The following is a 57,671-nucleotide window of genomic DNA, read 5'->3' as shown; positions in this document are numbered from 1 at the left end:
ATAGAGGAAGTCTCTATTAATGATTTGCAAGAGATTTTAAGAGCTATTCATTCAATTCACTCTCTTCGCATCCAAGGAAACCTTAAAAATACTGAAATAATCACAGGGTTAATTAATGCTGTTTCCAGTGATGACACATTTTCACAATTATCTGCCGAAGAATTAGCACATTTTAAACAAAGATTAACTAAAATATTGGCAATTGATGGATCTATTAGTATTTCTTCTCAAGCACTAATTTTGTTACAAGAGTATGATAGTATTTTCTTAAATTCCCGGATAATTACAGATGTCAGACCCGTTTTCAAAGCAGAAAAAAAAGAAGGAATTGCTGGCGCTTTAGTAGTTCATACTTTAAAAATTGCGTATCAAGATGCAAGCGGTTCAAAAGAGTTTTATGTGGCCTTAGATTCAAGCGATGTAAAAAAGTTACAAGAACAATTATCTCAATCTCTAATAGAAGCAAAAGTCATTCAGGCTATGCTAAATAAAGCTGATGTCGTTTATTTAGATCCTAACTCTAGTTCAAAGTAAGGAGACACAATGTTGCTCATAAATCCAGAAAATCAAAATCTACTCAAAACTAATTTTTTAGCTCATACACTTGTTCAAACTGAAAAAAAATATACCGATGATTGGTCTATTCAATTTCCTAAAACATATCAAGAAAAAAACTGGCTGACAGAAGATGCTAAACCATCTGATAATTTCAGCAAAATTTCTAAATTCTACACAATAGAAAACATTCTTGATGTCAACAGATTTTTGCAAAATCATGCAAATTTGATAGATGTTATTCTAGAAGCACATCCACAAATAAGAAAGTATTTCCCAACTGAGAAATTAAGATTAAAATTGTTTTCTGATCCTGAATCTCCTCAATGGGAAAAACTCGTACTTTCTATTTTTGCTAATCCAGAATCTGTTGATGAAGCCTTAAATCAACTAGAGGAATTTGATGAAAATTGGTGGATAGATGCTTCATCAGGCGTTGCTGTAAATCTTTGTATTAATTTGGACTTTGAATGAAATTCGACTGGTTAAGTTATCTAGAGGTTGCAGAAACTTTATATAATGAAGTAATTAGTACCTCAAATCAGGCAAATAGTGCATCAATTAATGAAGCTAAAATACGTTCTTGTATTAGTAGAGCGTATTACTCCGCTTTTTGTTTAACTAGAAACTACTTAAGAGATTTTGAAGGATATAGTAATTTAAAAACTCTTAAGTTTAGTGTGCATGAATATGTAATTGAAGAATTAGGGAATAGTAAAAAACGTGACTTTAATAAGTTAGGAGACATTTTAGATCGTTTACGGCTATCAAGAGTTGAAGTTGACTATCAAGATATGGTTTATTTTAATCTCATTTCTAAAGCGAAAATAGCTATTGTGGATGCAAAAAAAGTAGTTCAGTTATTACAGAAGTTTAGCAGTAATCAAAAACCATAGAGTTTTTTAATAAAAAATTCTATAGTTTTTCTTCTTCATTATTTTAGGTATTCATCATGTTACTATTACTTCTATCTGCTATAATCATGACTCACGCAAGTGTGACAAAAATTATACTTTTTATAATTTTTCGTTTGTGGTAACAGGGCTTTAGCCCTAATTTTGTTGTAGCCTCTCGTAGTCACAGTATTATGAAAGTTGTGTAGGTGGTCTATAAGAGTTGACATACCTCCTCTTCCTTTCATGAGAGAGGATTCCTTAACGCTTCATTGGGCTATGTATGCTATCGAAATAGTCAAACCATCCCTCGACGTTTGTTTAAAGTCTCCCAATGCCATAAGGCGACTAAACAAAATTCTACCACAATAGTGGAAAAGCAGTCCTTCTATGACAGGGTCTGTGTCCCATGTTTTTGGTCAAGGTGTTTCGGGGAATGTTTGCACCTTACTATCAGGACTAAGGACAACTCTTATTCTCAGGCTTTGTCCAGATTTATTATTAGAAACAAAAGGTTTACCAATTTCAGGAATACCACTGCTATCAATGTATTCTCTGGCGGATGGATTTAAAGGTTCAATTTTTTCAATAGTTCCATCAACACCCAATGTTACACTATATTCCAAAGTTTGATCTAGTCCAGTGGGAGGTTGCCAACGCTTATTTAGATATTCCCTCGCTTCTGCGATTTGAGCGGTATCAAATAAAGTCTTATTATTACTAGCTTGTGTTTCTGAAGTAGTTTTAGTTGCTGCTCTTAATCTGCTGACTAAATTATCATTATTTTTGGGTGGAGAGTCCTGATTTAGAGTAGTAATTCCTACAGTATCCTGCTTTGATTCCGTGGGATAAGGACTGGGAAGTGTGTTAGGAATATTGCTAAAACTCCCGTTAGGAATACTCGCAATAGACGGGGGTAGTGTGTAAATACTAGAGGGAATATTATTTTTAGTAGAGGATAAATTCTTGGGTTTGGTGCTATTAATTCCACTTTTAGCAGTAATACCCGAAGAATTGCCTGGGGGATTAGGTACTATATTGATGGGAACTTGTGGAGTAACCGGATAAGACAAAGTATTAGGTGGTATAGTTAATGCAGGTTGAGGTGATGTTTTTGGTGCGGCTGGGATAGTTCCATTGGGCAAAGAAAGGGATGGTGAGGGTGTGGTAGAATTGATAGGCGGTGGGGTTAGCGGTGTTCCAGGTGTATTTAAGTTTATTGGTGGTATTGGCAGGGCGTTGCTAAAAGAAAGGGCAGGATCTTCAACTTGAGCTTTTTCCGGGACAGGATAGTTGTTTTTGGCTATTTTTTGCTGATTTTGTGAAATTTTCTGGGCATATTGCCAGGTAAATGGGGTTAAACTGGCAGCTACTACCAAAACTGCGGCTATGGGAACCCATTGAGGTAAACTGGGGCGAGTAGTTTCAGTGCTGATAGTTGGTAAGACCATCATATTAGATGAGTATTCATCTATTACCGTTGCCAAATCAAATAGTTGTAGTAAACTTAATTCAATCACCGATCCAGATGTCTGGTTAGCAAGATCACCAAGAAACAGTTTATGAGTTAAATTATGACTAGGTTCTAAATAAACTTTTGCTTCGGGAATTTGGTTTTCAGGGGGTGGTAGAGTTTGGGTAGAAAGGACAGATGTGAGAATATTTTGTGATTCCGGCTCTAATATTGTATGATTATGATCTGTATTTGATAAACTATCACTTAAATCTGCGGTAGATTCTTGGAGAATTTTTTGGACGTAACTGGTAACAGTATCACATAAAACTTCTAACTGTCGGTTATCACCCTGAATCAGGATTTGAGAGTCTGCTGATAGTCCTGAGTGATCAAATTGTAACCGGAAACTCAAATCTCTAATCACATTTCTTTCCGCCCAACGGGACAAAGATGAATTTTGCGCCCAAATTTCCAGGGTACAAGTGGGGGCGGTATAGCGACGAATGACGGAATTTGATGAAGACATAACAAATTGCAAAGGAAAAAATAGGGAATTTCGGATTTTAGGCTGAAAATCGAAAATTAAAGCTTATTTTGGGGAAATGTCTATTAGTGCTAACCATAAACGCCGGTGTCCACCAGCAGCACTATAAAAAAGTAAATTTATTAACAGTTTGAGAGCTAATTTCGTAAGTAAGTCTATTGAGGTTGTTACCTCTTCTTCCATACGCTCTTGGTAAGTATTACAAAAACCATCTATATAATCTCCTAATAAAGCCGTTTGGTGGGGTTTCTGGTTATTTGCTGTCATTTGTTCTAATAAACCTACAGCGCGGCGAATTAATTCTTGATGTTGTTTAGCAAGATAGCAAATAATTAGTACAAGCGATCGCGCTTCCTCAACATCTAACTTTTTTCGTCCCCCTTGGCCTTTGCGAAGAGGATTTGATTGACGTAATCGCCATAATGCCACTCGATCTGGTATTTTGGATTCTAAATTAAGACTAACTGCCGCAGATAGCATTGCCTCTGAACCAATACCAGTTAGGGTTTCTAGCGCCAGTAATGCCAAGTCTAACTGAGTTTTGATATTCTCCCATTGTATTGTACTTGGGGCTGGGATTTGGCTTAAATCCTCCCAAGGTGATTTTGATATAGCGGAATTAGCGGTTGAGTGCATAACTTTTAGCATATTTTGTCAGTGGTCAGTGGTCAGTTGTCAGTTGTCATTCAACATCTAAATAAATTATTATTTACTCCTGCTTCCCCTACTTCCCCTGCTCCCTGTTTTATATATGGGCAATAGTAACACCACTACCGCCGTCAGCTTGTTCGGCTGGTTCGTAGTGAGTAACTCTGGGGTGTTGTTGCAAAAAAGCGTGAACCCCTTGCTTGAGTTTACCAGTACCGTGTCCATGAATAATCCATAAGGGTCCTGGGGCTTCGGAAATGGCTTTGTCTAAGATATATTCAGCATCAGCTACTCTTTTTCCGCGCAAATCTACAGTATTTTTAGAGGTACGAATGGCTGGAACTGGTGGTGCTGGTACAATTACAGATGGGGGTGTTTTAGGTTTAACTACTGGTTCTGGTTTTTGTCCATCTAGTGACTCTATATCTTGCAGTTGTACGGTCATTTTCATCAAACCAAAGCGTACGCTAAAATTGCCTTCAACGTCGGGAATTGTCAAAACTTCAGCAGTTTGACCTAATTTGGGAATCCGCACGCGATCGCCCACTTTAGGCATAAAACCAGGTTGAATTTTGGGTGGCGGTGCAGGTTCGTATTTTTGGGCAATTTGATTAATGCTGGCGGTGGCCTGTTGGGCATCTTGGGCGTTGGGTGTCCCTTGTTGTAAGCGACGGATAACTTGAGCAATTTCCCCTTTGGCTTGGCTAATTGCTTGTTGAACGGCGATTTCCTGGGAGGCACGTAGATCTTTTTCTCTGGCCTCTAAAGCAGCGGCTTTGTCAGAAACTTCTTTATACAAGCGTTCCGCTTGACGTAATAATTTTTGGGCTTCTGCGGCTTTGGTTTCCTGGCTACGGCGTTGGGCTTCTAAACCCGCAATAACTTGATTTACTTCATCCGTAGCTTCTCCGACTTGGGTTTTCGCTTCTGCTACCACTTCCGGCTTTAACCCTAACCGTAAAGCAATACTCAGGGCGTTGGAACGTCCGGGAATACCCCACAACAAACGATAAGTTGGTGACAGGGTAGTTTCGTCAAATTCTACGGACGCATTTTCAAACCGAGGATCTTCGTATTTGAGGGCTTTAAGTTCGCCAAAGTGCGTACTAGCCATAGTTAGTTGGGTATGATTAGCGAGATATTTGAGTAAAGCGATCGCTAATGCACTTCCCTCTGCTGGATCTGTACCTGCACCCACTTCATCAAGTAATACCAGAGATTGATAATTAATTGCTAAAGAGGAAAAATCATTTTTTTCAGGTTCTAATGCCTCTAAAATTCGACTAATGCGGCGAATATGTCCAGAAAAAGTAGATAAACTCTGTTGTAATGACTGTTCATCACCAATATCGGCTAAAATTTGCCTAAACCAAGGCATTTCCACCGGTTCACGGGCAGGAATAAATAAACCTACCTTGGCCATGACCGCTGCTAATCCCAAAGTTTTTAAAGTTACCGTTTTTCCCCCAGTATTTGGTCCCGTAATAGTGACTACCCGGATTTGAGGACTAATCAATAAATCTACTGGTACTACGGCATTTCCCTGTTCGTGCTGCTGTTGCCAAACTAACAACGGGTGGCGCAGATTTCGCAAGGTAATAATTTCATTTTCTTCAGGATTGACAAAGCGTGGCGGGTTAGCACCTATCCAGAAACTATAACGTGATTTTGCTACCGCTAGGTCTAAAGTGGTGACAATGGCTAATAATCTTTCTAAATCTGGTGTAACTTCTGCTACCTTTTCCGTCAAGGTTCGGCGAATTGCTTCCGCTTCAGTTTGTTCCTTTCTAATAATTTGACGTAGTTGATTACCCAATGGTACAACACTATTAGGTTCTATATATAGAGTTGCACCACTGGTAGAGGTATCGTGAACAATACCGGGAATTGCGTCCTTTTGCGGAGCTTTTACAGGTATAACAAAGCGATCGCCTCTTTGTGTAATTAACTGCTCTTGAACCGCTCCCGATTTTGCTTGGATAATATTTTGCAGTTTTTGGGTAATTTGGCTGCGAACTTTCCGCAATTCCCCCCGAATTTCTCCCATTTTCTGACTAGCACGGTCAGTAACTTGCCCACGTTCGTCAATACAACGGTGAATTTCCTGCTCCAATTCCGGGTAAGTCCGTAATTCTGAGACTAAATCGTTTAAAACCGGGATATTTTCCTGATTATCAATAACACGGCGTAAATTTCTTGCACCTGCTAGGGTAGTAGCGATCGCTAAAAGTTCCTCCCCTGGTAAAATACTTTGTAGTACAGCCCGTTCTAGGGAATCACCAATATCTTGTATACCCTCAAAAGATAATCCCGGATGTAAACGACTTTCCAATTCATAAACTTCTTTAGTTTGCGCTAATAACTGCTCACTTTCTGCCTGAGTTTCAGGAATGGGCAAGTTACGCGCAACTATAGACCCTAACTTAGTTGCCGCAAAGGTAGAAAGGTGCTGGCACAGTCGAGGCCACTCTAGTAATTCTAAGGTTTCAGATTGAATCAAGGTTTCAACAACTAATCTGAAATTATAGTAACAATTTTAGTTGCTCAAAGACTAGATTTTCCAGGAGAAAATTTTTCTGATTTTTTTGTTACAAAAATCGTAACATTGACTAGGTTTTTCCATTTATCCTGGATAATATGGAGAATACAGTCTCATATACCTTAGCGTCTACCGAGTTCACCAATGAACAGAAAACCATATCTGATAGCAGTTACAGGGCTTGCTGTCTTATCTGTACAGGCTCTAGGATCACTGAATGGGTTGGCTTTGACCCCAGCAAATCACTATTCTCAATCTATCATATCTCAAAATTCAGAAGAACAAACACGAATTAAAGTTTATCAAAAAGCCAGTCCCGCTGTAGTTTACATCAACACTGGTAAAACTTCTGGAAGTGGTTTTATCGTGAGTCGAGACGGATTAATTATTACCAATGCTCACGTTTTGGAAGATGCACCTGCAACCGTGACTGTAATTTTAGAAGACGGTAAACGACTTCCTGCTGACGTAATTGGCTTTGCTAAAAATGGTCTAGATTTAGCAGCCATTAAAATTCGTAATCAGAAGAATTTACCCACATTATCTTTAGCAAAATCAGCCCAAGTGGGACAGTCTGTATACGCTATTGGTAGTCCCTTTGGTTATGACAATCAAAATAATTTTACTGCTGGTGTTTTGAGCAATCTTGACCAACAAGATGGTATCATTAAACATGATGCTAGAATTAATCCTGGTAATTCTGGTGGTCCACTTCTCAATTCCCAAGCCCAAGTTATTGGCGTAAATACTGCTATTCGACTTGATAGAAATGGCAGTAACAGTGGTATTAGTATTGCTATCCTAGTAAATAAAATACAACCTTTCTTAACAGCAATTCGTCAGGGAAATATTTCCCGTTTACGTCGCTAATAGTCTGTTGAGAATTGAGATTAGTATAGGCTTCTAGTCTATTTATTTGCAAGGGCAGGCAAGATGCCCAGCCCACAGAAATTAAATGTCCCTTTCGCAAATTAGGAGATTTAAGAAATGATGAAATTAACATTATTAACCACACTGTTTTTAACCACCACATTAGCATCTACTCCTGTTTTTGCTCAAGAAGATGCTAATAATCAAATTCGCTTTATCTGTTCTACAAGTCGTTACTCCGAAAATGGAAAGTCTGTTCCTACTACTTTTCTTTGGACACCAAATTTCCAAAAAGCAATGGTGACTTGGACATCTGTTTTAGGAGGAGTTAAACCACAACAACGTTGTAAAATAGTTTCTCAGAACTTCCAAACAGCTTTTAATAATGGCAGTCTTAATTACGTTACCAATGCTTTTCAAAACGGTAATAAAGTAATTTGTTCTGTGAGTTCAATTGATGGTGGTTGTGATACTGTATTATTTACATTACGACCTCAAGACAAGTCTAGGGATATTCTCAAACGGTTAAATAAACTCTGGTTTGGTAGTGTTACGGCAGACTCAGGCTCTATTATCGAGCAAAGTCAAGAAAAGAAATTTTACATTGATATTCGCCAATTTCTGAATACACCACCAGCGAATAAAATGCAATAAAGAAGATCCTCAAAAATTGTAGGTTGGGTAGAACGAAGTGAAACCCAACTAATTTAAAGAAGTTGTCAAGAAGTGTTGGGTTTCGTTCCTCAACCCAACCTACTTATTTAACTAATGATCATGTAATCAATCCAGGTGAATCTTATCGCATTCAAGCACCAGATTCTCAAAAATTGTAGGTTGGGTAGAACGAAGTGAAACCCAACTAATTTAAAGAAGTTATCAAGAAGTGTTGGGTTTCTTTCCTCAAGCCAACCTACTTAAAGAAGTTATCAAGAAGTGTTGGGTTTCGTTCCTCAACCCAACCTACTTATATTCATCTCCTAATTTACTCAAACAAAAAAAGATCATGAAACGCCTATTTTTGACCCTCATCTGCACAACCGCTTTATTAACTATTCCTCAGCAATTATTACTAATTCCTGCTACCCAAGTTACCGCACAAGAAACTACAAAAAAAGTATTAAGTTCAGCACAATTACAAGATTTAGCCAAATCAATCACAGTAAAAGTATTAACTAAAAATGGCAGTGCTTCAGGAACTTTAATTGCTAAAAATGGTAATAATTACACTATTTTAACTAATGATCATGTGATTAATCCAGGTGAATCTTATCGCATTCAAGCACCAGATGGAAAAATCTATCCTGCTACTGTCATTAAACAAAAACCCCCATCTATAAAAAATCAAGATGCAGCTTTATTCCAGTTTCAATCAACAGTAGAATATACCATAGCTACCTTAGGAACTTCCGCACCTATAGCAGTAAATCAAAAAATTGTCGCGGCTGGATTTGTGAGTGATAGTGCTAAATTAGTTTTCACAGAAGGACAAATTTCTCTATTACCAGATAAAAGTTTTCAAAGAGGTTATCGCATTGGTTATAATAACAAAATTCAACCGGGAATGAGTGGCGGACCCATATTAAATTATCAAGGTGAAGTTATTGGCATTAATGCCGTTCACGCCTATCCTATTTCTGATAAAATATATACTTATATTGATAATAGTAAACCCAGCGCAGCCGAACGTCAGCAAATGCGTCAATATAGTTGGGGTTTACCGATTTATAGTGTCGCTAAGATAGTCCCGGAATTTGTGGCTAAATCACCAAGAAAGATTGATAATTCCGGTTTGAGAGCAAAAAAAGGTTTAATCCAAAATATTGACCAAATTGCCCAAGAAATTACGGTGTTAATTCCTAATGCTAACCCCGAAGATATGGGTTCTGGGGTAATTATTGCCCAGAAAGGTAATATTTATTATGTGTTGACCGCAGATCATGTGATCTGGAATCGTGATGAAAAAAAATTAAAAGATAAGTTAGAAATAGTCGCACCAGATAATCAAAGATATGCTATAAATGTCAGCAATGCGAAAAGAATGCCTGGAGTTGATTTAGCCGTTGTTCAATTTACCAGTAATCAAAAATATCGAGTTGCAACTTTAGCAAATTATAGTTTAAATACTAAAGGTCAAAAAGTGTTTGTTTCTGGTTTTCCTGGTAATAAACAACAAAATAAAAACAAACCTCATCGGATTTTGACGGCGGGAATTTTGAGCCAACCAGAATTAATCAGGTTGAATACTTATGTAAGTTTCAATAATCAAAGTTCTATAATACCTGTGCAAATACAAACTGTTTTAAGTGATGGTTATGATCTACTTTATAGTAATATTACTAAAGGCGGAATGAGTGGCGGTGCGGTTTTAGATACCCAAGGAAGATTAATTGGTATTCATGGCAGAGTGGAAGGTGAAATATCACTCGATTTTGATGGTGAAATCAATTTAGGTAGTAGTTCTGGTATTCCCATTAGGACATTTTTAAATTTAGTTGAACAAGCAGGAATAGATTCAGATTTAAAAGTCGAAACTACTGCACCAGCTACACTCAAAAAATCGGAAGAGGATGTAATTAGTGAATATTTATTACCATTGGATCAAGTTCCTAAAAATAGTGATGATGAAATATCATGGCTAAATTATGCTAATCAACTATGGCGTTCTCAAAAATATGCAGAAGCAATAAAAGCTGTTGATAAAGCGATTAGCAAAAAACCGGATTTTTATCAAGCTTGGTATTTCAAGGGGGTGATATTTTTTAGTGAAAAAAAAGATAAAGAAGCTATTACTGCTTTTGATAAAGCTCTTAAAATTAATCCCGACTTTGCTCAAGCTTGGAAATTGCGGGGTAGAGCGCTGTTTATATTAGATAAATATTCTGAAGCCTTAGCATCTTTTGACAAAGCCATTGCTCTGAGTCCTAATCAATTTGATCTTTACTATTGGCGAGGTTTATACCTTGCTCAATTAAAGCGTTTTCCTGAATCAATTGAGGCATACAATCAAGCCATTAAATTTTATCCCGACTATAAACTCATTTATAATTCACGTGGTTTATCCTATGTGAATTTACAAAAATATCAACAAGCCATAGATGATTTTAATCAGGCCATTCAACTTGACCCTAAAAATGCCGACTATTACCACTCAAGGGGTCTTGCTTACAGTTTATTAAATAAGCATCAACAGGCAATTGATGATTTTACACAGGCCATTCAACTTGACCCTAAAAATGCTGAATATTACAGCATCAGGGGTACTGCTTACACTTTGTTAAATAAGCATCAACAGGCAATTGATGATTTTACACAGGCCATTCAACTTGACCCTAAAAATGCTCAATATTACAACGCCAGAGGTTTGGTGTACGGAGGTTTAGAAGACTACAAAAAAGCCATAGAAGATTATACGGAAGCTATTCGTCTTGATCCTAAAGATGCCTTATACTATGCATCTAGGGGTATTGCTTACTCAGGGTTAAAAGACTACAAACAAGCTATATCTGATTTAACAGAAGCTATTCGTCGTGACCCTAAAAATGCACCATACACTGTAGGAGGTCTCAGATACTCTGAATTTAAAGATAATAAAATCCTTATTAGCTCTTACAATAAACGTATTAGTATTGTATATAAAGCTAGAGGTGATTCTCACTGGAATTTAAAAAACTACAAACAGGCAATTGATGATTATACTCAAGCTATTAAACTTGACACTAAAAATGCCAATTACTATGCCCGTCGGGGTCTTACTTACCTTCAATTAAAGGACTATAAACAGGCAATTGATGATTACACTCAAGCCATTAAACTTGACACTAAAAATGCCAATTACTATGCCCGTAGGGGTTTTGCCTATTTTCAATTAAAAGACTACAAACAAGCAATTAATGATTGGACTCAAGCCATTAAACTTGATCCTAAAAATGCAGGATACTATGGTGCTAGGGGTGATGCTTATTTACAATTAAAAGACTACAAACAGGCAATTAATGATTATACTCAGGCCATTCAACTTGATCCTAAAAATGCAATATACTATGGTGCTAGGGGTCTTGCTTACTTACAATTAAAAGACTACAAACAGGCAATTAATGATTATACTCAAGCCATTCAACTTGATCCTAAAAATGCAGGATACTATGGTGCTAGGGGTGATGCTTATTTACAATTGAAAGACTACAAACAAGCGATTAATGATTACAGTCAAGCCATTAAATTAAAACCCGACTTTACCGAAGCCTACTATGTTCGGGGTATTGCTCACTATTTCTTAAAAGACTACAAACAAGCGATTGATGATTGGAATCAAGCCATTAAATTAAAACCCGACTATCCCGAAGCTTACACGAACTTAGGTATAGTTTCCTATGAAATGGGAGAAGTAGAAACAGCAATTAATTATTGGCGAAATGCGATCAAAATCAATAGCAATTTTGCAGAAGCACATCTAGCTTTAGGTGTAGCTTTGTATGCCAAAGGCGATCAAGAAGCCGGTTTGAAATCGGCAGAAACGGCATTAAAATTAGATAAACGTTATGGAAAGATTGAGTTTCTCAAAGAAAATGGTTGGGGTGAAAAGTTGATAATTAATACGCAATTATTTCTCCAAAATCCCAGAATTAAAGCTTTGATTTAGACAATAGACATTGAGGTAAAAATAATGTAGAGATGTTCCATATAACGTCTCTACAAAAAACCTCTCTACAGAGTTTTTAATTTCTCGCAAATAATCAGTTCAATCAACTGTCATGAAATATTAATATATTATTAATATAATATTAATAATTTACGAGATGGGAGTAATTATTTCTTTTACTAACACATAAGGTTCAACGATAAGAGCATTAAATCGCTTGTTACGGTGGAAATTCCATTCTCCCACTTGATCTACTGTAGGTTTAGCTAATAATTGTTCATCTATCCAATGTTGTACTGAAAGAATATTATCACTAGCGATCGCTTCTCCCACATCTAATAAGTCTAAATTTTCCGCTACTACAATCACTGCATCTTTTTGAACATGGGGAATTAACCATTCCCATTCTGCTTCATCAAGATTTTGCTGTAATTTTTCTCGTAATTCCGACATAATTTCCCACTTTTTTAGTTACTAGTTTGATTTTACAATATAACTAGGACTTACGCAAGATTCATGGAATAACGAACCACTCCAGGCACAGAGGTCACGGAGAAATGAGGATTTGAGAGATATTTTGCGTAAGTCCTGCTTTGGTAATTCTGGGTTTAACTAAATTATCACAAATCATATAAGGACGAGTGTTAGAACCACTTAAAGCAAAGGCTTTATCATTCTTGGTGTTATAGGTTAATGTATCAATAACTAATTTATGATTTATCTTACCAACAAGAGCAAATTCATATAACATTTTTACCAACCAGACAACAGAACGCATAGGTCTTTGGATAGTTTCTTCTGATTTAGCTAATCTTTTAGTGATATCAAAGAAAAGCCGGGTAAAACCAAAGTTACTCCAGATGAAAATATCTAAACAGTTTTGATAAAGTTTGGAAATCTTACCAACCGTTTTCCATATTGGTTGCATAACTAATGGAGATTGAATTGCTATATTTTCAATTATTAAAGTATCTAAACTATCTACAATTTTCGGAATAAAAGGCAATACCTGACGGATACTTGACCAATCTTCAATTTGACTACATACGGGTTGAAGATAATTGAGTAATTTATCTCTTGAATTTTCAAATTTATGAGCAATACTCAAAGCAAGATAGACAATAGTATCTGGTCTGGTAACAATTTCACAGCCGTATTGATGATCTGGTAAACGATAAGTCGAATTATCAGGTAATGCAGTTAATTTAATTTCTATACTTCGTAAACAAGCATTATCTCTACTAAGATCATGGTTTACTAAATCAACTCACGGTAATTTACCAACAACTATTTTTCTATAAGGTACATAGTCACTTTGAAAGTAGAAAAATAAATGATCATAAAGAGGAGTGATACCAAATATTTGAGAAATATCTATTTCTTGATGCTGGATTTTTAACTGCTTGTCCAAGGTTAAATAATTGAGTTTTAAACCTTTCTGATACATATAACAAGCTAAGGATGCAGGAAAAGAATTATTAAATTGATTCTTTCCCCAACTTTCTCTTTGAGAAAAATCTCTATTAGAATGATTTAATCCAAATAAGCCTACTTGTACATTTTCTGGTGGCATTAGTCTGACTTTGATATTATTTAGATAATAATTTCACTATAAATTATAAATTAATTTTTTGATATTTATGTTCTAAAACAGGAACTTTAAATAATTCTTCTTTGGCCATGTAAGCGACTGGACGACGGACACAACTGGAAACTATAGGTGGGTCAAAATAACTAAGTAGGTGAACGGAAAAAACCAGACATAAGTAACGAAAAGTAAAGTTGTCCAAAACCTCTTCCCTGTTAAGAGTTAAGAGTTACCTGTTCCCTTGTCATAAGGACAATTTTTAACGCCAACCTACTTAGATGCTATAATCGTTGGTGTTGCTACTTCTCAAAATTATATTTTATTGCCCGATAGATAATCAAGCGCAAATCCCCGCTTCTTTGAATCTTTGTAAAGCTTCACCCAAACGATCGCAATCAGCAATTAAACTAATTCTGACATAGCCTTCACCACCCACACCAAAAGCATTTCCAGGAGTGACTACTACCCCTGTTTGCTGTAAAACATTCAAAGCAAAATCTGTAGAATTCATTCCCCCCGGACATTTTATCCACAAATACATAGTTGCTTCGGTTTTAGGAATATTCCACCCCAATTTACCCAAACCATCAATTAAAAAATCTCGACGAGTCCGGTAACGTTGCTGCACTTCATGTAAATAAGAATCAGGAAGTTGTAAAGCGGTTTCTGCTGCTGTTTGTAAAGCGGAAAAAATGCCATAATCTAAGTTGGTTTTGAGTGTCCGCAAACCTTGGATTACGTGACGATTTCCGACGACAAAACCAACGCGCCAACCTGCCATATTATAGGTTTTAGATAAGGTGTGAAATTCTACCCCTATATCCTTAGCGCCCGGAATTTCTAATAAGCTAGTGGGTTGATAACCATCAAAAGCTAATTCTGCATAACATAAATCATGAACTAACAGGATTTCATACTTCCGCGCAAAAGCGACAATTTCTGCAAAAAATTCCCGGGGGGCGGTGGCTGCGGTAGGATTACTAGGATAATTAAAATAGAGAATTTTGGCTTTTCTGGCTACTTCGTCAGGAATGGCCGCTAAATCAATTAACCAGTTATTTTCTTCTTTAAGAATTAAATTGTGGATAATTCCCCCAGCAATAATCGGACCACGGAAATGTACAGGGTAAGATGGTGAAGGTACTAATACAGTATCACCAGGATTAATGTAGGCGATCGCTAAATGTCCCAAACCTTCCTTAGAACCGAGTAAGGGTAAAGCCTCACTATCAGGATTAAGTACCACACCATAACGACGATAATACCATTGAGTAATAGCTTTACGGAAACTTGCAGTCCCTTCAAATGGAGGATAACCATGATTTTGCTAGTTTACAGGTTGATTGTCGAAGATTACAAATGATGTCACTTAAAATGAAATTAGGTCATTTAGAGGGTTTACAGCCATGACACAGACACCAATTGCAGTATCTTTGTATGAGCAAGACTATTTACTCTGGATTGAAGATATTGTCCACAAATTACGGAATAGAGATATAGAAGGACTAGATATTGATAATTTGATAGAAGAGATAGAGGACTTGGGGCGCTCAGATAAACGTGAACTTGAAAATCGGTTAGCAGAACTTTTTGAACACATTCTCAAGCGGAATTATGTGCATATCCCTGATTGTTATCGTGGGGGGGTAGAATTAATCATTAAACAAAGAATTGGAATCAGAAAGTTACTCAAAAATTCACCTAGTCTCAAGCCTTATTTTAGCCAAGTATTTGATGAAGTTTATGCAGATGCTCTGAAAATTGTCCGCAATGGTTATCCACAGTGCGAATTTCCTGATAGGTGGCCGTTTAGTTGTGATATTGAAGCAATGTTAAATGTGGACTTTTGGGAATAATTGTCTGAATCAGGATGTCCAGGATTTGAGGATTTACAGGATAATTAATTGTCTGAATCAGAATTTTCGGGATTTGTAGGGTAATATTGTCCGCAATGTGTCAAGATACTATTGAAGCATGATCTAGGTTCTACTCTACCCAACCCTAACTTATGGATGAACAGCGTCTACAGGCATATTATCAGCTAATTCAACAACTGCTTAGTTGTTCCAATGGTGAAAAAGCGGCTATATTACAAGCTAACAGGGAATTACTCGATGTTGGTTTTTTACAAGTGGTGGTAGGGGTAGCAGAGACCTTTACCCAACAAGAAGAGGAAAATACTGCTAACTGGTTGCTGGCTTTAGCTTCTCAACTGAGTGAAGAGTTAGATATAGCCCTAACCCCAGAACCAGAAACGCCGATTAATGAAGCAGATTTTGATACCTATTTACAATTTTTATCAGAAGTATTACAAGCCACCGCAGAAAGTGAATATAATCCCCAGGTAGTTTACCCATTACTGGCTGCAAATACGGATAAACTTAATCTCACCTTTGTTAGATTATTACAGGTTGGCGTAACAAAAAAACTACAAGAAGCAGAACCAAACACAGCAAGAGATATCGCTGTAGTGATAGGTAATTTTAGCAATTTGATACAGCAATTTCCTTTAGGTAACAAAGCCGATAATATGGAAATTGCTATTACTGGTTATGAAATCGCTTTTACAGTTTTCACCCGCACCGATTTTCCTGAAGATTGGGCAATGACGCAAAATAATCTGGGGAATGCCTACAGTGATAGAATCAGCGGAGATAAAGCGGAGAATCTGGAAAATGCCATCGCTGCTTTTAATGCGGCTTTAGAAGTTTATAACCGCACCGATTTTCCTGTAGATTGGGCAACGACGCAAAATAATCTGGGGAATGCCTACAGTGATAGAATCAGGGGAGATAAAGCGGAGAATCTGGAAAATGCCATCGCTGCTTATAATAAGGCTTTAAAAGTGAGAACCCGCACCGATTTTCCTGAAAAATGGGCAATGACGCAAAATAATCTGGGGAATGCCTACCTTTACCTTAATAGAATCAGGGGAGATAAAGCGGATAATCTGGAAATTGCCATCGCTGCTTATAATAATGCTTTAAAAGTTTATACCCGCACCGCTTTTCCTAAAGAATGGGCAACGACGCAAAATAATCTGGGGACTGCCTACAGTGATAGAATCAGGGGAGATAAAGCGGATAATCTGGAAATTGCCATCGCTGCTTATAATAATGCTTTAAAAGTGAGAACCCCCACCGATTTTCCTGTAGAAAATGCTCAAACTTTATTCAATTTGGGTATTGCTTACCAAGATTCACAACAGTTTGATTTAGCTTACGATACCTTTAAATCTGCCATTGCCACAGTTGAAGGTTTGCGGGCGGAAATTATTTCTGGGGAAGAAAGTAAACGCAAACAAGCAGAAGAATGGAATAAACTTTTTGTACTCATGGTGGAAGTTTGTTTAGTGCTGGGTAAAGAAAGGGAAGCTATCAGTTATATTGAACGCAGTAAAACCCGCAATTTAGTAGAATTGATTGCTGAAAAGGTTGATTTTACACCAATTGAATATTCAGAAATTCAAAATCTGTTAGATGAGAAAACTGCAATTATTCAATTTTACATTTTTAATGCTTGTTTCCGGGCTTTCATTATTACCAAAAACAACGATAAACCAATAATTTGGAAATCTACAGAGGAAGATTTAGATCAATTCAGAGATTGGATTAATAAATATCTCACCCTTTACTATTCCGACCGTAACAAATGGCGAAATGATTTAAATTATCAACTTACCAAACTTGCAGAAATTTTCCATATTAATCAAATAATTGCCCAAGTTCCAAAGCATATTCAAAAAATAATTATCATTCCCCACCGTTATTTACACTTATTACCTTTTCATGCTATTCCTTTATCTACAAATTCAGAATATTTATTTGATAAATATCCTGGTGGTGTCAGTTATGCACCCAGTTGTCAACTTTTGAATATTGCTAAAGAACGTCTTTCTAACCCTATTCTACAAAGAGAGAGAACAAGATTAAGTAACCTATTTGCAATTCAAGATCCTAATAACAATTTGCGTTTTACTAACATTGAAGTGGAAACCATTGCAGCTAGTTTCGACCCTCAGCAAATCCTCAAAAATAATGAGGCCAGCAAAGCCAATTTACAGGAGACTACCACATTTAATAAATTTACTAATTCCCAATGGTTACATTTTTCTTGTCACGGTAGTTTTGATTTAGAATCACCTTTAAAATCAGCTTTACAACTTGTTGACTCGGAAGTTAATCCTTCACTTTTGACAACATCTTCATCTGGTTATGCGAGAATTAATGAAGAAACTGCTATTGATTTATCAAAATGTTTAACATTAGCAGAAATCTTAGAATTAAATCTCCCTCAATGTTATCTTGTTTGTCTTTCTGCTTGCGAAACCGGCGTAATTGATTTTAAAAATAACAGTGATGAATTTATTGGTTTATCCAGTGGTTTTATCAAAGCCGGTGCAGTTAATATTGTTAGCAGTTTGTGGACTGTGAATGATTTTCAGACCGCTATTTTAATGATTAAATTATATGAAAATATCGCCAATAATCCCCAGGATATCACATTGGCACTAAACACAGCCCAGGAATGGTTACGCAAAGCCACACAGGTACAAATCATTGATTGGTTGAAGCAGAAAACTAAAATGAAAGAGGAACAAAAACAGGAAATTATTAATTTATTATCTACGGAATATAAACCTGAACATCAACCATTTAACAAACCATATTTTTGGGCTGGTTTTTGTGCCGTTTCTCCTGTAATATCTCCTGTGTAGGTTGGGTTGAACAAAGTGAAACCCAACATTATCAAAAATTTCGTATTATTTCATGTAGAGATTTAGCAGTGATTGTAAGTGTCAAATTAATGAAAATTGATGTATTCTTAAGCCAGAGAATAAATTCTCTGTCTAAAAGCTAAAGTCGGTTAAAACCGACTATATTAATCCTAGAATCAATTTTTATAAATTTTGACTTTCTAGTTTATGCGAGTGCGTTTTCCCTCGTTCCCTGTCTCTGACCGGGAATGAATTGCAGAGGCTCTACCTCCACTATATTATTTTACTTCAGGCCGAGCCTGAAAAACTGCATTCCCAGCCAGAGTCAGGGAACGAGTTAAAATCAGCTAAAATATTAATCAATTCACAAACTAAATCTATGGAAGCTAATCAAATTATCCAAGCATTTACCGAAGTCGTGAGAAACCAAGATTATGTTTTTTCCGACGCTGCTATAGCTGCTATCACAGAATTACAAAAAACTATCGCTGGTATAGAAACTAAACCCCCGGAAGTAGTTGCAGAAGCTATCCGTCAATGGTATCTTGAGCATGAAGATGTTAGAGATGCAGTTTTATTAGAAGAAAGGGAAATTGTTAGAGTCCCTAGAACTAAACCAGAAAAGGAAGAAAACACCGTAGAAAATCGCTACCGACTTTTACAAGAGGACCTAGAAAAACTGAAAGAAAAAAAGACACCGCCCCAAAACCCATAATTAAAAATTACTAAATCGGTTGATTATACAAGTTAAACTGGTGGTTAGAAATCGCGTCTACACAGACAAAATCAAATCCTTGATTTTTAGTCTGCGCGGGCGGAATTTGTTTGTGTAGCGGCGATTTTCAGTTACCAGGGCTTAAATTAACTGTTTTTTTAATCTTGTCAAAATTCACATTTCAGTCGTATTTGGTATAGCTAAATTATGAAAATATATGCACCTAATATTCACGTTTTCACTTTTCAACTTTATAAAGGCTCAAATTTTGATGATAATATAGATAGTAAAGATTTAAACTTTATCTGGGAACGTGGTAATGATATTATTAAAGAAGTTCTCAAACAAGATCTACAACTCAGTCAAAAAATTGATGTTAATAAAGATGAAAGATTTAATAAAGTAGATATTCTGAATGATCAAAATGAAGTAGATGTATATTTTGAGGGGAATGTTAACCCAAGTCCTCAACAAGATATTTTAATTACAGGTTTAGCTTATCCTTGTCGAATTTCTGATAGTTACGGTTTGTGGTTAAATTTACGTCGTCCAGAACAGGAAAATAACCAACCTACGGAAGATGTAGAAACTGATTTTCTCAAACTTTTAAATCCCAATAATTGCTTAATTTTACCAGTACATCCTTTATTTCTGGGACAAACTATCTTAATTACAGCTTGGATAAATAATGCTAAAATTCAAAATGATCATCAAAAAATAGCTGACGAATGTTTAAAGCAAATTTTCCCTAATCAAAATACAATTCCACCTTTTTATCGTCAAGGTGAATTATTTGGTAGTCCGATATTTGAATATGGTTTACCAAATCAATCTAGTCAATATCAACAAGTTTTAATTTGTTTATTTACAAAAGAAGAAACTGGAAATAAATTTGATCAATCTTGTTCAGAATTACTAGATTTGTTTTTTCGTCATAGTAAGATAATCAAAGCTTATAAAGACAGTCGGGCTATATATAAAGACTTAGATAAAAAGTATAGAGATATAGAATCTGAAGTTAATAAAATTCTCGAACTGAAAAACAATCAAGATATAACCAGACAGGATTTAAAGAAATTACAAAACCAGTTAAAAGCGTTTCCTACATTAGCACTTGAATACACCAGATTACTTTTAAGTTTAGAAGATTCCCAAAATACAATTGTGATTAATGCAGATAATTATAGCGATAAATTAGCACAAATAAAACATAATTTAAACGGTGAAAATTTAGATTTTCTAGAAATTTTCCTAAATAAGAATTGTGCCACCTTTAAACGGCAAATTCAAGCCGATTTAGGCTATTTTCAACATGGTTCACAATTATTAGATCAAGCCGTAAACTCAATTCGTGGTATAGTAGAAATAGAACAAGCTAAAAGCGATCGCTCTTTAGAAACAACAGTACAAGTATTAGGTATAGGTTTTGGTGGTGGTGCTATATTTTCCGGTATCATAGTTCAACACATAGGTACAATCAATCAACCTTTATTACCAAAAAATCCCTTTTTAGCATCTTTAATTTTAAGCATTATTGCTACTATAGTATGTACTCTTCTAGCTATGTTGGTTGTATGGATCAAAAAGCGGAAATTGTAGGTGACAATGAATCATAACTGAGATATTTAATGAAGGAATAAATCATGAAAATACAAGGAATTATCAAAGGTAACACCATAGAATTATTAGATCAAATATTAGACAAAATTCTTCTACCTGATGGAGTAAAAATTTTTCTCCTGTAATGTAGGTTGGGTTGAACAAAGTGAAACCCAATAATTTTCTACACTATTCATCAACTTTTTTAATAGCTTCTTGGTAAATTAAATTACTTAAACGAAACTTACCAACAGATTGCAAAGCATCCAGTTGTTCTCTTAAATTAGGAATTAATCCATTTTGTTTAGCCCAAATCAAAATTCCTACTGTACCTAATACTGGTAAATTCATTTGTTTTGCAACTCGTCTAGCACTTTTTTCATCAAGTAAAATAGCTTGATTAGGTTTTTCAATAAACAGGGTTATTGCTTCTGATTCACCTTCATCTAACTCTAATTTTAATAACGATACTAAAGCAATATTACTAACTGGTAAAATAGTTAACCATGAAGCTTTTGCTACTTTTTCTGCGCCAAATCTTCCTATACCTGTCTCCACAACTTCTTTCCACACAGCTTGTGGAATTATAACACCATCGGGAAACCGTTGATTAATTAACTCTAATTGTCCAATACTACTTAAAGCAATTAAAACCGATGAATTACTAACTGCTTTCATGATAATATTTCTAATGTCTCTAAATCTGTTTCTAACTCTTCTAAATCATAACTACGATCAATATTTTCTTGTCCCAATAACTCATGAAATTCCCATTTACTTAATTGCGACAATTCACGGGCTTTACCAAAAGAAAGAATCCTTTTTTGATAAAGTCTAATTGCCAATTCAGTGCGGATGCGATGCAGACGTTCATCAGGAGGTAGACGTAATCCCTCAGTTACTTGATCAGGAATTTCTAAGATTAATTTATTCATATTTAAGATACAACTTCTCTAACAATTATAATTCAAATTAATATTGAGAGTCAATGAATTTTGAAAATGTTACTCTCGTTCCCTCGTTCTCTGTCTCTGACGGGGAATGAATTACAGAGGCTCTGCCTCCACTGTATCATTTTACTTCAGGCAGAGCCTGAAAAACTGCATTCCCAGCCAGAGTCTGGGAACGAGTTAAATCTTAATATACATCATAGCCCCCTCCTCCCTTGCGGGGAGGGGGATGGTTCACAGTTGTTAGATCAAGCCGTAAACTCAATTCGTGGTATAGTAGAAATAGAACAAGCTAAAAGCGATCGCTCTTTAGAAAGAACAGTACAAGTATTAGGTATAGGTTTTGGTGGTGGTTCGATAGTTTCTGTGGTAATAAATATCGGTTGATTACTTCTATTCACTTTAATCGCCAAAAAGTTTACATTTGTTATATCTTAACTCATTCAGAATACGACAAAAATATATGGAAAAACTAACCACTCTTCCCCCAGATATTAATACCCACTGGAGTGCTATTTCTCCTTTACTAACAATTCGTAATGAAGAAGAATATGAACAAGCAATTATAAGATTAAATGATTTACTTGATGAAATCGGTACTAATGAACAACATCCTCTTTATGATTTATTAGATACATTAGGAACGATAATTGAGGCTTATGAAACAGAACATTATCCTCTTCCTAATTGTCATGGAAATGATGTATTAGCTTATTTAATGGAAGAACACAAACTGAGTTTATCAGATTTACCTCAAATTGGTTCATCCGAAACCATACAGGGTATTTTAACCAAAGAAAAAGCATTAACTTTTAATCAAATTCAACAATTAGCAGAACGGTTTCAGGTAAACATTAAAGTTTTTCTGAATTAGTAAAATATTGTTTCACATCAGGATCAAGAGTAATTATATCATTTTGTTTAGGGAAATGTTCTACTGTTGTTGTCCCATCTTCATGATGAATAGTAACACTATATCTTTCTTGATACCGTTGAGAATATTTACCCCAAATAGGGTTTTTTAGATGACTTAAATCATATTCTTCTTTTAAGTCATCTTCTAATTCATATTGTATTTTATCGTTTATAATATCTCTGTTGAGTTACAGCCCATTGATGAAAGCGATCAGATTTCCTCAAATAAGCAACCAAAACACCAGTATCAAGAATTATCTGCTGATTCATTTCTGCCCATATTCTTTTATGTATTTCTTATTAAAAGAAAGATCGTCTACCCCACCTTCAATAACTCCTTCCCATTTTCTCAATAGATCATGAGGAGAAGTTTCAGGTTTTTTGAAATTTGAGTTTTCAGAATCTTGATTAAGTTGGTGATTACCCAATTCAAATACTAGAAACTCAACAAAACGGAGAACTTGCTGCTGTTGATCTATAGGTAACTGCTGCATCGTAGTTACTACTTTTTCCAGAATTGTCATAATCTTAATGCTTTTGAGATTGTGTATTCACCTTAATTATTACGCAGAAACAGAAACTTGCGATTGATAGCAAATACCCGCTTCCTTGAATCTTTGTAAAGCTTCACCCAAGCGATCGCAATCTGCAATTAAACTAATTCTGACATAGCCTTCACCACCCACACCAAAAGCATTTCCAGGAGTGACTACTACCCCTGTTTGCTGTAAAACATTCAAAGCAAAATCTGTAGAATTCATTCCCCCCGGACATTTTATCCACAAATACATAGTTGCTTCAGTTTTAGGAATATTCCACCCCAACTTACCCAAACCATCAATTAAAAAATCTCGACGAGTGCGGTAACGTTGCTGCACTTCATGTAAATAAGAATCAGGAAGTTGTAAAGCGGTTTCTGCTGCTGTTTGTAAAGCGGAAAAAATGCCATAATCTAAATTGGTTTTGAGTGTCCGCAAACCTTGGATTACGTGACGATTTCCGACGACAAACCCAACGCGCCAACCTGCCATATTATAGGTTTTAGATAAGGTGTGAAATTCTACCCCTATATCCTTAGCACCGGGAATTTCTAATAAACTAGTGGGTTGATAACCATCAAAAGCTAATTCTGCATAACATAAATCATGAACTAACAGGATTTCATACTTCCGCGCAAACGCGACAATTTCCTCAAAAAATTCCCGGGGGGCGGTGGCTGCGGTAGGATTACTAGGATAATTAAAATAGAGAATTTTGGCTTTTCTGGCTACTTCGTCAGGAATGGCCGCTAAATCAATTAACCAGTTATTTTCTTCTTTAAGAATTAAATTGTGGATAATTCCCCCAGCAATAATCGGACCACGGAAATGTACAGGGTAAGATGGTGAAGGTACTAATACAGTATCACCAGGATTAATGTAGGCGATCGCTAAATGTCCCAAACCTTCCTTAGAACCGAGTAAGGGTAAAGCCTCACTATCAGGATTAAGTACCACACCATAGCGACGATGATACCATTGAGTAATAGCTTTACGGAAACTTGCAGTCCCTTCAAATGGAGGATAACCATGATTAGCGGGATTTTGCAAGGCCGTCATGGCAGCTTCTATTACAGGTTGAGGTGTAGGACCATCGGGATTTCCCATACCCAAATCAATTAAATCCAGTCCTTGCTCCCTAGCTTTCGCTTTTAATTCATCTAAACGAGCAAAAACATAAGGAGGTAACTTTTGTATCCGTTCTGCGGGAGTAATCCAACTTAAATTCATTCTTTCAACCTCGAAATAGGGAACAGGGAACAGGGAACAGGGAACAGGGAACAGGTGACAGGGAACAGGTGATAGGTGACAGGGAACAGGTGACAGGGAATAGGTGACAGTTGATAGGTGACAGGTGACAGGGAATAGGTGACAGGGAATAGGTGACAGTTGATAGGTGACAGGTGACAGGGAATAGGTGACAGTTGATATTTCCAATTACCCATTACCCATTACCTATTACCTATTACCAATTACCTATTACCCATTACCTATTACCTATTACCAATTACCTATTACCCATTTTTAATTTTTAATTGATTTGGTGCAGTGGTAGAAACCATTGCGGCCATTAATTGTTCCAACGCTACTTTAAACGGTAGACGGTGGATATCAGAATTAGGTTCTAAACTAATTTCTGCTGCTGTTTGTAACTCACCCAAAGTGATATTACCTAATCCCAAATCTGCTAATTTTTGGGGTAGTCCAATCTCTGCGTAGAACTTCAACAATTGTTGTCTTGCTGACGCTGCTAGTTGATTTCCCTGGATCATTTCTTCTAACCGCAGTTGTACCAGGATACCATAAGCTACCTTCTCCCCATGAATGCTATTATGTCCCGAAATATGGGTTAAGCCATTATGAACCGCATGGGCAGCGACTGTGCGACATTGCGCCCCCCCTAGACCCCCAATTACCCCAGCTAGGAGTACGGTTGCGTCTACAACTTCTTGCCAAATTTCTGTACCTGGGAACTGTAACGCAGTAGCGGACTTTTGTAGTAATATGTCTCGTAAAACTCGCGCTTGTTGAACCGCAGCAATAATTAAAGTTTGTTGTGAATTTCCACTACTTACTGATGCTTCGTACCATTTAGCGATCGCATCTCCAATACCTGCCACTAAGGTCCGTTGCGGTGCAGTCTGAATTAAATTATAATCCAAAATTAGCAACTCTGGACAGCGAGATAAAGCCACGTCATACAAAAACGCCCCCGTTGTTGAATATACATTAGAAAGGGCAGTCCACGCCGCGCAAGTAGCCGCAGAGGTGGGAATTGTGATCACTGGTAATGTTAACTGGTGAGCGACTAATTTAGCGGTATCTAAGGCTTTACCACCACCAATACCGATAATAATATCAGCCTTATGTTCCTTAGCGGCTTTGCGTAAGGCTTTCAGACTAGTTTCACAACAATCAGCGCCATAGGAAACCAAGATAGAATGTAATTCTTGAGATTGGAAAAGAGGTTTTAAATGCTCTTTGCTCAGATTAAGAGTATGATTTCCGGCTACAATTAACGGACGAGTTCCCAAATTAGCGACTTGAGCGCCAACTGTTGACAACACACCAGCGCCGAGAATTACTTTCCCTGGGGAAATAGAAAGGCTGAAAAATGAACTAGCAGCTTGAGTAGACAAAGTTTCGGTAAGATTTTGATTAGGCATGATCTCTATTTTGCCAAAAATATTGATATTTCTTAATCAGATTTTAAAAAAATAATCTTTATTGTATTGTATATAGCAAAAAAATGTGCAAATAGGGAATATAGGAAAATATTTATTTCCCAATATAACCGACTGCTGAAAGCTAAAAAATGCTATAGCTTCTAGAGACGTTTACTGAAACGTCTCTATATTCTGTTTTTAGGAAATGTCTAATCTTGACGCAGCGGGTTTTGGTAGTGAAGCAAATTTGTCCAAATAAATTTTGATTGTCATTTCCGGGTCTTCACGATTGACTAGAGTGCGTTTGACTTCACCCAGGTACAGGGGTACAGACAGCCCGATTTCTGGGTGGATAATGGTGCGGGCGCGGACTGTTAATTGCTTGTTTCCGCCGCTACCTAAGCGACCATAGGAATACAGGTTACTAGCTGCTTGACGTAAAGTGGCTTCTAATTCTGTGGGAGTGATTTCCGGGAGGGTGGAAATTACCGTTTGGTTAGAACCGTTATCATAAACTAGAGTGTATTTAACAGCGCCCGGAATAACTGTACGACTCAAGGGAACAAGGGACAATGAAAATAACCCCCCTGTCAGTACCAGCATAAAGCCAGTTGCACCCACTAATCGAAAGCGAAAGCCCCATTTGAGTATAAAGGCTAAGATTGTCAAAACTGCAAATACTATTGTAGCAATACCTGACCATTGGGTGTATTGTAAAAAATTATCTGTACTAGGCATAGGGTTTTAATTACGAACTTTTTTATTTTACTAATTCCAGTGATTTTCAGGTGAATGAACCACGGTTTATAGGGTTAATTAACAGAACGAATTGTTTCGCGCAAAGGCGCAAAGTAGAAAAGGCGCGAAGGAAGAAGGTAGTCAGGGTGTGGTGTAATTAAATACATTAATGCTGTTGTCAGTTTTAATTATCTCTGAATTTAAGTAGGTTAACGGAAAAAAACCAACATACAGCAGTTTTCATGTATTTGTACCACACGCTAATTTTTCTATTCCTTTCTTCCTTTGCGTCTTTGCGCCTTTGCGTGAGATATAAAATGTGGTTCATTTACCCGAAAATCGCTGTAAGTAACGAAAAGTAAAGTGGCCTAAAACCTCTTCCCTGTTCCCAGTTAAGAGTTCCCAGTTAAGAGTTCCCTCTTCCCTTGTCATAACGACAATTTTTAACGCCAACCTACTTATGATGTGATTGATATTGGTACATAACTCCACACAATGCAGCTAGAAATATCCAAGCCAGGGTATTTAACCGAATATCAAAGATAGTGATATCAACGGTATTAAATAATATCCAGCTGATAAATGTAATTAAATAACTAAAAAAGATGAGGCGATTTTTTGGTTCTATGGTTTGGGAGTTCCATAAAAGTTGACTAGCTGTAATTAATATCCAAATTAGTAACCCACAAAATAATAAGGTGGTAATTAGACCTGTTTCTGCTGATAACATTAAAAAGAGGTTATGGGGATGATTTATATCAATTTGCATCTGGGTTTTATACAGTTCATTAAAACTGCGTAAACCTGAACCAGTTAAGGGGTGTTTTTGGGTTAAATTTAAAGCAAATTCCCATTGGGTTTTTCTCATTAATGCTATCGGTCTATCAGGAAACATATCATCATTTAACCGCGCCCAAATTCCATAGGGAACGAATTTACGGAAAAATTCTGCTATGGGTGAAGGTGCAAAAGCTGCTAATAAAAAACAACTGGTAATACTGACAACAGCACCAACAATTAATCGCCAACCTTGATATAAAGCATAAGCTAAACAAGCAAAAATAGCTATGAACCAGCCATTGCGAGAATTAGTTAAAATCAAGGCGATAAGGTTAGCAAATACTGTGATTGTTAAAAAGATGATTAGGGGATTTTTTTGTTTGAGTTTCTGATAGTTTTCTAGCCATAAACCTAAACCTAAAATCAAAATAGTTACTAAATATGCGGCTAAAGTATTAGCGTGCATAAAGTTAGAAGCCATGCGTCCTTGTGGTAATCCTCCTGGTGCAACTATCCAATCAAAAACAATCCATAAAACCTGAAATTTAAAGTTCCAATTCAGAAATAATTGCCCAAATCCTATGATTAAAATAGGTATAGAACCAAATACCATTATCCAGGATATTTGTCTTAATTGGGTAGGTGTTTGTATGAGGGAAGTTAGTCCTGCAAAAAAGAAAAAGAAGGGTATTAAGTTGAATAAACCTAAAAAAGCATCTAGTTTGTGAGCAGCAAATCCGGTGCTAATGAGTAGTAAAATACTCAAAATAGCAAATCCCTGGTGAATTGGATACTGGCGAATGATATGGTATTGTTTGCGCCAAGTTAGTAATGAAGCTACAGCTATGGAAATACCCCCTAAAAATGGACTCAGGGGGAAAGATATTAGTCCAAATTGCAGCCAATTCCCAGGAGTTTGTAAGCGGAAATTCGGATGATAAAAGGTTTTTTTTAAGCTATTTCCCAGCATTCTGTACGGGTAAGACGAATTTGGGCGAGGGTAAACACTGTAGGAATTATTCTGCCATAGTTTGTAGCGATCGCTTTCCAACCTAAATCAGCAAAAAACCAAGCCCACATCATTGGACCGATAAAAGCAAATACACTACGAACTGCACTATAACGGGCTGCGCTCATGGTCATACCCCGTCGAGACATTTGCAAAGCTACATGATTTTGAAACTGTTTAGTCGCTAGTCCTGTACCTGTAATTGCTGCTTGTTTAGCTACTTGATAGGTAGCAAAATGAACAGCAAATTCACGGGCGATAGTTTGCAGTACAAAGGGTTGAATTACAGAAGTTACAGCCAAGGCGCTACCACCTTTAAATATTAATCCTAAAGGATCATGGTGCAATGATAATGGTAATGGTTGTTTTAAGTTCGATTCTACTAACTGACGTTGCAAATTAATAGTTAGTTGCTGCTTTTCTGTTTTTGGTAGTTGTTTCCAAACCTTTCCTAACAAATGTAAAAATACTTCTGCTTCTAAATCAACTGTTGTTAAATTTTGATCATAGTGAATTTTCAGATATTTACAGACTTGAATCAGGGCTTGTCTGTAAGTTACTTTACCAGTCTTCCCCCGTAATACCGTGATCCCGTCGGCGGCTAAAAAACGAAAACGGTTCTCGATAGCGTCTAACCACGCTTGACGGTCTTGGCTTTGTACTGTAATGGGTTCGGGGGTGTGAACATAATCTAAGGGGTTAAATTTGCGACTAAACAGAATTGCTGTCAAGTCCTGTAATTCTTCTTCGGTGGCTAATTCTAATACTGTCCTGAGTTCTTCCAATTTCCCGTCCTCTCTTCCGTACAACTTATCTGTCACCTATTCTACTACGTTATCAATGAAAATTCACCCCATCACAACTGGCTGTAGCCTCCACCACCAGGAGTTTCAATCACAAATATATCTCCAGGATTCATTTCTACCACGGCTTTGCTTGCTAATTTCTCCACAGTTCCGTTATTTCTTTCTACATAATTTTTACCTACTATACCTGCTTCTCCACCACATAAACCAAATGGGGGAATAATGCGATGATTTGCTAAAATTCCTGCTGTCATATTTTCTAAAAATCGTAACCGCCGAATTACACCATTTCCACCGTGATATTGACCTTGACCACCACTATGTTGACGAATTGCAAAACTTTCTAAAATCACAGGAAAACGCCATTCTAAAACTTCGGGATCTGTTAATCTAGAATTAGTCATGTGAGTATGAACTGCGTCTGTTCCATCAAAATTTGCACCCGCACCAGAACCACCGCAAATAGTTTCATAATATTGATATTTTTCATTTCCAAAAGTGAAATTATTCATCGTTCCTTGGGAAGCTGCTAACACACCTAAAGCCCCATATAAAGTATCGGTAATTGCTTGGGAAGTTTCCACGTTTCCCCCAACTACCGCAGCGGGATAGGAGGGGTTTAACATACAACCTTCAGGAATAATAACTTCTAAAGGTTTCATACATCCTGCATTTAAAGGAATATCGTCATTTACTAAGGTGCGAAAAACATATAAAACTGCTGCTTTACATACTGCTGAAGGTGCATTAAAGTTATTATTTAATTGTGGTGAAGTACCAGTAAAGTCTATTTTGGCATTTCTGGAGTTTTTATCAATGGTAATTTCTACTTTAATCATACTTCCATCATCTAAAGCATAACTAAAACTACCGTTTTTTAAAACTTCAATGACTCGACGAACAGATTCTTCCCCATTGTCTTGGACAAAACCCATATAAGCTTGGACAGTTTCTAAACTATAGTGTTCTACCATTTTTAGAAGTTCTTGAACACCGATTTGATTCGCTGCAATTTGCGCTTTTAAATCGGCGATATTTTGAGAAATATTCCTAGCTGGGTAAGGTTCACTGCTGAGTAAATTAATTAATTCTTGTTCACAGAAAATCCCAGAATTAACTAGTTGAAAATTATCTAATAAAATTCCTTCTTCTGCTATATTTGTACTATAAGGTGGCATAGAACCAGGAGTTATTCCACCAATATCTGCATGATGTCCCCGGGAAGCAACATAAAAAATGGGAAAATTAGCATTGAGAAATACAGGAGTAATAACTGTAATATCTGGAAGGTGTGTTCCCCCATTGTAGGGATTATTAGCAGCAAAAACATCACCCGGTTTAATATTATTTTCATGAGTGGAAATCAAAGCTTGAACACTTTCACTCATAGAACCTAAATGGACAGGAATATGCGGCGCATTTGCTACCAATTGTCCATGATGATCGAAAATTGCACAGGAAAAATCAAGTCTTTCTTTAATATTGACAGAGGAACTGGTATTTTGTAATGTTATACCCATTTGTTCAGCGATCGCTCGAAACAAATTATTAAAAATTTCCAACATAACCGCGTCTTGACGATTTTGGATTTTAGATTGTGAATTTTTGATTAAAGATCGAGCATTTCCATTATGCTTTAATATCAAATTCTGAATATTAGTTAATTCCGCTTTCCAGTTAGGTTCAATAATATTTGTACCTGTCGCTTCTACAATAATTGCAGGACCTAAAATACAGTCCCCCGGTTGTAAATTCTCCCGACGATAAACTGGAGTATTCCACCATTTTCCAGCCGTAAACATTTGTACGGTTGTCTCCGCAACAGGTAAATTATCATTTATTCGTGAAATTACGGTGACAGTTTGGCGATGATGATGTAATACTAATTCTACCGTTACCGCCTCCACAATTAACCGCTTTTCCGGGACAATAAAGCCATAACGCTGACGGTGTAATTCTGCAAATTGATCCTCTATTGCTTCTAAATCAGCGAAATCTACCACTAAAGGCGCGTCTGTTCCTTCATATCTTAAATGCAGTTTTTTATACAATAAAATCTCCACATTACCAGGATTTTGGCGGTTTAATTCTTTTTTCCCCGCTGCTGCTAATTCTGCGAATACTGCTTTCAAATCTGATAACAATTTTAATTCTAAAACCGCTTCAATAGCTTTGTCCTTTAAGACTCTAACATCTGCTAAACCCATCCCATAAGCAGATAAAACCCCAGAATAGGGATGAATCAATACCTGTTTCATCCCTAAAGCGTCAGCAATTAAACAAGCGTGTTGTCCACCGGCACCACCAAAACAGCATAAAGTATATTCGGATATATCATAACCACGTTGGAGCGAGATTTTCTTAATTGCATTGGCCATTTTATCAACAGCTATGGTCAGAAAACCTGTGGCTACTTCCTCCGCTGGGCGATGATCACCAATTTCTGCTCTTAATTCCGCAAATTTACCCTTGACAATTTCTACATCTAATGGTAAATTTGCTTCTCTACCAAATACCTGGGGAAAAAAAGCGGGTTGCAACTTACCCACCATCACATTACAATCTGTAACTGTCAGTGGTCCACCTTTAGAGTAGGAAGCCGGTCCAGGATTTGCACCAGCGGATTCTGGTCCGACGCGATAGCGAGAACCATCGAAATGTAAAATTGAGCCACCACCCGCTGCAACTGTATGAATAGCCATCATTGGTGTGCGGAATCTCACCCCAGCCACTTCCGCTTCTAATGTGCGTTCATATTCACCATTATAATGGGCAACATCCGTAGATGTACCACCCATATCAAAACTGATAATTTTATTAAATCCTGCTAGGATGCTAGTTTGCACCGCCCCGACAATTCCCCCCGCAGGACCTGATAAGATACTATCTTTACCTTGAAATGTTTCCGCGTCAGTTAAACCCCCGTGAGATTGCATAAACTGGAGGGTGACATTTTCTCCCAACTGACTGGCTACTTGATTGACATATCTTCGTAAAATCGGGGATAAATAAGCATCTACTACCGTTGTATCACCCCGACTAACTAACTTCATTAACGGGGTAACTTCATGAGATACTGAAACTTGAGTAAAGCCGATGTTTTTGGCGAGGTTAGCAACCTGTTTTTCATGGTTAGTGTAGCGATAACCGTGCATAAAAACAATTGCACAGGAATGAATGCCATTATTGTAAGCTGTTTGTAGTTGTAGATGAACACTATCTAAATTTAAGTTAATTAATATCTCACCTTGAGCATTGTAACGTTCTTCTACTTCAATCACCTGCTCATACAACATTTCTGGTAAAATAATTTGCCGAGCAAAAATATCAGGACGGTTTTGATACCCAATTCTTAAAGCGTCTGCAAACCCCTTAGTGATAATTAAAACAGTTCTATCTCCCTTTTTTTCCAGGAGAGCATTTGTGGCTACTGTTGTTCCCATTTTAACAACTGCGATTTCTTGACTAGGAATAGCCTCGTAATCAGAAATGCCTAAAATTTGCCTAATTCCCTCTATTGCGGCATCGGTGTACCGTTCGGGATTTTCGGATAATAGCTTATGAATTTGTAGCTTACCGTCTGGGCTTTTGGCGACAATATCAGTAAACGTACCACCCCTATCAATCCAAAATTCCCAATTCATTGTAGATTACACCTCTGTCAATAGTTATAAATTTGGAGAACCCTGTTAATTAAGTATTGCCAGGTTTGCCGATATTTTGTATATTATATCTCAGATTACATCTACTGGAAAATTTTATGATAATTACCAAATCTCAATGGTTTAAAACTGCTTTACAAATCAAAGGTTCAGTAATTTATTCTATTTACCAACAGGTGATTCTATCTGGGGCATTTGGAGTATTAATTTCTCTACTGTATCATGCTCATATCCCTGTTTCTCAACCTATTTTAGCTAGTGTTATTCCCAGTATAGTCTTAGGTTTGTTATTAGTATTTCGGACTAATACAGCTTATGAACGTTTTTGGGAAGGAAGAAAATGCTGGGGTTCAATGGTTAATACTATCCGCAATTTAGCCCGACAAATCTGGGTATGTGTTGATGAAAAAGAATTGAGAGATAAAGATAATAAAATTGATGCTTTAAACCTACTTGCAGCTTTTGGAATAGCGACAAAATTGCATTTACGAAGTGAACCTATCAATAGTGATTTAGAAGCATTAATACCCGAATCTAAATATATCAAATTAAAGATTATGAATAATCCTCCTTTAGAAATTGCTTTTTGGATTAGTGATTATTTACAACAGCAGTATAATCGTAATTGTCTCAATAGTTATCAAATGGCTTCTTTGCAAGAATTGTTGAATATTTTGGTAGATAATTTAGGTGCCTGTGAACGAATTTTAAAAACACCCATGCCCCTAGCTTATGCTATTCACCTCAAACAATTATTGTTTTTATACTGCTTCCTTTTGCCATTTCAAATAGTAGAGAGTTTGGGTTGGTGGACTGGGTTAATTTCTGCTTTAGTCAGTTTTACCTTATTTGGTATTGAAGCCATTGGTTTAGAAATTGAAAACCCCTTTGGTTATGATGAAAATGACTTACCTTTAGACGCAATTTGCCAAACCATGAAACGAAATATTGATGATATCATCAGCTTAACTCCTAGTGTGCAAAAATTATAATCAGATCGGAAACTGCTGTAATTTACAGCAATTAGCTTTGATTGAGGTACACCTTGTGCGGGCATCTTGCCCGCACCACAAGAGTTTTATTATTAATATCTGTACTTCATAATATCGGAAACTGCTGTAATTTATCAGTTTTAATCTGCGTTAATCTGCGTTAATCTGCGGTTAATGATTCTCAAAATTTGATTCTGTGAGTTTGATTATAAACGGAGATACTCCCTCAACAAATGCCTGAGTAGATTCATAGGGCATAACATTTTTCCCAGTTATTTTTATTCCCTGACTTTGAGATACACAATTGAGATAATGCGCTAATCTTTGATCTGGACTTTCTTGTTTGCTTTCTTTACTAATACCCAGAGAGTTTTGTCCCATAACTAACAATGTAGGATAGGGAATTGCAGCAATATCACTACTGTAGTCTCTTTGCCAAAACCTGGCTAAAAAAGCAAATACTGCATAACGTCCATTGATATTTTTAGCATCTGCTTCTAGCATATTTAACCATTCATCATCAACATTTTCACTAGCAGCAAACAATTTTTCCACGGAGAAAGAATACAAAAATTTGCGGGTGCGAGCATAGCGGAAAAAAGCATTACCTATGGGGGATGTAAAAATGCTCCAAAGTAGATTTTGTTGCCATTTAGGGGCGTTTTTAGTAATTACTGGCCAAGATGTAGGATCAGAAAATACTAACCCAGCAATTAATTCTTTTTCCAGTTTGACTAATTCAATAGCAACTGGTAATAAAGCCCCTTGCACTACGATAATAACAGGTTTTTTGACCACAGTTTGCAAGAAGTATTGTAACTGTTTTGCCCAGTTAATTGGTTTGTGTGCTAGAGGTGGCATATCACTTTCACCACAACCCAGTAAATCGGGATTGTAAATAGGATTTTGGTGATTTTTATCATACCATTCTCGGCAGAATCGCTGCCAAAATTGCCGTGATAATCCTACCCCTATGGGATGAATTAACAGTAAAGGAATACCCGTTGCTGGAGAATTGAGCGGTTGATGAATTTCGTAAGCACAGCGGTAATTTTGCCAAAGATAATATTGGGTAGGAGATGCTGTTTTGGATTTAGATAAGGACATAATTTTAAGTTTTTATAGGGGGAGCTTTAAGAATTGCTAAAAAATGATACGGGGATGAATGAATTGATAACCGGCATCTTTAAGTTTTTGATTGGATACCCAGGCATTATAGGGGCGGATATTTTTATTATTTGCATCCCAAATAACATTAGGTAAATTATTTTTTGTCATCAGATTATCAAGTAATTCTTTATTCGTGAGATGACTATCATCAACAAGATTATAAATACCTTCTAAGCGATGTTCACGGGCAAATTCTATAGTACCAACTATATCATCAAGGTGAATCCAATTGGTGATATCTTCTCCATTACCAGCGCGGGTTGTTCCTGCGGCTCTACCAAATATTTTTACCAATTCTCTACCAGGTCCATAAATACCTCCTAAACGGAGAATACACACGCGGGTATTTTCATTATTTGCTGATAATAATATGTCTTCTGTTTTTCGCAACAGTTGAGAATTGCGATTAGCTGGTGCGGGTGGACTTTCTTCGTCTACCCATACGCCATTTCTATCTCCATAAACTGAATAACTACCTGTATATATTACTTGACGAACATTAGGGAATTTGGGAAGTAGAGAAACTAGATTTTTAGCAGTTTCTACATAGGTTTCTTCATAGGAATCTGCGTTTTTTGCTCCTACACTTAACAAGACAACATTCTGATTTTTTAATACGGCTTTTAACCCTACTAAATCATTACCTGGAGTGACAATAACTTTCGGTGAAATTGTTTCTAAAACTGGTATACGTTCTGGGCTAGTTGTGGTGACTGTCAGCACAAAATTACTGTTTGACTGCCAATATTTGCCAACTGCATAACCTACGTAACCACAACCGATGATTGCAATATTCATGATGTTTAATAGAACTAAAATAAATTAAAGTATTTTTAACAATTACCAGTTAATAATCAAATAGTACAGGAATATGCAAGTTTTTAACTAATGGCTATTAGGTTAACTTTTTTATTTCTGGCTATTCATATCTATAACGGTAGGTTGACTTGGTTTCTTTGCTTTTTACGCGCTAGATTTAATTTTAGGCATGAATTGTCCCATCTGGCATGATAGCTCCGGCTAAGTTAGCACCAATTAATTTTACCAGCAAGCGATCGCCTGAACGAATTCTTGCTCCTGTCAAATCAGCGCCCCGCAAATCAGCCCCGCTAAAATCCGCACCAATCAAATTTGCCGAGCGTAAATTGGCTTCTCTTAAATCCGCTAAAAGTAAGTTAGCTCTAAATAGATTGGCTTCTGACAAATCCGCACCTCTCAGAATGACTTTGTGCATAAAAGTATCACTTAGGTTAGAACCGCTTAAATTAGCATAACTCAAATTTCTTCCTGATAAATCCCGATTGCTCAAGTTAGCGCGACTAAAATCTTTACCGCTCAAATCTGAATTTGGCTGTGGTTGTTGATAGGTTGTTTTTGGTGAGTAAGAATAAGTAGATGGTGGTTGAGTCCCTTGAGGGTCAGAGGGAGTTGGCTGTTTATCTAGTGAAGAGCGTAGTTTATCACGAGCTACATTCAATAATTTCAGTTTTTCGTGGGCTTTGTGTTGTAAACGCGGATTATCTTTTGGGAGGCGGTCTGGGTGCCAAACAAACACTAAATCTTTATAAGCCTGATTTATTTCTTCCAGTGTGGCCCCTGGTTCTAATTCCAAGATTCTGTAGTACCGCTCCAATTCGCTCGTCATGATGTATTGGTGAAAATTAAGATAATAGTTGAACAAATGATGGGTTATGCAGTCATTTGTTCAGTATAACGATTGATTGCTGCTGCTATCGGCATGGAATCTAACTTTGATGGTGAAATTAAGATTGTGACTGTTCTTTGCTAGATCAGTAATTTCCTATCTGATTAATCCATCTCGCCAGCGCCCAATGGCTTGCAAATATGCCACAAGCGGAATATGGTAAACCTCAATAAAAATCCAAACCATAATTGCTAAGTGCGACAAAAAAGTTAATACTGTCCAAATCAATGGAATCCAGGTGAAAAAATCATCAGCCGCAGGAGGAAAACAATATACCGTAATACCTATCAAAGTTGTAGGTAAAATGACAAAAGCAATGGCAGCTAAACCATAACCCCAACCTAATTCCACACCTAATAATTGTGCTTGAGTCCACTTAAATCCATTCCAATGCCAAACTAATGGTGGTTCTCTAGAAGGCATTTTCACTTGCTGTAGTTCCAAATTGACGGTAAGAATTTCGTGGCAAAAATCGCAGCACATAGCCTCCATCATCGGCATTGGCGAAATTTTACCAATACGACAGACTGGACATGGATAATCTTCTTGAAAGTTTAAAGATTTTGATCTAATTGGAGAATTAGCCATGATTAAACTACTCTTTTTTTTACTCTTTTTTCAACTTTCCTATTATCTTATCTATTCCCCAACCTAAATAAGACGCAAATACCTCTTTTTTCTCTACCTCTGTGTCCTCTGTGTCCTCTGTGGTTAGTTAAAAAAATCCGTTCATAACCCACTAATGATTGCTATATTACCTATCATTTTGCTGAGAAATCACTGACATTGATTTCTTGTAATTCTAATATGATTTCGGAGGTTAATTGATAATTGTCCGGTCATTAATGGCAGATAAAGTGATAGTCCAAGCAGTGAACCTAACACCATTGAAACAATTAATGAACCATAAGTTGATAAAAATTCACCCATATCCCGGTGACGGTTGACTGTTCCCTATTTGCATAAATAAAATGCATAAAAAAAGATGAGCTTTTTAGCCCACCCAAAAAAATCAAAGAAAATCTATTCTATGATACACCATTGATAATTAACCTAACAATGCTTTGGCTTTAGCTAAAACATTATCAACGGTGAAGCCAAACTTCTCTAAACAAATACCACCGGGAGCGGAAGCACCAAAAGTATCAATACTTACAGTATCGCCTTCACTACCGATATACTTGTGCCAACCGAAGCTACTAGCCGCTTCTACAGATAGGCGTTTAGTAACAGATCGAGGAAGAACAGACTCTTTATAAGCTGCATCTTGTGTATCAAATAAGGTAGAAGAAGGCATAGAAACAACACGAACTTTCTTACCTTCTGCTGTCAGTTTCTCTGCGGCACTCACACAAAGACTTAATTCTGAACCAGTACCAATTAAGATGATATCTGGTGTACCTTGACAATCAACAATTGTATATGCACCTTTAGCGACACCTGCGATAGATGTACCTGCTAGGTTAGGAACATTTTGACGAGTGAAAGCTAATAAAGTAGAAGCTTGTGCTTTAGACTTCTCAATAGCAACTTTGTAACCACCAGAGGTTTCATTTCCATCTGCGGGACGAATTACGGTTAAATCAGGAATAGCACGCAAAGAAGCTAAAGTTTCAATGGGTTGGTGGGTAGGACCATCTTCACCCTGGCCAATGGAGTCGTGAGTCATGACCCAAATTGCGCCAGCTTCAGAAAGAGCAGCTAAACGAATAGCAGCCCGCATATAATCGGTGAAGATGAGGAAAGTTGCGCCGTAGGGTATTAAACCGGAACGGTGTAAAGCCATACCGTTACAAATTGCACCCATGGCGTGTTCCCGGACACCGAAGTGAATGTTACGATTTCCGAAATGTCCTTTTTGGAAGTCTCCAGTACCTTTAAGTTCAGTGAGGTTGGAGTGGGTTAAGTCAGCAGAACCACCGATTAATTCCGGTAAAACCGCACCTAATTTGTTGAGACAGATTTCCGAGTGTTTGCGGGTAGGTAATGCTTTATCTGCATCTGTGTAGGTAGGTAATACTTGATCCCAACCCTCTGGTAATTTGCCACTAATCAAACGTTCAAATTCAGCGGCTTCTTGGGGGTATTTAGCCTTGTATTCGGCATAAGCTTTGTTCCACTCGGATTCGTAAGCAGCGCCGCGTTCAACAGCCTTGCGGGTGTGGTTGAGGGCATCTTCAGGAACGACAAAAGCATCGTATTTCCAGCCTAAGTTATTGCGGGTAGCTATTGTTTCGTCAGGTCCCAAGGCAGCACCGTGAATACCAGCAGTATTAGCTTTATTAGGAGAACCATAACCGATGGTGGTTGTCACCTTAATCATGGTGGGTTTGTCTGTAACTGCTTTTGCTTGGGCGATCGCTTTGGCAATGCCTTCTAAATCTGTGTTACCGTCTTTAACGTGCAGAACGTGCCAACCGTAGGATTCAAAGCGTTTAGAAACATCTTCGGTGAATGCTACATCTGTAGAACCATCAATAGAGATGTGGTTATCGTCATAGAGCGCAATAAGTTTACCTAATCCCCAGTGTCCAGCGATAGAAGCGGCTTCACCAGAAATCCCTTCCATGTTGCAACCATCACCAAGAATTACATAAGTGTAGTGATCAACAATTGTTGCATCAGGCTTATTGAACTTAGCGGCCAGGTGTGCTTCTGCTACTGCTAAACCGACTGCATTGGCAATTCCTTGACCTAAAGGACCTGTGGTAACTTCTACACCAGCTGTAACAAAATTTTCGGGGTGGCCTGGGGTCTTAGCACCCCATTGACGAAATTGTTTGATGTCGTCTATGGTAACGCTATCGTAGCCTGTGAGGTACAGTAGGGCATACTGTAACATTGAACCATGACCAGCGGATAAAACAAAGCGATCGCGGTTGAACCACTGAGGATTTTTGGGATTATACCGCATGAAGGAGTCCCAAAGGACAAAAGCCATGGGAGCCGCACCCATCGGTAGTCCAGGGTGTCCAGACTTGGATTTTTCTATGGCATCAACAGCCAAAAAGCGGATAGAATTGATACAAAGTTCTTGGAGGGATTGGGTTGCAACTGCCATAATTTCTAATTGTTAAGGACGGGTTAGGACTCTTTTTAGGGTTTTTTGTGGGTTCATGAGCAAGTGATCCCACTTTGTTCATCATCTCATTCCCAATTATCAATGGACAAGGGGAATTTTTGACGTTTTTAGCGATGAATCAGGCCGATAAGCTGATAAATTTAATCATGCCTTCCTAAAGCTTGGCATTAGCTAGGCTGTTAGTTCAGCTATGAATTTCTCTATCATGCCTTATGTTCACTTCTAAAAGACAAACTAGGAGCAAAATTATGCGGGGATCAATAATAAATACAAGTCTTGGTAATGGATAATTGGGTGATTGACTTTACCTATTACTATTACCTGACTAGTAAGTATCTTTAAGGAGTAAATTTCTTGAAGGCTAGGCTGACATTATGACCACCAAAGCCAAAGGAGTTAGATAAGGCTACCTCGACTATTTGACTGCGGCTGGTGTGGGGGACATAATCTAAATCACATTCTGGATCAAGATTTTCGATGTTGATAGTAGGGGGAATTTTGTCATGAGCTACGGCTAAAATTGTCGCTACGGCTTCAATTCCTCCCGAACCACCTAAAAGATGTCCTGTCATGGATTTAGTGGAACTGACGGCTATTTTATAGGCGTGATCTCCCAAAGCTTTCTTAATGGCGGCGGTTTCGTTGATATCATTGGCTGGTGTACTTGTCCCATGGGCATTAATGTAACTTACCATTTCTGGGGCGATCGCACCATCTTTTAAAGCTAATTCTATCGCCCTAGCCGCACCTAAACCACCGGGAACCGGCGCAGTGATATGATACGCATCGCAGGTCATCCCATAACCGACAATTTCCCCATAAATCCGTGCGCCACGATTCATGGCGTGTTCTAACTCTTCGAGAATTAAAATTCCCGCGCCTTCACCCATCACAAACCCATCCCTATCCCTATCAAAGGGACGACAAGCATGGGCTGGATCATCATTGCGGGTAGATAAAGCCCGTGCAGAGGCAAATCCTGCCACTGATAGGGGGGTAACTGCTGCTTCACAGCCACCGCAAATCATAGCTTTAGCGTATCCCCATTGAATTTGACGAAAAGCATCACCGATGGAATTAGAACCAGCCGCACAGGCTGTTACAGAACAGGAATTAGGACCTTTTGCGCCAGTATGAATTGCTGTTAATCCCGCTGCCATATTGGCGATCATCATGGGAATCATGAAAGGACTACAACGACTAGGACCACGTTTAGGATCTAAGTAAATGGTTTGTTGGTCTTCTAATACTTTAATGCCACCAATACCAGAACCAATGATCACGCCAATTTGTTCAGCGTTGAAATCATCAATTACTAACCCGGAATCCGCAACAGCTTGAATAGCCGCCGATACACCCAATTGAGAAAAACGATCCATGCGCTTGGCTTCTTTGCGTTCTAAGTAAGTCTCTGGATCAAAGTTTTTGACTTCACCAGCAATGCGACAACTATGTTTAGAAGCATCAAAAGCGGTAATATAGTCAATACCATTCTGTCCGCTCAATAATCCTTGCCAATATTCGGCGGGTGTGTTTCCAATGGGTGTAATCGCGCCCACACCTGTTACAACAACGCGATTACGTTTATAGTCTGTCATGATTACATTAAATATGGCGAAAAAAAATATGGCGAAAAAGCAGCAGATTGAACAATTAAGAGTGCTGAGTTTCCAGTCAAATATCCATAAATTTTGAGTATACTGTTTTCTCAATATTAGGACTTTTGGATGAGGACTTTTGGGGTTTTCCTGGAATTTTTACAGTTTAAACACTCAACACTCATGTACCGGCGGGTTTATCCAGTTAATCTGTATACCTGCAAAATATCTCTTTAAACCCGCCTATACTGAATTAACACTTATCTAAGCAGATGCGGCAACGTGATCATCGATATAATCTACCACGGCTTGAACAGTTGTAATTTTTTCAGCCGCTTCATCGGGAATTTCGATATCAAATTCTTCTTCCAAAGCCATGACTAGCTCAACTGTATCTAAGGAATCAGCCCCTAAATCGTCAATAAAACTGGCTTCTGGTATAACCTTCTCCGGTTTGTCTACACTCAGTTGCTCAATGATAATTTTTTTTACTTTTTCAAAAGTATCTGCTTGGCTCATAAATAAAAGTCCTTAACAAGTTGCTATGATTTGCTCTCAATGAACAAAGTTTTTTTGGCCATATACATCTTATCGGAAAGAGTGAATCTGAGTATAGGTTCTATCATGAAAACTGAGAATTGAAGATTAGCGGATTTAAGTCCTTACTACTAATCACTACCAATACATAACAAATCCCAATTACCTCTAAAATCTAAATCAAGTATACTTTTATGCCATCCAAAACTCTCAAGTACGCCTATTATCCCGGTTGTGTAGCCCAAGGAGCTTGTCGAGAACTGTATTTATCCACCCAATCTCTAACTAAAGCGTTAGGTATTGAACTGATTGAATTGAAAAAAGCTGCTTGTTGTGGTTCTGGTACATTTAAAGAAGATTCGCAATTATTAGAAGACACTGTTAACGCTAGAAATATCGCTTTAGCGGAATCTTTGCATCTCCCTTTACTAACCCATTGTAGCACTTGTCAGGGTGTTCTTGGTCATGTTGATGAACGATTAAAAGAATGTCAATCTACAAATCCTGATTATCTCAACAAAGTTAATGGTTTACTGGAAAAAGAAGGTTGTTCTCCTTATCAGGGGAGTACAGAAGTTAAACATCTTCTTTACGCTTTAGTGACAGATTACGGTTTAGAGGAAATTTCTGGGCGTGTTAACAAGAAATTAAGTGGATTAAAATGTGCAGCTTTTTATGGCTGTTATCTGCTTCGCGCTCAAAAATCCATGCCCTATGATGATCCTTTTCAACCCGAAGCAATGGAAAATGTATTTCGGGCTGTAGGAGCGACACCAGTATATTATCGTGGCAGGACTCAATGTTGTGGTTGGCCTTTGTCTAGCTATGCGACTACAGAATCTTTCCAAATGGCAGGAAATCACATTCAAGAGGCTGTAGCTAATGGGGCAGATTGTATTGTCACACCATGTCCTCTGTGTCATTTGAATTTAGATTCTCGTCAACCGGAAGTAGAAAAAGTCATTGGTCAAAAATTAGGTTTACCAATTTTGCACTTACCCCAATTAATTGCTTTAGCTTTAGGTGTTAGTCCTAAAGAACTCGGTTTAGAAAGACATATTGTGTCTACAAAACCGGTTTTAGAAAAATTAGGATGGTGATAGGGGAAAGAGGAGCAGAGCAAGAATATTTTTCATTCCAGTCTCCAGTCCCCAATTAATAGCGGTATGTACTGTAATCAGGTAGATTATAGCCCCCTCCTCGCTTGCGGGGAGGGGGTTGGGGGTGGGGTGGTTGTATCTCATTCACCCAATAACGACTACATTACCAATTTCTGATATTCTTCTTCACTAATTAAATCATGATTATTTTCCACACGATCTAAAAATACTAATCCTTCCAAATGATCATACTCATGTTGAAAAATTCGGGCAATAAAATCCCTTAATTCTTGTTTTTGGAAATTGCCATAACGGTCTGTATATTCAACTTCAATTGTTTGATATCTAGGAACTAAACCCCTAATTCCCGGAACACTTAAACAACCTTCCCAACCCTTGACTATTTCCGAAGAATGGGCAACAATTCGGGGGTTGATCATTGCGGTCGGCTGCATTTCCGGTGCGTGGGGATATCTAGCATTAGGACGGGAAGCGACGATAAATAAACGGTATGATGCTGCTATTTGTGGTGCAGCAATTCCCACCCCATTAGCTTGAGCAACTGAGGTAATTAATTCATCAATCAGGTTTTGAATTTTCTCATCTTGAATATTCTCAACCGCAGCCGCTTTTTGTCGTAATATCGGATTACCTAATTTAATGATTGGCGCAAATTTTAACATTTTCAAATCTCTATATTTTTCTCATATCAAATTTCATTATCGCCGTTTCGACGATTATACCATTGATGATGTGCGATCGCCCTCCGATAGCGTCCCCTTGTACCTCGCACGAGTTATGGAGAACACGGAAGTAGAAAATACGGAGGTACAAATATCCATGAGGAGGGGTGGGAAGGGGGAAGGGGTATTGTGGGACTTATGTGGAGGTGTTCCGTTGTGGTAAAGTGAATGGGCTAAGGGGATATGATAAAAAATAAATTATTTGTATGTAAAAAATACTTTAAATGATGATATACTTTACTTTGTGAGTATGAGTAAGACAAGTATTTGTATTCGGTCTGTTTTTGTTTTTGTAAAGATTAATAAACCACTACCAACACAATTCCTCATGAAAACCTCAACCAAAACCAACAATGTGATTAGTCCTTTAGATGGAGTTATAAATGCTCGCAGTGTTGAACCGGGTGCAATAGTTAGTAATCAGACTAAAATTTTAACAATAGTTGATACCAAAAATATATATCTACGGGGTTTTATTCCTGAAGGTGATATTGGTAAAGTACGATTAGGAAAAACTACTAAAATCTTCCTTGATTCTGCACTAGAAAAACCCCTAAATGGTAAAGTTATTGCAATTGACCCTCAAGCTTCTTTTACTCCAGAAAATATTTACTTTCAAAAAGATCGGGTAAGACAAGTAATAGGAGTTCGCATTCAAATCGAAAATCCTCAAGGCTGTTTTAATCCTGAAAATCCTTACAAAGAATCAGATTTACCCTGTGCTAAAATTGGTATGCCGGTAGATGCGGAAATTAAGTTACAGGAAATAGGTAAAAGTTAAGTTTTGGGAAGAGAAATGAACCACGAAGGAGCGAAGGACGCGAAGGAAGAAAATAAAAGAGAAAATTCATTATGACTAATTACCCATTACCAATTATCAATCACCAATTACCAATTACAAATTACCAAATAGAAGCTATTAAGGTTAGTAATTTACATAAACATTATGGGAAATTAGCCGCAATGAAAGGAATTATTTTCACTGTTAATAAGGGGGAAATGTTTGGTTTAATTGGTCCTGACGGTGCGGGTAAAACTATGACTTTCCACATTTTAGGTGGTGTAATGGAAGCGACTGCGGGGGAAGTTTTAGTATTTGGTAAACCGGCACGAAATTCGCGGTTAATGACGGGATATCTAACACAACAATTTTCTTTATACTTTATATTTGGATTTGAGTATTGATGAAAATTTGCGTTATGCGAGGGGTTTGCGACAGGTTGATGATGATTTATTATGGGAACGCAGCCATAACAGCCATAAATATCTGACATTAATGAGTTTAGAACAATTTGGCGATCGCTTGGCTGGTGAATTATCAGGAGGTATGAAACAAAAGCTGGCCTTATGTTGTGCTTTGGTGTCTCAACCGCAAGTTTTATTATTAGATGATTTACTCAAAGGAGTTGGTTTAGATGTCTTGTGGGTTCATGTTTTAGCATTACTTGGTTTTGCTGTGGTCTTATTGAGTATTAGTGTGAGTAAGTTTTGAAATCAGTTGAGTTAATAGTCGAGCGTGGACTTGGTTCTAGAAGTTAAGCACTGTCAGTATTTTAGGGTGGGTATTTCCCACGCTACTTATATTTCAAAAATCAAATATGAGTCCTATATGCCCTTTACCCGAAATAAAACTAAATCCATACGATTATCATTCATGAAATATCCTATCTTGGGAATAATGAGTCTATTATTAATAAGTGTTAATATAAAACCAGTATTTTCTAATTCTACACCTGATTTAATACTGGCACAAACGACAAACAATAAAGCGGCTACAGAGGCTTTAAATCAAGGGATACAGGCAATTCAGTCGGGGAAATTAGAAGCAGCAATTACCGCTTTTCGTCAAGCTATTAAAATAGATCCTAAATTAGCAGCAGCCCACTATAATTTAGGTTTAGCATTACGACAGTCGGGAAAATTACAACCTGCGGCAGATGCTTTTTATCAAGCTACTCAAGCCGATTCTCAATTTGCTTTAGCTTTTGCAAATTTAGGTGGGGCTTTATTAGAAGGAAATAATTTAAAATTGGCAAAAGACTATTTAAATAGGGCTTTAGAATTAAATCCAAATTTGGGTTTTGCCCATTATAACATGGGGTTAATTGGGGAACAAGAAAAAAATTGGGAAAGTGCGATCGCTTCTTTTCAAAAAGCCAAATTAATTAGTCAAAATGCTCCCGAACCAGCTTATCATTTAGGTATCTGTTATTTACAACAGGGGAAAATTGAGCAAGCGAAGACAGCCTTTAATGAAGCAATTAAAATCAATCCTAAATATGCAGAAGCCCATTATAGTATGGGAACAATTTTATTTAATCAGGGTAAATTAAATGAAGCTTTAGCAGCCTTTAGAAAATCCGCTGCGGGGAACTTTAATTATGCTAATGCTTATTATGGTGCGGGCTTGGTTTTTATGGGGTTAAAGCAGTACAAAGAAGCTGTCCAAGTCTTGCAATATGCTAGAGATTTATATAATATTCAAGGTAATTTACAGTGGGGGAAAAATTCCCAGGAGTTATTAGAGAAAGCCCAAAATTTAAGTAGGTAGGGTAGGGTTTACACCAAAAAGTTATAGGACTAACTCAGCTTTTAGACAGATGAATAATTCTGGAGGAATAAGTAGAAATTAATTAAACAACTAACGGAGTAAAAAAATGAGTAAAACCAAAACTCAAGAACCCATTAGTAACTTAGAGTATGATTTTATCAGCGTACTGCATAATAAAGCAGTAGCCGTTCAAGCTTATGAAAATTATATCAAAGACGCAAAAGAGGCTAATTCTATACCTTGTGTAGAATTGTTCCAAAAATTGCGCCAGTCAGAAATTGAACAAGCACACGAAATACGCCAGCATCTCCAAGAGGTGATGCAGCAGGGTAAGATGTAATTAATGCTAGGGGCAAGTTTAAGAGATTGATGAATTAAACCTGCCTCTAACAATTAACGAATATACTCTTTCAGTACGCTGTTACGATTAGGGTGCCGTAACTTACGGAGTGCTTTAGCTTCGATTTGGCGAATGCGTTCGCGGGTGACGTTAAAAATCTGACCGATTTCTTCTAGGGTTTTCATGCGGCCATCGTCTAAACCATAGCGCAATCGGAGAACGTCCCTTTCACGGGGTCCGAGACTATCTAGGACTTTTTCTAGGTCTTCCCGCAGCAAGTTCTTAGAAACTTGGTCTTCTGGGGTTTCGCCGTCAGATTCTATGAAATCACCTAAACGGGAGTCTTCTTCTTTACCGATAGGTGTTTCCAGAGAAATTGGTAACTGGGCAGATTTGGCAATAAACCGCAGTTTCTCAATGGTCATTTCCATGTGAGTCGCTATTTCTTCCTCCGTGGGTTTGCGTCCCATTTCTTGGGACAGGAGTTTGGTAGTTTTCTTAATCCGGGAAATGGTTTCGTAGAGATGAACTGGTAGACGGATAGTGCGGGACTGATCAGCGATCGCCCTTGTAATTGCTTGACGTATCCACCATGTAGCGTAGGTAGAAAACTTATAGCCTTTTTCGTGATCAAACTTTTCAGCCGCACGAATCAAACCCAAACTACCCTCTTGAATCAGGTCTTGGAAAGACAAGCCACGATTCATGTACTTCTTGGCAATGGAAACTACCAGCCGCAAGTTCGATTGTACCATTTTGTCTTTCGCCCTGCGGCCGACGTGAAGACGATAACGAAACGTTGGCAATGGTAATGACACTTCTGCCGCCCATTCACTGTCCCTAGGATCGCGCTCTAGTCGTTCGCAAAGCCTTTCCCGTGCTTGTTCTAGTGTCAGTAACTCGGCAATTTTCCGGGCCAGTTCAATTTCTTCGTCTGCGCGTAACAAACGAATCCGCCCAATTTCTTGCAGGTATAGACGAATCGAATCTTCGGTGTAGTGCTTTTTCTTTGTTTGTGTCCGACGACGGGATTTAGCGGCTTTTCCAGACTTTGCGTCGTCCTCATCAGACTGAGGCTCTAAAAAATCATCAATTTCGCCGTCATCAGCCAGCAATAAGTCCTCTTCTTCTATTAAGAGTTCTTGTAATTCGATCTCAGGCGGATTTATCATTTCTAGGTCAGGCTGATAAATATTATCGAGTACGTTGTTAGCCTGGTTCATGCCGCGTTCCTCATGCTCCTTGCAGAATCAGTTACTCAAGACATTTTGATTACTTTTGGCATCAAGTAATCTGTGAACCGAAAACTGGGTTTTGGCTGTTCACCCTAAAATATTTTCGGTGGTGTTTTGCCTGTTTTAGTCAGGCTTGTGCAGTGGCAAATATCATTTGTGATCTGAATTGCTCACTTTTGTAATAGTCATACATGAAGACGCTAGATATCACTTTCGATTAACTGAATCTATCAAACTAGGTTCATCTTTCCTCAAAAAGCTTCCTAATGCGGATACAATTGTATGACATTTGGCAGATTTAAATGTAAATACTCTCCCGAGTGTAGCTTGTTTCACAAAAACTGCACTTTTTTGGGCGTTGTTTATGAACTCCTAAAAGTAAGATCAAGCCACCTTTATCAAAAATACATTAAAAATGGCAGTAACACCATTCATCTTATCGAAAACTTGTTGGTTTGACAGTGGCATTCCCATTAAATTAAAAGGTAGTCACACTGGCTGCAACTAAACCCGAGGGCGGGCAATTGTATATAGGCATTAGTTTTAGTTCAACTAATTCTACATATTTACCGTCTGCTAATGATTGGTGCTTGTTTCCAGTCACTAACCCTTGTATATGCCGTACTAAGAACCTAAACTAAGGAGTTAAGATTGTCGAATATTTTAGCGGTGTGAGAGATGAATTGAGATTTCATTCGATTCAGCCTTATTCACACATTAGCGCAGAGTTGAGATTTCTACCCTGTGCAACTTGACAAACTGTTCCTATTGTATACAACGATATTTTAATCAGACTATAACTAATAATATTGTTGCTAAAGTTGCCCAAGGATATATTTAGGTTAATTTACTTGCGTTGATTATGCTTTGTGAATACTTCGCATTTTAAGAAGGTTGGTGTCATCTAGTTATGAAAAGTTTTGTGTATACTTATCAATCTTTGCTTTGTAGATAATATCTAGTCGAACTATCTAAGCATAGCAAATGCTTTATCCCTTTGTGGGGAAAATTTATGATTTTTCGGGAAAAATTTTTGGCTAAGGGGTAATTACCCCTTAACCATTCCTTAAATGTCTAAATCTGTCATATTCAGTTTAGATCCATAAGTCTCAATAAATTCCCGTCTAGGCGCGACTCGATCGCCCATTAAAATGGTAAAAATTCGATCTGCTTCGGCTGCGTCTTCAATTTCCACTCTTTTGAGAGTGCGGGTTTCTGGGTTCATAGTGGTTGTCCATAGTTGTTCAGGCATCATTTCCCCCAACCCTTTAAACCGCTGAATGGTATAATTAGCATTACTAGGAAGAGTACCTAGATGTTGTTGTAATTCCCGTTCGCTGTAACAATACTGGTAATTTTTGCCGCGCTCTACTTTATACAGTGGCGGGCAAGCAATGTAAATGAAACCTTGTTCAATTAAAGCCCGTTGATAGCGGTAAAAGAAAGTTAATAACAGAGTGCGGATGTGCGCCCCATCTACATCAGCATCAGTCATTAATACTACGTGATGATATCGTAATTGTGAGGAGTTAAATTCTTCACCTTTAACTCCTAAACCCAGTGCGGTAATTAAGGCTTGAATTTCATTATTTTTATAGATTTTGGCATCATCAGTTTTTTCGATATTGAGAATTTTACCACGCAGAGGGAGAATTGCTTGGGTGCGGCGATCGCGTCCTTGTTTCGCACTTCCACCCGCTGAATCCCCTTCTACGATATATATTTCAGATTCAGCCGGATCACGAGAGCTACAATCTGCTAACTTACCAGGTAAAGGCGAAGATTCTAATACTGATTTCCGCCGAACTAATTCCCGTGCGTGTCGAGCAGCTTCAGCAGCTTTAAACGCTTGGATAGCTTTATCGAGAATAGCATCAGCTATAGCGGGGTGAAAATCGAGATACTCCGTGAGAACTTCACCGACAAAAGAATCAACAATACCGCGAACTTCCGTATTTCCCAGTTTAGTTTTAGTTTGTCCTTCAAATTCAGGATCAGGGACTTTCACAGAAATAACAGCAGTTAAACCTTCGCGGACGTGTTCACCACTGAGATTAGATTCATTCTCTTTAATTTTATTGCGTTTGCGAGCGGTAGCATTTAATGTCCGAGTTAAAACTGCCTTTAAACCTTCTAAGTGCGTACCACCATCAATAGTGCGAATATTATTAGCAAAACCCAGGACATTATCCGTATAAGCATCAGTACACCATTGTAAAGACACTTCTACCTGGACATTGTTGCGTTCCCCTTGGACATAGATAATTTCTTCATGGAGAGGCTGCTTATCACGATTCATGTAGGCGATATATTCCTTAATACCACCTCTGTACTCGTAGGTTTCTATTTTAGGGGTATCGCTTTTAATAATTTCTAAGCGATGATCTGTAAAAGTAATTTTTACACCGGCATTGAGGTACGCCAATTCACGTAAGCGTCCAGATAAAGTAATGTAATCAAATTCTATGCTAGTAGTAAAAATTTGTGTATCTGGCTTAAAGGTGATAGAAGTTCCCGTTCGATCTTCTTTGTAAGGCTTTGCTACCAATTCAGTAACGGGGAAACTGCGTTCATATCGTTGAGTATGTATCTTGTGATCACGCCAAACCGTGACTTCTACAAACTCAGATAAAGCGTTCACCACAGAGATTCCCACACCGTGTAAACCGCCAGAGACCTTGTAGCCACCGCCACCGAACTTACCACCTGCGTGGAGAACAGTTAACACAGTTTCTAAAGCTGATTTCCCTGTTTTTGGGTGAATATCCGTAGGAATACCCCGACCATCATCTGTCACCGTCACAGAACCATCAGCATTGATATCCACCTCAACATGGGTACAGTAACCCGCCAAAGCTTCATCTACAGAGTTGTCAACTACCTCGTAAACTAAATGGTGAAGTCCTCGCGGACCCGTAGTACCGATGTACATCCCTGGTCGTTTGCGGACGGCTTCCAGACCTTCCAGAACCTGAATCTGATCGGCGCTGTAACTGCTCGTCATGAAAATTCTCCTGATGCTTGGGGTTAAAATTGCTAAAATGCGAAAAAAGTCAAATCACCCCAACATTATAACATAAAAGCCTTCCTGCCGTCTGTAGCGCAATTTTATGAGAAGTTTACATAAGGGTTGTAACCCTGATGAGAATTGGGGAGAAAATTCCTTATTTTGCGTTTTTCTTCCCACTGACCAGTGACAACGAACACCTAACCAATGACTAATGACTAAATTAATTGTAATTTGTGGGGCTACGGCCACGGGTAAATCTAGTTTGGCTTTGAGTTTAGCACAAAGATTAAATTCTGTAATTCTGAGTGCTGATTCTCGTCAAGTATATCGTGAGTTTGATATTGGTACAGCCAAGCCAAATGTAGTTGAAAAAAAATTAGTTTCTCATTACTTAATAGATATTTGTGAACCAACTCAAATCATGACATTAGCAGATTATCAACAACAAGCACAGGCTTTAATTGCTAGTTTGGGAGTTGAAACACTGTTGTTAGTGGGTGGAACAGGTTTATATATTCGTTCCATTGTTCAAGGAATGAAAATTCCCAGAGTTGCACCACAGCCGGAATTGCGATCGCAATTAGAATCTTTGGGACAAATCCGACTCTATCCCATGTTACAACAAATTGACCCCATTGCTGCCCAAAAAATTCACGCTAACGATTTGGTCAGGACTTTAAGAGCTTTGGAAGTTTATTATACAACTGGTATTCCTATTTCTGAACAACAAGGAGAAAATCCACCAGATTATCCAATTTTACAAATTTGTTTAGATGCTGATGCAGAAAATTTAGATGTGAGGATTCGCAAACGAACTGAACAAATGATAACAGATGGTTTAGTTGATGAAGTTGAATATCTTTGTCAAAAATATGGGGTTGATTTATCTTTATTAAATACTTTAGGATATCAAGAAATCAAACAATATTTAGCTGGTGAAACTTCTTTAGATGCAGCCAAAGAATTAATTATTTTACATACCAGACAATTTGCCAAACGTCAACGGACTTGGTTTAGACAATCTCCTAATCTTGAATATTTTGATATGAATAATTCTAATTTATTGGAAAGTGTTTGGCAAAGAATTAATCAATTTGTATGATGGTGTAGCGTCGCGTAGCCATATCTGATTCAGACAAAAAAAACATCAATAAAAATCAAGAAAATCCAATTCTAAATAAATAAACTAGGAGAAACTTTAAAATATTCTCCCAAGGCTTTTGCTTGTGCTTTACTAATTGAACGTTTACCGTTGACAACCTCTGAAACTACACCGCTGCTAGAACCTAGAATGCGTACTAAGTCAGCTTGACGAATGCCGCTAGATTCCATGATATGTAGCAATATATCATGAGGTGTAGATTCATCCATTGGATAATTTTCTTCCTCATAATCTTCAATTAGTCTGACAATCAATTTATCTAAAGCTCGCTCCTCTGGACTACGATTTTTTTTTAAAGTTAGATATTCTGCAACTTTTAAAAGTCGTTCATACTCTTCCTCTGTTTCAATTACTTGAGGAGCGATTTCAGCTAGTAATTGACTATAAGTTTTATTGTCAAAATTGCTGTTCATAAATTTGCTGGCAGGCTTTTCTAAGAATAAACATATTCTTTCAAAATGAGAGTTCAATGTCAATAGTCCAGGACTTACGAAAAATCTCTCTAAAACCCTCTTCCCTTCGCGCTCTTCGCTTCTTCGTGGTTCATTTTTCTGTAATTAAAAACTCCACAAAGATAAAAAATCCTTGAGGAGTTTGAGAGAGTGTTCACGGATTTTACCGAGCCATAAAGAATTAAACCATAACGCACCAAACAGTAAATTTACTAATTATCTGGAAGTTGTTTTTTCAAAGCATTTAATGAAGCCCAACGGCTATCAATGGGTTTTTCAGAAACAGCAGTATTCAAAATACCCGGACAATTAAGGTCACATAATTGACGCTGAGGTAATGCTAAACACATCTGCTGATAAAGCCATTCTCCGGGATCAAAGTGACCATCAGGTGCTAAAGTTTCCAGTAAATCCTCTACAGCAACTTCCATTTCTAAAGGAAAATCTTCCGTTTGATTAGCGTTTTCATCTAACCAAATGACTTCCTGAGTATCAAGAACCAGACGATGGTTATACTGCTGCAAACAGCGGTTGCAGGTACAAGTAATAATTGTTTCTGCCTGAGATGAAACTTCTAAATAATTACCCTGGTGTTTAACTTGGATAATTCCCCGCACGGGTGTTAATGTTTCCAATCCAGGCAGAAACTCTTGAACTTGAATTTCCTCTGTCCGCTCCGGGGCTTTACTTAGCTGCGGAATAAAAATAGCGTCCATAGGATTTGTGAAATACCCTGAAAATTGAGTATGGGTAATAGGTAATGGGTAATAGGTAATGGGTAATAGGTAATGGGTAATATTCTTGTCTGTTCCCTGTTCCCTGTTCCCTACTACCTAATTATGGTGTAACTGCTTGACGAACAACTAAATGACGGTGAGGTTCTTTACCACGGCTGAAGGTTTCTAAATCAGGACAATCCTGTAATAATGTGTGAATTTGGCGGCGTTCAGTAGCACTGAGAGATTGAAGTTCTACTTCTCTTCCTGAAAAGCGGACTTCTGCGGCAGCCGTTTCTGCTAAAGTGCGGATTTCGGCTTCTCGTCTCACACGATAACCATTTAATTCCACGGTGTAAGCGGTATGATTGTCTTCTGGTTGGTTCAAATTCAGAATGGAATTTGCGAGATACTGAATGCTATCTAGCACCGAACCACCAGCACCAATTAAAACCCGAATTTGTTCTGATGTTAAATTGGTTTGATCTATTGTCAACCAATAGTTTTCTCCTGTTGGTGTATCTTGCTCAGAAGCTTGGGTAGTTTCTAAATTAGCCCGTACTTGAGTAGATAAACCCATGAGAAGTAGCAAATTTTGTAACCATTGTTCACTATTTTGCATAGAAATGTCGCTCATAATCAACCATTAGCCTTTTTCTTAGAACTTTTGGGTTCAAATGGCAACGCTTTTACTTCAATAGTTTGTGCTTCTTTTGCCTGTAAGTCTACGATTTTTTGGATTTCTTCTGGTAAAGGTTCACGGGAGAGGATATAGGTTTGGATAGTTTGGAAAACATTACCAATTACCATATACATAAGTACCCCTGCCGGTAGGGGAAAAAATAAGAACATTCCAGAAAAGATCACAGGAGTAATTTTATTGACTGTATCTTGTTGAGGGTTGCCACCGCTGGAATTTTGTCCAGACAGCATTTGGCTGACATAAAGACTGATACCAAAGAAGACAATCATGGCCACAATATCCCAATGAACTGTATTATCGGGATCAATAGCGCCCACTCTACCTAAAGCATCAATAAAGAGAAATCCTTTGTCTGCTGCTAGTCCGGGAATTGTGGCTTGAATGGTCACGTCTCCGGGTTCTAGAGCCTCTATATTGCCTTCGGCATCAATTTTCACCCTTTCCGCGCCTTTGGTGACTTTCCAGGTAGGTGTCAACTGAGATTCTGGATGTTCCTTTAAGAGTAAATCAAATGGTTTACCTTCTACGGTTTGATACTGAATCTTAGTTTTTTCTCCCACTGTTAACTTATCACCCCCCGGTAAGATAGCAGAAATGGGAATATGTTCACCATCAGCAATGTAGATATTTTGTGGGGGAGTAGCAAATGCTTGGGGTTGAATGCGCTCAATTTGTTCTTGAGGGAAGATTTGCAGGTTAACGGAGTAGTTAACACCAGAAAAAGGTGAACCTCGCAAAGTGGCAAACAATGCTAATAATACTGGCATCTGCAACAATAGAGGTAAACATCCTGCTAAGGGATTACCAAACTCACTTTGGACCTTGAGCATTTCCTCTTGTTGCTTTTGCTGATCATCTTTATAGCGTTCTTTGATTTCTGCCATACGCTTTTGCATCACGGGCTGCACAACTCGCATTCGTCGCATACTGCGAATCGAACCGGCACTCAGGGGATAGAGTGCAAAGCGGATAATCAATGTTAAGGCTACTATTGCCAAGCCATAACTAGGGAAAACACCATAGAAAAGGTCTATGATGGGCAACATCACGTTGTTCGAGAGAAACCCGATACCAAAATCCATTATTCTGAATTGAACCTGCGGTACTTTGACACTCCCACCCCGCGCAGGAGTGGGATGCTTGGTTAATCCTATCCTCTAAATAAAGTTAAATAGAGGCGGTTTTCTCCCAAGCTTTTGCTCTATATTGTAGAGGTTTTTGTTAAGCATTGCTGCGACTATTCCGCGCTGGGAAAGCTAGGGATAGCCGTACATGATAAAATCATTTTGTAGAACTCGTGCTAAGTATACAAAGGGGTGAAACTCAGCACGAATGACTTATTTACCGCTGCTATATTGGGGATTTTTAGCTGCAACTTTTTCGTTAACGTAGTCGTATACTTCCCGGAAGTTAGGAATAGCCCGCATTTCGATTAGAGTACCATTCTTGAGGGTAATTGCCATATCTCCCCATAGGCCGATGGCGCGGGGAACTTTGACAACTTTAACAATTTCTGAGTAAATAACATCAGAGCGATCGCGTCCCATCCAACCACCAGTTACACAAATCCTACGGTCTGTAATGCGAAACCGTAACCATATAGCCCTGACTATTGCCCCCACAGCCAGAGGAATACCTACCACTGTCAGCCCAATGAGTAGGTTAAGAATCAAATCCCCAATGTGGGGACCGCCCTCATAATAAACTTCTTCACGAATGCCCATTGAGTACCTCAGTTTGTGCCAATAACTCCTCTAATTCTCGCAGAAATTTATGGGTTTGGGGTTCAGATTCTGCTGTTATTGGTTTGACAATTAATACTAACCGCCATCCTGGGACTAATTTCGGCAACAATTGATATAATGCTGCTGTAATTTGTCTTTTGATTTTGTTGCGAACAACGGCGCGTTTACTAACTTTTGTACTAATGGCAATACCAATTTTCGTGGCAGGAGCGGCAGTATCCCAAGAAGGTTTTAAAGCCCTCAGTGTAAAATGAGAACTATGTCGCCGAATTCCTTCCCGGAAAACCGCCTGAAAATCCTGACGGGATTTGAGACGATATGCTTTAGGTAAAGCCACAGCGGTTATTATTGCTGAATTTACCTTACACGCTCAACCGGTGCCTTCCTTTTCTTCTTCTGGCACTAATCACATTTCTGCCGTCTGGTGTCCGCATTCTTGCCCTAAATCCAGAGGTTCTTTTTCTCTTGCGGCAAGTGCCTCCCAATGTCCTTTGCATATCTTTCTCCTTTTACCGGATTTTCATAAAAAGTCACAATCTGGTATTTTACCACTTTACAGGCAATAAAAATATATTTCTGGATGGAGTTGTCGGTTGTCAGTTGTCAGTTGTCAGTGGGAAAAGGCAAAGGTTGATTAATTTTTCCCTGTAACCTGTAACCTGTAACCTGTAACCTGTTCCCTGTTCCCTGTTCCCTGTTCCCTGTTCCCTGTTCCCTGTTCCCTGTAACCTGTAACCTATTCCCTGTAACCTGTAACCTGTAACCTGTTCCCTGTTCCCTGTTCCCTGTTCCCTGTTCCCTGTTCCCTGTTCCCTGTAACCTATTCCCTGTAACCTATTCCCTATTCCCTATTCCCTATTCCCTGTTCCCTGTTCCCTGTTCCCTGTTCCCTGTTCCCTTTTTAAGTAATACTGATAATCCATGTGCCAATATAACGCAACAATGGCACATCACCTGGAGAAAGAACTCGACAGTTAAAATAGTAAACCCCGCCAAAAGAGGGATTTTGAACATTGGATAATACTAACTCTACTTTTTGACCGGCTGGAACTGGGTCTTTAGGAAATATTTGAATCACCCCACCTTTCTCGTCCCACTTTACTTCAGACAGAGGAACACTTTTATCCTTAACTCTGACTTCAATATTTTTGGTATCGAAAGTTCCCTTATAATAATCAGGATAGCTAATGGCGAACTGAGCCACTGCCAACTTCATTTTTTTAGCAGGTAATCTGAGTATATAACGATCTGTGTTATTAGTTTGTCCACCAAAATCTAAGCGGTAGGGTAATTGATTTTTGTTTTCAACGCCACTAAAAAGTGTCAACCCAGGTAAGCCTTGGGCCCAAGTTAGAACTGGTAAACCTGTAAATAGACAGCTAGTAATAGCCAAAGCAGAAAGTAGACGCTTCATAAATCAGATTTCCTTAGGGAAGTGTGTGTAACCGAGTGTTAGTATTTGTAATTAAACTTTACTACTATAGAACTTACGCATTGACAGGAACGAACTCATAATGGGGTATGGGTTTCAAGGATTTAACCCTGGGTTTTTGACGATTTTTTAACGAACTGCTGGTAAGAGCGCAACACTTACGCTATTAATCTAAACTTTATTCCCCAAAGCATAAAACAACCTAATTTTGTTTATACGACTGAAAGTCAATCTGTATAGGGCGTAAGTCCTATACTATATACACGAGAATGGATGGTAATGACGACAAGATGAAAACAAAAGTGCCTTGTTGTCCTGAGAGGGTTACATAGTGCATTTGATATTTAGTTTAATAGACATATGGTGAAAATTAAATGTGCATTTTCTAAAACCCTGTTGTAAATATTCCCCTTTACCTGAAATGTTATGAAATCTTGATAATAATGCCCTAGTTAACGGCAATATATTAAGGTTTCATGACAAACTGATCCCCGCAACCCTGATAATTACGTAAAATAGAGTAAAACCTATCTTTAGACCCCTTGATCCCTGGATAGTTTTACTGGTTAA

At 37.9% G+C, this 57,671-nt stretch carries 49 protein-coding genes and 6 pseudogenes (1 of these 55 running past the window's edge); 20 read left to right on the top strand and 35 right to left on the bottom strand.

Annotated elements, in window-relative coordinates; genetic code table 11:
- The 3 genes in view from H6G25_RS00270 to H6G25_RS00260 are tightly spaced (at most 9 nt apart) and all read left to right on the top strand, a layout consistent with a single transcriptional unit that may run on beyond the window.
- Window positions 1-534: the 3' portion of a hypothetical protein gene (locus H6G25_RS00270; RefSeq protein ID WP_190390772.1), read on the top strand. 153 nt of this gene lie to the left of the window's left edge; only the last 534 of its 687 coding nucleotides appear in the window; the start codon falls outside the window, past its left edge; the stop codon is at window positions 532-534.
- A 9-nt stretch (window positions 535-543) separates the two neighbouring features.
- Complete coding sequence (locus H6G25_RS00265) at window positions 544-1,029, top strand: hypothetical protein (RefSeq protein WP_190390771.1); 486 nt, start codon at window positions 544-546, stop codon at window positions 1,027-1,029.
- Window positions 1,026-1,451 carry a HEPN domain-containing protein gene (locus H6G25_RS00260; RefSeq protein WP_190390770.1) on the top strand — a complete coding sequence of 142 codons (426 nt, stop codon included), beginning with the start codon at window positions 1,026-1,028 and terminating at the stop codon, window positions 1,449-1,451. Before H6G25_RS00265 ends, H6G25_RS00260 begins: the two co-directional genes overlap by 4 nt.
- A gap of 416 nt (window positions 1,452-1,867) precedes the next feature.
- Here H6G25_RS00260 and H6G25_RS00255 read toward each other — a convergent pair whose 3' ends face one another.
- The 3 genes from H6G25_RS00255 to H6G25_RS00245 form a co-directional block, all read right to left on the bottom strand.
- Window positions 1,868-3,430, bottom strand: a complete 1,563-nt coding sequence (locus tag H6G25_RS00255) for a DUF4335 domain-containing protein (protein WP_190390769.1) — start codon at window positions 3,428-3,430, stop codon at window positions 1,868-1,870.
- Between the two features lie 63 nt (window positions 3,431-3,493).
- The gene (locus tag H6G25_RS00250; RefSeq protein ID WP_190390768.1) at window positions 3,494-4,096 is read right to left on the bottom strand and encodes a DUF3038 domain-containing protein; all 603 of its coding nucleotides are present in this window, start codon (window positions 4,094-4,096) and stop codon (window positions 3,494-3,496) included.
- Between the two features lie 97 nt (window positions 4,097-4,193).
- Window positions 4,194-6,596: an endonuclease MutS2 gene (locus H6G25_RS00245; RefSeq protein WP_190390767.1), complete on the bottom strand. Its 2,403-nt coding sequence runs from the start codon at window positions 6,594-6,596 to the stop codon at window positions 4,194-4,196.
- Window positions 6,597-6,779: 183 nt separating this feature from the next.
- Here H6G25_RS00245 and H6G25_RS00240 point away from each other — a divergent pair, with 183 nt between their 5' ends.
- From H6G25_RS00240 to H6G25_RS00230, 3 genes are all read left to right on the top strand, one after another.
- A complete protein-coding gene (locus H6G25_RS00240) occupies window positions 6,780-7,505 on the top strand; it encodes a trypsin-like peptidase domain-containing protein (RefSeq protein WP_190390766.1) in 726 nt (241 codons plus the stop codon).
- 117 nt (window positions 7,506-7,622) lie between these two features.
- Window positions 7,623-8,159, top strand: coding sequence for a COP23 domain-containing protein (locus tag H6G25_RS00235; RefSeq protein WP_190390765.1), 537 nt, complete (start codon window positions 7,623-7,625; stop codon window positions 8,157-8,159).
- Between the two features lie 349 nt (window positions 8,160-8,508).
- Window positions 8,509-12,144, top strand: coding sequence for a serine protease (locus H6G25_RS00230; protein WP_190390764.1), 3,636 nt, complete (start codon window positions 8,509-8,511; stop codon window positions 12,142-12,144).
- Between the two features lie 150 nt (window positions 12,145-12,294).
- Here the strand turns inward: H6G25_RS00230 and H6G25_RS00225 are convergent, their stop codons facing one another.
- From H6G25_RS00225 to H6G25_RS00210, 4 genes and pseudogenes are all read right to left on the bottom strand, one after another.
- Window positions 12,295-12,597: a DUF2288 domain-containing protein gene (locus H6G25_RS00225; RefSeq protein WP_137906543.1), complete on the bottom strand. Its 303-nt coding sequence runs from the start codon at window positions 12,595-12,597 to the stop codon at window positions 12,295-12,297.
- A 94-nt stretch (window positions 12,598-12,691) separates the two neighbouring features.
- Window positions 12,692-13,717 (bottom strand): annotated as a pseudogene (locus tag H6G25_RS00220) (HindVP family restriction endonuclease).
- 73 nt (window positions 13,718-13,790) lie between these two features.
- Window positions 13,791-13,904: pseudogene (locus tag H6G25_RS00215) on the bottom strand (1-acyl-sn-glycerol-3-phosphate acyltransferase); the annotation flags it as partial.
- Window positions 13,905-14,069: 165 nt separating this feature from the next.
- Window positions 14,070-15,056, bottom strand: a pseudogene (locus H6G25_RS00210) (aspartate aminotransferase); the annotation flags it as partial.
- A gap of 82 nt (window positions 15,057-15,138) precedes the next feature.
- Between H6G25_RS00210 and H6G25_RS00205 the strand changes: the two are divergent.
- From H6G25_RS00205 to H6G25_RS00190, 4 genes are all read left to right on the top strand, one after another.
- Window positions 15,139-15,588, top strand: a complete 450-nt coding sequence (locus H6G25_RS00205) for a DUF29 domain-containing protein (protein WP_190390763.1) — start codon at window positions 15,139-15,141, stop codon at window positions 15,586-15,588.
- A 152-nt stretch (window positions 15,589-15,740) separates the two neighbouring features.
- Window positions 15,741-18,449, top strand: a complete 2,709-nt coding sequence (locus tag H6G25_RS00200; protein WP_190390762.1) for a CHAT domain-containing protein — start codon at window positions 15,741-15,743, stop codon at window positions 18,447-18,449.
- A gap of 379 nt (window positions 18,450-18,828) precedes the next feature.
- Window positions 18,829-19,164 carry a hypothetical protein gene (locus H6G25_RS00195; protein WP_190390761.1) on the top strand — a complete coding sequence of 112 codons (336 nt, stop codon included), beginning with the start codon at window positions 18,829-18,831 and terminating at the stop codon, window positions 19,162-19,164.
- A gap of 207 nt (window positions 19,165-19,371) precedes the next feature.
- Complete coding sequence (locus H6G25_RS00190) at window positions 19,372-20,763, top strand: hypothetical protein (protein ID WP_190390760.1); 1,392 nt, start codon at window positions 19,372-19,374, stop codon at window positions 20,761-20,763.
- 189 nt (window positions 20,764-20,952) lie between these two features.
- On the opposite strand, the gene H6G25_RS00185 is transcribed toward H6G25_RS00190, so the two are convergent.
- The gene (locus H6G25_RS00185) at window positions 20,953-21,441 is read right to left on the bottom strand and encodes a DUF3368 domain-containing protein (protein ID WP_190390759.1); all 489 of its coding nucleotides are present in this window, start codon (window positions 21,439-21,441) and stop codon (window positions 20,953-20,955) included.
- Complete coding sequence (locus tag H6G25_RS00180; RefSeq protein WP_190390758.1) at window positions 21,438-21,698, bottom strand: UPF0175 family protein; 261 nt, start codon at window positions 21,696-21,698, stop codon at window positions 21,438-21,440. Before H6G25_RS00180 ends, H6G25_RS00185 begins: the two co-directional genes overlap by 4 nt.
- Window positions 21,699-21,953: 255 nt before the next feature.
- Here H6G25_RS00180 and H6G25_RS00175 point away from each other — a divergent pair, with 255 nt between their 5' ends.
- The 3 genes and pseudogenes from H6G25_RS00175 to H6G25_RS00165 all read left to right on the top strand — a co-directional run bounded on the left by H6G25_RS00175 (window position 21,954) and on the right by H6G25_RS00165 (window position 22,587).
- Window positions 21,954-22,100: a hypothetical protein gene (locus H6G25_RS00175; protein ID WP_190390916.1), complete on the top strand. Its 147-nt coding sequence runs from the start codon at window positions 21,954-21,956 to the stop codon at window positions 22,098-22,100.
- Window positions 22,082-22,189: pseudogene (locus H6G25_RS00170) on the top strand (type II toxin-antitoxin system HigB family toxin); the annotation flags it as partial. The gene H6G25_RS00175 and the pseudogene H6G25_RS00170, both read left to right, overlap by 19 nt.
- On the top strand, window positions 22,177-22,587 hold the full coding sequence (locus H6G25_RS00165) for a transcriptional regulator (RefSeq protein ID WP_190390757.1): 411 nt from the start codon (window positions 22,177-22,179) through the stop codon (window positions 22,585-22,587). The pseudogene H6G25_RS00170 and the gene H6G25_RS00165, both read left to right, overlap by 13 nt.
- A 307-nt stretch (window positions 22,588-22,894) precedes the next feature.
- Here H6G25_RS00165 and H6G25_RS00160 read toward each other — a convergent pair whose 3' ends face one another.
- From H6G25_RS00160 to H6G25_RS00130, 7 genes are all read right to left on the bottom strand, one after another.
- Entirely contained in the window at window positions 22,895-23,152 is a 258-nt protein-coding gene (locus H6G25_RS00160) for a hypothetical protein (protein ID WP_190390756.1), read from the bottom strand.
- A gap of 39 nt (window positions 23,153-23,191) precedes the next feature.
- Window positions 23,192-24,397 carry an aspartate aminotransferase gene (locus H6G25_RS00155; RefSeq protein ID WP_190390755.1) on the bottom strand — a complete coding sequence of 402 codons (1,206 nt, stop codon included), beginning with the start codon at window positions 24,395-24,397 and terminating at the stop codon, window positions 23,192-23,194.
- Between the two features lie 284 nt (window positions 24,398-24,681).
- Complete coding sequence (locus H6G25_RS00150; protein WP_190390754.1) at window positions 24,682-25,833, bottom strand: iron-containing alcohol dehydrogenase family protein; 1,152 nt, start codon at window positions 25,831-25,833, stop codon at window positions 24,682-24,684.
- Between the two features lie 198 nt (window positions 25,834-26,031).
- The gene (locus H6G25_RS00145) at window positions 26,032-26,571 is read right to left on the bottom strand and encodes a Ycf51 family protein (RefSeq protein ID WP_190390753.1); all 540 of its coding nucleotides are present in this window, start codon (window positions 26,569-26,571) and stop codon (window positions 26,032-26,034) included.
- 454 nt (window positions 26,572-27,025) lie between these two features.
- On the bottom strand, window positions 27,026-28,321 hold the full coding sequence (locus H6G25_RS00140) for an O-antigen ligase family protein (protein ID WP_190390752.1): 1,296 nt from the start codon (window positions 28,319-28,321) through the stop codon (window positions 27,026-27,028).
- A complete protein-coding gene (locus H6G25_RS00135; protein ID WP_190390751.1) occupies window positions 28,303-29,145 on the bottom strand; it encodes a YaaW family protein in 843 nt (280 codons plus the stop codon). The genes H6G25_RS00140 and H6G25_RS00135 overlap by 19 nt, the downstream gene beginning before the upstream one ends.
- 71 nt (window positions 29,146-29,216) lie before the next feature.
- Window positions 29,217-32,810 (bottom strand): hydantoinase B/oxoprolinase family protein, encoded by a 3,594-nt coding sequence (locus H6G25_RS00130; RefSeq protein ID WP_190390750.1) that lies wholly within the window; start codon window positions 32,808-32,810, stop codon window positions 29,217-29,219.
- A gap of 116 nt (window positions 32,811-32,926) precedes the next feature.
- Between H6G25_RS00130 and H6G25_RS00125 the strand changes: the two genes are divergently transcribed.
- On the top strand, window positions 32,927-33,820 hold the full coding sequence (locus tag H6G25_RS00125) for a bestrophin family ion channel (protein ID WP_190390749.1): 894 nt from the start codon (window positions 32,927-32,929) through the stop codon (window positions 33,818-33,820).
- Window positions 33,821-33,991: 171 nt separating this feature from the next.
- Here H6G25_RS00125 and H6G25_RS00120 read toward each other — a convergent pair whose 3' ends face one another.
- The 8 genes and pseudogenes from H6G25_RS00120 to acpP all read right to left on the bottom strand — a co-directional run bounded on the left by H6G25_RS00120 (window position 33,992) and on the right by acpP (window position 41,894).
- Window positions 33,992-34,927, bottom strand: a complete 936-nt coding sequence (locus H6G25_RS00120; RefSeq protein WP_137907692.1) for an alpha/beta hydrolase — start codon at window positions 34,925-34,927, stop codon at window positions 33,992-33,994.
- A gap of 36 nt (window positions 34,928-34,963) precedes the next feature.
- Window positions 34,964-35,788: an SDR family oxidoreductase gene (locus tag H6G25_RS00115; protein ID WP_190390748.1), complete on the bottom strand. Its 825-nt coding sequence runs from the start codon at window positions 35,786-35,788 to the stop codon at window positions 34,964-34,966.
- 184 nt (window positions 35,789-35,972) lie between these two features.
- Window positions 35,973-36,635 (bottom strand): pentapeptide repeat-containing protein, encoded by a 663-nt coding sequence (locus H6G25_RS00110; protein ID WP_190390747.1) that lies wholly within the window; start codon window positions 36,633-36,635, stop codon window positions 35,973-35,975.
- A 156-nt stretch (window positions 36,636-36,791) separates the two neighbouring features.
- Window positions 36,792-37,283: a hypothetical protein gene (locus H6G25_RS00105; RefSeq protein WP_190390746.1), complete on the bottom strand. Its 492-nt coding sequence runs from the start codon at window positions 37,281-37,283 to the stop codon at window positions 36,792-36,794.
- Window positions 37,284-37,517: 234 nt separating this feature from the next.
- A pseudogene (locus H6G25_RS20950) lies at window positions 37,518-37,625 on the bottom strand (branched-chain amino acid ABC transporter permease); the annotation flags it as partial.
- A gap of 118 nt (window positions 37,626-37,743) precedes the next feature.
- Complete coding sequence (gene tkt, locus H6G25_RS00100) at window positions 37,744-39,756, bottom strand: transketolase (protein WP_190390745.1); 2,013 nt, start codon at window positions 39,754-39,756, stop codon at window positions 37,744-37,746.
- Window positions 39,757-40,115: 359 nt separating this feature from the next.
- Complete coding sequence (fabF, locus tag H6G25_RS00095) at window positions 40,116-41,375, bottom strand: beta-ketoacyl-ACP synthase II (protein WP_190390744.1); 1,260 nt, start codon at window positions 41,373-41,375, stop codon at window positions 40,116-40,118.
- Between the two features lie 264 nt (window positions 41,376-41,639).
- Complete coding sequence (gene acpP / locus H6G25_RS00090; protein ID WP_190390743.1) at window positions 41,640-41,894, bottom strand: acyl carrier protein; 255 nt, start codon at window positions 41,892-41,894, stop codon at window positions 41,640-41,642.
- Between the two features lie 212 nt (window positions 41,895-42,106).
- Between acpP and H6G25_RS00085 the strand changes: the two genes are divergently transcribed.
- Entirely contained in the window at window positions 42,107-43,012 is a 906-nt protein-coding gene (locus H6G25_RS00085; protein ID WP_190390742.1) for a CoB--CoM heterodisulfide reductase iron-sulfur subunit B family protein, read from the top strand.
- A 158-nt stretch (window positions 43,013-43,170) separates the two neighbouring features.
- On the opposite strand, the gene def is transcribed toward H6G25_RS00085, so the two are convergent.
- On the bottom strand, window positions 43,171-43,695 hold the full coding sequence (def, locus tag H6G25_RS00080; protein WP_190390741.1) for a peptide deformylase: 525 nt from the start codon (window positions 43,693-43,695) through the stop codon (window positions 43,171-43,173).
- A gap of 388 nt (window positions 43,696-44,083) precedes the next feature.
- Here def and H6G25_RS00075 point away from each other — a divergent pair, with 388 nt between their 5' ends.
- From H6G25_RS00075 to H6G25_RS00060, 4 genes and pseudogenes are all read left to right on the top strand, one after another.
- Window positions 44,084-44,536: an HlyD family efflux transporter periplasmic adaptor subunit gene (locus tag H6G25_RS00075; RefSeq protein WP_242034848.1), complete on the top strand. Its 453-nt coding sequence runs from the start codon at window positions 44,084-44,086 to the stop codon at window positions 44,534-44,536.
- A gap of 71 nt (window positions 44,537-44,607) precedes the next feature.
- Window positions 44,608-45,148, top strand: a pseudogene (locus H6G25_RS00070) (ABC transporter ATP-binding protein); the annotation flags it as partial.
- 246 nt (window positions 45,149-45,394) lie between these two features.
- Complete coding sequence (locus H6G25_RS00065; protein WP_190390904.1) at window positions 45,395-46,306, top strand: tetratricopeptide repeat protein; 912 nt, start codon at window positions 45,395-45,397, stop codon at window positions 46,304-46,306.
- 106 nt (window positions 46,307-46,412) lie between these two features.
- Window positions 46,413-46,646 (top strand): hypothetical protein, encoded by a 234-nt coding sequence (locus H6G25_RS00060; RefSeq protein WP_190390740.1) that lies wholly within the window; start codon window positions 46,413-46,415, stop codon window positions 46,644-46,646.
- A gap of 53 nt (window positions 46,647-46,699) precedes the next feature.
- Here the strand turns inward: H6G25_RS00060 and rpoD are convergent, their stop codons facing one another.
- Together rpoD and gyrB are read right to left on the bottom strand one after the other, a co-directional pair.
- A complete protein-coding gene (gene rpoD, locus H6G25_RS00055; RefSeq protein ID WP_190390739.1) occupies window positions 46,700-47,869 on the bottom strand; it encodes an RNA polymerase sigma factor RpoD in 1,170 nt (389 codons plus the stop codon).
- A 1,078-nt stretch (window positions 47,870-48,947) separates the two neighbouring features.
- The gene (gene gyrB / locus H6G25_RS00050; RefSeq protein WP_190390738.1) at window positions 48,948-50,885 is read right to left on the bottom strand and encodes a DNA topoisomerase (ATP-hydrolyzing) subunit B; all 1,938 of its coding nucleotides are present in this window, start codon (window positions 50,883-50,885) and stop codon (window positions 48,948-48,950) included.
- Window positions 50,886-51,102: 217 nt separating this feature from the next.
- Between gyrB and miaA the strand changes: the two genes are divergently transcribed.
- A complete protein-coding gene (gene miaA, locus H6G25_RS00045) occupies window positions 51,103-51,993 on the top strand; it encodes a tRNA (adenosine(37)-N6)-dimethylallyltransferase MiaA (RefSeq protein ID WP_190390737.1) in 891 nt (296 codons plus the stop codon).
- A gap of 71 nt (window positions 51,994-52,064) precedes the next feature.
- Here the strand turns inward: miaA and H6G25_RS00040 are convergent, their stop codons facing one another.
- The 8 genes from H6G25_RS00040 to H6G25_RS00005 all read right to left on the bottom strand — a co-directional run bounded on the left by H6G25_RS00040 (window position 52,065) and on the right by H6G25_RS00005 (window position 57,083).
- Entirely contained in the window at window positions 52,065-52,466 is a 402-nt protein-coding gene (locus H6G25_RS00040) for a transcriptional regulator (RefSeq protein ID WP_190390736.1), read from the bottom strand.
- Between the two features lie 251 nt (window positions 52,467-52,717).
- A complete protein-coding gene (locus H6G25_RS00035) occupies window positions 52,718-53,221 on the bottom strand; it encodes a YceD family protein (RefSeq protein WP_190390735.1) in 504 nt (167 codons plus the stop codon).
- A 121-nt stretch (window positions 53,222-53,342) separates the two neighbouring features.
- Window positions 53,343-53,858, bottom strand: a complete 516-nt coding sequence (locus H6G25_RS00030; protein WP_190390734.1) for a R3H domain-containing nucleic acid-binding protein — start codon at window positions 53,856-53,858, stop codon at window positions 53,343-53,345.
- A 2-nt stretch (window positions 53,859-53,860) separates the two neighbouring features.
- Window positions 53,861-55,006: a membrane protein insertase YidC gene (gene yidC / locus H6G25_RS00025; RefSeq protein WP_028089802.1), complete on the bottom strand. Its 1,146-nt coding sequence runs from the start codon at window positions 55,004-55,006 to the stop codon at window positions 53,861-53,863.
- A 255-nt stretch (window positions 55,007-55,261) separates the two neighbouring features.
- Window positions 55,262-55,648 (bottom strand): PH domain-containing protein, encoded by a 387-nt coding sequence (locus H6G25_RS00020; RefSeq protein ID WP_028084490.1) that lies wholly within the window; start codon window positions 55,646-55,648, stop codon window positions 55,262-55,264.
- A complete protein-coding gene (gene rnpA, locus H6G25_RS00015) occupies window positions 55,635-56,006 on the bottom strand; it encodes a ribonuclease P protein component (protein WP_190390733.1) in 372 nt (123 codons plus the stop codon). Before rnpA ends, H6G25_RS00020 begins: the two co-directional genes overlap by 14 nt.
- Before the next feature lie 25 nt (window positions 56,007-56,031).
- Entirely contained in the window at window positions 56,032-56,166 is a 135-nt protein-coding gene (gene rpmH / locus H6G25_RS00010; protein WP_015209090.1) for a 50S ribosomal protein L34, read from the bottom strand.
- A 404-nt stretch (window positions 56,167-56,570) separates the two neighbouring features.
- Entirely contained in the window at window positions 56,571-57,083 is a 513-nt protein-coding gene (locus H6G25_RS00005) for a DUF2808 domain-containing protein (RefSeq protein WP_190390732.1), read from the bottom strand.
- Between the last annotated feature and the right edge of the window lie 588 nt (window positions 57,084-57,671).

It is taken from the genome of Dolichospermum sp. FACHB-1091 (assembly GCF_014697585.1).
In the GTDB taxonomy this organism is placed as follows: domain Bacteria; phylum Cyanobacteriota; class Cyanobacteriia; order Cyanobacteriales; family Nostocaceae; genus Dolichospermum.
This window is presented reverse-complemented; position numbering and strand designations above follow the sequence as displayed.

Coding starts and splice junctions, on each gene's coding strand:
- H6G25_RS00265 (WP_190390771.1), top strand. CDS start 544: ATGTTGCTCATAAATCCAGAAAATCAAAATCTACTCAAAACTAATTTT.
- H6G25_RS00260 (WP_190390770.1), top strand. CDS start 1,026: ATGAAATTCGACTGGTTAAGTTATCTAGAGGTTGCAGAAACTTTATAT.
- H6G25_RS00255 (WP_190390769.1), bottom strand. CDS start 3,430: ATGTCTTCATCAAATTCCGTCATTCGTCGCTATACCGCCCCCACTTGT.
- H6G25_RS00250 (WP_190390768.1), bottom strand. CDS start 4,096: ATGCTAAAAGTTATGCACTCAACCGCTAATTCCGCTATATCAAAATCA.
- H6G25_RS00240 (WP_190390766.1), top strand. CDS start 6,780: ATGAACAGAAAACCATATCTGATAGCAGTTACAGGGCTTGCTGTCTTA.
- H6G25_RS00235 (WP_190390765.1), top strand. CDS start 7,623: ATGATGAAATTAACATTATTAACCACACTGTTTTTAACCACCACATTA.
- H6G25_RS00230 (WP_190390764.1), top strand. CDS start 8,509: ATGAAACGCCTATTTTTGACCCTCATCTGCACAACCGCTTTATTAACT.
- H6G25_RS00225 (WP_137906543.1), bottom strand. CDS start 12,597: ATGTCGGAATTACGAGAAAAATTACAGCAAAATCTTGATGAAGCAGAA.
- H6G25_RS00205 (WP_190390763.1), top strand. CDS start 15,139: ATGACACAGACACCAATTGCAGTATCTTTGTATGAGCAAGACTATTTA.
- H6G25_RS00200 (WP_190390762.1), top strand. CDS start 15,741: ATGGATGAACAGCGTCTACAGGCATATTATCAGCTAATTCAACAACTG.
- H6G25_RS00195 (WP_190390761.1), top strand. CDS start 18,829: ATGGAAGCTAATCAAATTATCCAAGCATTTACCGAAGTCGTGAGAAAC.
- H6G25_RS00190 (WP_190390760.1), top strand. CDS start 19,372: ATGAAAATATATGCACCTAATATTCACGTTTTCACTTTTCAACTTTAT.
- H6G25_RS00185 (WP_190390759.1), bottom strand. CDS start 21,441: ATGAAAGCAGTTAGTAATTCATCGGTTTTAATTGCTTTAAGTAGTATT.
- H6G25_RS00180 (WP_190390758.1), bottom strand. CDS start 21,698: ATGAATAAATTAATCTTAGAAATTCCTGATCAAGTAACTGAGGGATTA.
- H6G25_RS00165 (WP_190390757.1), top strand. CDS start 22,177: ATGGAAAAACTAACCACTCTTCCCCCAGATATTAATACCCACTGGAGT.
- H6G25_RS00160 (WP_190390756.1), bottom strand. CDS start 23,152: ATGACAATTCTGGAAAAAGTAGTAACTACGATGCAGCAGTTACCTATA.
- H6G25_RS00155 (WP_190390755.1), bottom strand. CDS start 24,397: ATGAATTTAAGTTGGATTACTCCCGCAGAACGGATACAAAAGTTACCT.
- H6G25_RS00150 (WP_190390754.1), bottom strand. CDS start 25,833: ATGCCTAATCAAAATCTTACCGAAACTTTGTCTACTCAAGCTGCTAGT.
- H6G25_RS00145 (WP_190390753.1), bottom strand. CDS start 26,571: ATGCCTAGTACAGATAATTTTTTACAATACACCCAATGGTCAGGTATT.
- H6G25_RS00140 (WP_190390752.1), bottom strand. CDS start 28,321: ATGCTGGGAAATAGCTTAAAAAAAACCTTTTATCATCCGAATTTCCGC.
- H6G25_RS00130 (WP_190390750.1), bottom strand. CDS start 32,810: ATGAATTGGGAATTTTGGATTGATAGGGGTGGTACGTTTACTGATATT.
- H6G25_RS00125 (WP_190390749.1), top strand. CDS start 32,927: ATGATAATTACCAAATCTCAATGGTTTAAAACTGCTTTACAAATCAAA.
- H6G25_RS00120 (WP_137907692.1), bottom strand. CDS start 34,927: ATGTCCTTATCTAAATCCAAAACAGCATCTCCTACCCAATATTATCTT.
- H6G25_RS00115 (WP_190390748.1), bottom strand. CDS start 35,788: ATGAATATTGCAATCATCGGTTGTGGTTACGTAGGTTATGCAGTTGGC.
- H6G25_RS00110 (WP_190390747.1), bottom strand. CDS start 36,635: ATGACGAGCGAATTGGAGCGGTACTACAGAATCTTGGAATTAGAACCA.
- H6G25_RS00105 (WP_190390746.1), bottom strand. CDS start 37,283: ATGGCTAATTCTCCAATTAGATCAAAATCTTTAAACTTTCAAGAAGAT.
- tkt (WP_190390745.1), bottom strand. CDS start 39,756: ATGGCAGTTGCAACCCAATCCCTCCAAGAACTTTGTATCAATTCTATC.
- fabF (WP_190390744.1), bottom strand. CDS start 41,375: ATGACAGACTATAAACGTAATCGCGTTGTTGTAACAGGTGTGGGCGCG.
- acpP (WP_190390743.1), bottom strand. CDS start 41,894: ATGAGCCAAGCAGATACTTTTGAAAAAGTAAAAAAAATTATCATTGAG.
- H6G25_RS00085 (WP_190390742.1), top strand. CDS start 42,107: ATGCCATCCAAAACTCTCAAGTACGCCTATTATCCCGGTTGTGTAGCC.
- def (WP_190390741.1), bottom strand. CDS start 43,695: ATGTTAAAATTTGCGCCAATCATTAAATTAGGTAATCCGATATTACGA.
- H6G25_RS00075 (WP_242034848.1), top strand. CDS start 44,084: ATGAAAACCTCAACCAAAACCAACAATGTGATTAGTCCTTTAGATGGA.
- H6G25_RS00060 (WP_190390740.1), top strand. CDS start 46,413: ATGAGTAAAACCAAAACTCAAGAACCCATTAGTAACTTAGAGTATGAT.
- rpoD (WP_190390739.1), bottom strand. CDS start 47,869: ATGAACCAGGCTAACAACGTACTCGATAATATTTATCAGCCTGACCTA.
- gyrB (WP_190390738.1), bottom strand. CDS start 50,885: ATGACGAGCAGTTACAGCGCCGATCAGATTCAGGTTCTGGAAGGTCTG.
- miaA (WP_190390737.1), top strand. CDS start 51,103: ATGACTAAATTAATTGTAATTTGTGGGGCTACGGCCACGGGTAAATCT.
- H6G25_RS00040 (WP_190390736.1), bottom strand. CDS start 52,466: ATGAACAGCAATTTTGACAATAAAACTTATAGTCAATTACTAGCTGAA.
- H6G25_RS00035 (WP_190390735.1), bottom strand. CDS start 53,221: ATGGACGCTATTTTTATTCCGCAGCTAAGTAAAGCCCCGGAGCGGACA.
- H6G25_RS00030 (WP_190390734.1), bottom strand. CDS start 53,858: ATGAGCGACATTTCTATGCAAAATAGTGAACAATGGTTACAAAATTTG.
- yidC (WP_028089802.1), bottom strand. CDS start 55,006: ATGGATTTTGGTATCGGGTTTCTCTCGAACAACGTGATGTTGCCCATC.
- H6G25_RS00020 (WP_028084490.1), bottom strand. CDS start 55,648: ATGGGCATTCGTGAAGAAGTTTATTATGAGGGCGGTCCCCACATTGGG.
- rpmH (WP_015209090.1), bottom strand. CDS start 56,166: ATGCAAAGGACATTGGGAGGCACTTGCCGCAAGAGAAAAAGAACCTCT.
- H6G25_RS00005 (WP_190390732.1), bottom strand. CDS start 57,083: ATGAAGCGTCTACTTTCTGCTTTGGCTATTACTAGCTGTCTATTTACA.